Source organism: Empedobacter falsenii (genome assembly GCF_019308355.1).
Classification (GTDB): Bacteria; Bacteroidota; Bacteroidia; order Flavobacteriales; family Weeksellaceae; genus Empedobacter; species Empedobacter falsenii_B.
The window spans coordinates 1-42156 of the sequence record NZ_JAAGKM010000024.1; the positions used below are offsets into that span (position 1 = coordinate 1).

Genomic DNA, 42156 nt, shown 5'->3' on the forward strand with positions numbered 1-42156 from the left:
CATATTTTAGAACTTGTAGTTTTTTACTATAAGTTAAATAAGCTGCTATTTCTTTTGTCTTTTTAATCATCATAAAGCTATATTAGTTTTTTACTAATTTAGTCTACGAGGATATGACGTACCCACATATAGAAATGGGTTGACAATGGATAGACGCTACCCTGGTACACATTTATCAGGAAGTAATCCATTATACACTATTCTTGCTACAGCAAATGAAGTAATTGAATATATTCCTGAACAACAAATTATTGTTTCTAAAGGAGTTTTAGTTCAAAATCCATAGGATTGAGAAACATTTGTAAAACTAAAATCCGTTCGACTATCGAACGGATTTTTTTATATTTTGATTACTAACTTTCTATTTTTATTGTTTTCAACAATTCTGGTAAAACGGTATTCGTAAATTCTTCTTGGGCTTCGATTAACAAAGGTTTATAATCGTGATAACGATTAGAAAAATGACCTAAAATTAATTTCTTTACATTGGCTTGTTTCGCAATCATTCCAGCTTCTTTTGCAGTTGTATGCCCTGTGTAAACCGCTAAATCTTTCAATTCGTGTAAAAATGTTGATTCGTGATATAACAAATCGACATCTTTTATAATTGGAACAATATCTGGTTTATATTTTGTGTCCGAACAAAACGCGTAACTCAAGGACTTTTGAGCATCAAATGTTAAATAATCATTCGGAATTATTTTTCCAGATTCTAACGTAAAATCTTTTCCATTTTTCAAATTTTGATAATCGCAGATTTCAATTTCTGGAAATTCCTCGATCGTATCCATATTCAATTTTCGAGGTTTTGGCTTTTCTCGAAAAAGATAACCATTTGTATAAACTCGGTGATTTAGCGGAATAGAATAAACTTCAACTTTATCATCTTCAAAAACTAAAACAGATTCTTTTGTATGCAATTCGTTGAAAATAATCTCGAATGAGTTATTAGATTCTGTTAAACGTAATTGTGTTGTAATAAATTCCTCAATTCCTTTCGGACCATGGATATGCAAAGGCATATCGCGACCAAGTAATTGAAGTGTGGAAATTAATCCAATCAATCCAAAAACATGATCGCCATGTAAATGCGATATAAAAATGTGGTTTATTCGGTTGAATTTTGCCTTCGCTTTTCGCAATTGTACTTGTGTTCCTTCTCCGCAATCAATCAAAAAATAGCGTTCTGCGATGTTTAATAATTGAGCGGTCGGATGCGTAAAAGCTGTTGGTAATGCTGAATTAAATCCTAATATTGTTAGTTGTAAACTCAATTTACGTTTAGATTAGTTAAAAAATCGTTTAATTTTTCGACAGCTTTTCCTCGGTGGCTAATTGCATTTTTTTCTTCAGGAGACATTTGTGCAAAAGATTTTGAAAAACCATCAGGAATAAAAATCGGATCGTAGCCAAAACCATTGTCACCCATAATTTCAGTTGCAATAGTTCCATTCACTCGTCCTTCGAAAAAATATTCCTTTCCATCCAAAATTAAACAGAAAATAGAAATAAAATACGCTTTTCGATTTGTTTTTCCTTCCAATTCTTTCAACGCTTTTGCAATATTATCTTCGTCTTTTCCTGTGCCAGCATATCGAGCAGAATATACACCAGGTGCTCCATTTAACGCTTCTATCACTAATCCAGAATCATCTGCAAAGATATTTTTCCCAGTTTTATCGAAAATAGTTTTCGCTTTTAATTGCGCATTTTCTTCGAAAGTTGTACCAGTTTCTTCAATTTCATCAAAGAAATTAATATCAGTCAACGATTTCATCGATAGGTAAGAAGGTAACATTTTTGTAACTTCTTTTACTTTATTGTTGTTATGTGTGGCAAAAATTAATTCCATTTATATTGTTTTTTGTTCTGTTTTTTTGATTAATAAATAGACAGATAAAATTCCGATAAGTGTCATTCCTCCAATTAATAAATAATCTCTTTGCGCAAAAACTTCGCCTTCCATATCGCCCTGCATTAGCATTAACGAGTACGAAAGAGTGTTGTTTAGGAAATGTAATAACATAGGTAAAAACAACGATTTTGTGCGATAATAAACTATTCCAAAAATGATTCCTAAAAGTCCAGCTCCTATAAATTGCCAAGGATTCATATGTGCACATCCAAAAATAAATCCATTGATTAAGATTGCAGTTGTAGGATTTACATTGAAATTTAGCATTCCTTTCAAGATTATTCCTCTGAAAATAATTTCTTCGAAAATTGGAGCCAAAATACAAATCATAATAAATCCAGCGATTTTGTAATCTAACATCATTTCAAAAGAAGCTTGAAAGATTTTATAGATTTCTTCTAAAGGTCCAGTTGTTGGAATTAAACTTGTTGCAACCTCGGCTAAAGGCAAAAGAAATAACCAACAAGCTATTGATAATATGAGCTGAATTGGAGTAAAAGAATGTTTGATATCTTTTAAAATTGATGCAAATTTAGTTTGTGTCAACATCAATAAAATAACAATTGCGCAAACCGTTCCTGTTAAAAATCCTAACGGTAAAAGTAAGTGATTAAGCGGTTTGTAAAAAAGTGCTGGAGCAGAAACAAGTCCGCCAGCAAACTGCATTATAATCACTGCAATTGCGCTATACAAAAGAGCTTTTCCAATACCAAAACTTAGTTTATTTTCTTGCTTAGGAACAAATTCTTCAAATGGAGAGGTGTTATTCATGATGATAAGGTTTACCCTGCAATATACTAAATCCTCGGTAAATTTGCTCAGTCAAAAATAGACGAACCATTTGATGCGTAAATGTCATATTGGATAAAGACATTTTTTTATTTCCACGATTGTAAACAGATTCGTCAAAACCATAAGGACCACCAATCACAAAGACAAGATTTTTGACAGATTGATTCATGTAATTCTGAATATCATCTGCAAATTGCTTCGAAGTAGGTTGTTTTCCTTTTTCATCCAAAATAATAACAAAATCTGTATTGATGATTTTATTCAAAATTTGCTCAGCTTCTTTTTGTTTTTGTTGAATTTCGGACAAATTTTTACGATTTTTGATGTCAGGAATTTCAATTCTTTGATAATTAATGTGCGAAGGCAATCGATTTTCATACTTTTGTAATAGCATTTCGATGGCTTTTTCGTCTGTTTTACCGATACAAATGGTCGTAATATTCATTCAAAATTATTTATTGAGACAAAAATATGCGCATTCTACAAGATTTTAAAACATATACAGGAATAAATTATTTTCGAGATTGGTCGAAAACAAAATTGATGAACAAAAATACGGGCATCACGGTATATGATTTCTTGAAAGTTTTTTGGATTCGCGTCATGAAAGGTAATTTTCCGTTGCGTTCGGCGGCAGTTTCGTGGATTTTATTTTTTAGTATGTTTCCATTTTTGCTTTTTTTGTTTAGTATTTTACCGCATTTGGTTTATTACCAAGAAATAAAAAACTTGCTATTTACACAACTTCTTCCTCAACTTTTACCTAAACATGTGAGCAATGAAGTGATTTCGTATATTGATAAAACGACGGCTGTACAAGGAAAACGTAAAGTGAATTATTTCTTGATTTTGATTACAATTTTTATGTCATCCAACGGAATACAAGGGATTATAAATGGATTTAATGTTTCGTATCAAGATGTTTATGTAAAGCGAAAAAACTCAAAATCGAGAATGATTTCGATAATTTTAACCTTGTTTTTTACAGTTTTTATTGTGTTACAAGTGTTTTTATCTTATTCGACATCAATTATTTGGAAATACTTAACCAACGTTTCATTTTTAAGTAAACTTGGACAATTTTCGTATTTAATCAACTATTTTTCGGTATTTATTTTTTATTTTGTTTCGATGTGTATGTTGTATTATTTCGGACCAAATCACAAAAAATCGCGTAGTACAGTTATTCCAGGGGCATTGTTAACTTCTGTTTTGTTCTTGTTAACTGTGATTGGTTTTAATTCGTATTTAAGTTATTTTACAAATATTGATTTGTTTTATGGATCGCTTGGATTAGTGATGATTATGATGATTTTTGTTTACATCAATGTTATTTTGATGTTAGTTGGTTATGAATTGAATATGTCAATTAATTACACCAAAAATTACGAATACGTTAATCATATTGACAATAATCGATTCATTAATTTGGATAAATTTTAAGGTTCATTTAAAAGATGCCCGCAGGTTTTGCAATAAATAGCACCATCTAGGTGGTAATCATCGCCACAATTGCGACATCTTTGCGTGTTTGTAGGAATATCTTCCTTATGTTTAGCCGCTTTATTCATTTCCATAGTTACAATACTTGTGGGAACAGCAATTACACCATAACCTATAATCATTACAACAGAAGCTAAAAATTGTCCCAAACCAGTGACAGGAGAAATATCGCCATAACCTACTGTTGTTAAAGTGACAATTGCCCAATAAATACTGATTGGTATACTTGTGAAACCAGATTCAGGATGATCATGTTCAACCATATACATGATAGAGCCAATTACAACAACAATTAATACTACAAATGATAAGAAAACGATGATTTTATCTTTACTTTCTTTCAGCCCTAACACCAACACATTTTTCCCACGTGTAAATCGTGTAAGGTTAAAAATTCTGAAAATACGTAGCAATCTTAAAATACGAATACTTGCTAGGTACTTACTTGTAGGTAAAACTAAACCAAGATAAAATGGTAAAATAGACAATAAATCAATAACTCCATAAAAACTAAAAATATATCGCCAACGATTTTTAACACAATAGATTCTTAATAAATATTCTATAGTAAACAAAAAGGTTAAAATCCATTCTAAAGATACTAAAACTGTGTGGTGTCTTGCGTTAATTGCCGGAATAGACTCCAACATAACTAAGCCAACACTCAATAAAATTAAAAGTAATAAAGAGATGTCAAAAAGTTTTCCATAAGGTGTATCAGCTTCAAAAACTATATCGAATATTTTTTGTTTTAGCTTCTTTTCTTCATCAGCCCCCATTCTTTTTAGATAAGGAAATATACCTTTAAACATTAGTTTATATTTTTGGAATGAGCTAAATTAGGAAAAAATTTTAGTATGAATATTCTATTGACTGGTGGAAGTGGATTAATTGGTTCAGAATTAACAAAGATTTTAATTAAAAATGGACATCAAGTTCGTATTTTGACAAGAGAAAAAGAGATTGAACATCCTTTTTATCATTGGGAGAAAGATACAATTGATGAAAAAGTTTTTGAAAATTTGGATGGAATTATTCATTTGGCTGGAAGCTTAATTGCGAAAAGATGGACAAATTCTTACAAAAAAGAAATTTTTTCGAGTAGAGTTGATACAGCGAATTTACTTTTTGAGTATGTCAAAAAATTGAATATTGATTTGAAATTTTTTATCTCCGCGTCTGGAACTGCTTATTATGGACAAATTACTTCGAACAAAATTTTCAAAGAATCTGATGAACCGAATATTGATTTTTTAGGTAAAGTTTGTGTCGCATGGGAAAATGCTGCTTATCAGTTCGAAAAAATAGGTGCAAGAGTGGTTTGTCTTAGAACTTCTTTTGTTTTGTCTAAAAACGGCGAAGGTTTCAAATTATTAAAAAAACCTATTCAACTTGGTGTAGGAGCAAATCTAGGTAACGGAAAACAATGGATGCCTTGGATACATAATGCGGATTTGTTACAGATTTATGCGCAAGCTGTCGAGGATGAAAAAATGAATGGAAGTTATAATGCCTCGTCACCAGAAAATATCAATCATTCAAATTTCAATCATATGTTAGCGAAAAAAATGAATAAACCGTTTTTTATGCCAAATATTCCTGCTTTTGTAATGAAATTAGCGTTAGGTGAAATGAGTGATTTGGTTTTGAAAGGCTCTCGAATTGACGCAACTAAAATTCAAGAAACAGGTTTCGAATTTCAATATCCTACCTTAGAAAAAGCGTTGGAGGAGTTGATAGAAAAGTAACGAAAATTTTATTTAGATTATTCTTTATATCCTATTGCGTATCCGTACTTTCGCAAGAATTACAAATTGAAATGAAATTAAAAATTACTTTACTCTTTTTATTTATTGCATTATATACAAATGCGCAATCGAAAGATTTAAAATTCGGAAAAATTTCGGAGCAAGAAATTAACTTAACTCAAGTTCCTTTCGAGAAAAACGCAGATGCTGTTATTCTGTCGGAAGAAGGAAAAATGGATTTAACTTCGTCTAATTATTATTTGACTGTAAAACGAAGAATCAAAATTCTAACTGATAAAGGACTTGACGAAGCAAATATACAACTGAATTATTACAGCAAGAATAGAAATGAATCTATAAGCGGAATCAAGGGAAGTACAATTAATATTGTAAATGGAGTGGAGCAAATAACTCCGATTGATGAGAAAGAAATTTTTGATGTTTCTCTAAATGAATTGTATGCTGCAAAACGTTTCACTTTTCCAAATGTAAAAGTTGGTTCTATTATCGAGTATACTTATATCAAAAGTAGTGAATACAATTTTTCTATTGATGCATGGAATTTTCAACACGATATACCAACGCTTTCGAGCAAGTTTCGATTAAATAATCAGGCTTATGGTACATATTCGATTATTACAATTGGTGATGGTTTGAATACAAAGTATAAAGGTAAATCTAGTTCAACGGAATGGTTATTACATAATATCCAAAGTTATAATCAATTAAAATACGTTTATAATCCTGAAGATCAAAGTGAACGAATTAAAATTCAGGCAGCTAATTATCATACAGATGGAGCAAAGAAAACTACGATGAGCGCGTAGATAGATTTGATTCAAGATATAAATGCACAATATGATTTGTATCGAAATCCTTCTGCAATCAGAGATGTTGCGCAAAATATTCCGAATGGAAAAGATGAGGTAGAAACTTTGAAAAATGTGATTGAATATATTGATTCAAATGTAAAATGGAATAGATTTTATGGAATTATTCCAACGCGTTCGAACAAAACTTTATTGAAAGAAAAGTCTGGTTCTACGGCAGATATGAATCTTTTATTGAATGAAATTTTAACAGCTAAAGGTTTCGAAACTTCGATGGTTATGTTTAGTAGTCGTCATCATGGACAAATTTTGTTTTCTTATCCAATTGTCAATCAATTCAATTCTGTTTTAACAGTTGTGAAATTAAATAATGGTGCTTCAAATATTATCTTAGATGCTTCAAAATTAAATAAAGAACAAATCGAATTTGGACCTTTAGATGTGTTTAATTATCATGGAATTGTCATCAAAAAAGGTGAAGCTTCGTTTGTAAAGTTGAATCAAAAATTGTCTTATTACGAATCATCATTAAAGTATGATTTTATGAGTAATGGAAATTTAATTCTTTATCGTAAAGACAAATTCAATGATTATTTTTATGATGATGCTGCAGACGAAGAAAATGTTTTGAATAGATATTTGACTGAATCTTTAGATGTGCGTTTAGACGAAGAAATTAATGATAAAACGGTTTTTGATACTGATTCTTACGTTAAAAATTATAAAGCAAAAGCTGTAATTCCGAATGCTCCATTTTATACATTTATAAATCCTTTGCGCGAATTTCTAAAACAATATACTTTTGAAGATAAAAATCGTCAGCGCAAAATAGAATTTAATTATCCTTATTTGTTTAATATTCAGGTGAAATCTAAAATTCCAGATGGTTACGAAGTGATAATTGATGAAAAATACAAAGCACATCACAAAACTGAGCTTGGTTTAGAGTATTATCAGGAAGCAAAAGTGAAAGATGGACAATTGATACTAGCAATTCAATTTTTATTGCCAGAAGGTGTTTATGAAGCGGATAAATACAATGAATTGAAACAATTTTTTGAGAAAATAAAAACAGAATCTCTGAAAGAAGTTTTAATGAAAAAGAAATAAATAAAATCCCGCACTGAATTTTTCAGTGCGGGATTTTATTTATTATTCAATCACCATCAAATTACAACCTCGCACATCCGAATGATCGAAACGTCCTAAGATTTCAAATTGATTGTGAGTTATTTTTTTACCTAAATCATCAGTTGCAATAAAACTAATCGAATTGTAATTTGCCAAATCAATCACATTCACGCCACCTGTTTTTCCCTCTTCAACATATTGGAAAGGATCTTCGGTTTCTCTGATCAAAATTCGCATCCAATTTGGCGATTTAAACGTCAAATCTCCTCGAGAATAACCTTGCGAAAGCAATTCCGTCATTCCATATTCCGAATGAATTTCATTTGTTCCGAAACCATTTTTCAAAATTGAATGCAATTCTTCGCGCGTAATTTCTTTCTTGCGACCTTTCATTCCGCCAGTTTCCATCACAATTGTGTGCTGCAAATTCATTTTATAATTTTCGACAAAATCTAATAAAGCAAATGAAACACCAATCAAAATTGCTTTCTTGCCCGTTTTTTCGTGCGCAATAAGATTTTCGTACAATTCATCGTGATTATACAAATAGAAACCACTTTTATCGCTACCAGATTTCTCAATCCAATACTCCACCATATCAATCAAAGACGAACCTGTACGCTCCAAATACGAAGGCAAAAGCGCGAAAATAGTATAATCGGGAAGTGGACCATAAAATTGTTCGAAACATTTTTCTAAACTGTAATGATACAATGCCAAATCCGTTACTAAATGTTTACTTGTCGCCATTCCAGTTGTTCCAGAACTTGTAAAAATCTTTTCCACTTCACGATTTCCTGAAATCAATTCAAATTTTTTAAAAAACTGAATCGGTAAAAAAGGAATTTCGTTTGTGTGTTTTACAGTAGAATAATCAACGTTCAAGAAATTTAAGAAGTTTTTGTACACTTCATTTTCTTGCGCTTGATAACGGAAAACTTCCAATGCTACGTTTTGGAAATCTTCTTCGGATTGAATAGAAAAAATTTGCTTTGAATCAAACATTTTGCAAAATTACAAAATAGAGTAGAAGTGAGCGAAGTAATTATATTATTTTATAAATAAAACCGTCAATTCGAGTGAAATTCGTTTAGAATTTTGTGTCGAGAATAAGGTTTTAGAAGATAAAATTCATCTTAATTCTCGATACAATTTTTAGAAATATATTTCTAAAAATCACTCGAATTGACGAATTTTAATTCAAGACAAGTTATTATTTAAAATATTCATCAAAATGATGTTTGAATAAAGTTGACATCGTTTCAGATTCTAAACCATATAAAGTAATTTCAAATTCAAATACGTCATCAGAAATTTCAATTCCAGAAATAGAACTTCCCCAACTTTTTAATTCTTCTTTAAAATCATTATAATAAATTCTAAGATTTGGAATAATCGCTGTGTCTATCAATCTTTCTTTTTCAGAATCATAATTTATATGGATGTTATTTGCTAAACAATAATTTTTGAATAATAAATAAGGAGATTCAATATCTATAAAATTTATTTTGCCATAAACAACTCCCATCGGAACATCTGCAAATTCAAATTCTGTAGTTCCAATAATTTGTTCTTCAAGCTTTATTGTAAATGTAGTAGCCATGCAATAAATTTCTTTAAACTTACAAAAATCTACTGATTTTTTAGCTTAACAATTGTTGCATTGGCTTTGTAAAGATGATCGCCAAGAATTTCGTAATTCTGAATTAGATCTTTGTAGAAAAGCGCACTTGTAGTCAAAAGTTTCTCTTTTTCGATCGTCTTCATTAAATTTGCTTCGGCTTCTTTGTAAATTGTATTAATCGTTTTTTCGATAAACTCCGCTTGTTTGATAGAAACTTCTTCTTGTGTTTCGTTCAAATTTTGATTTAGAATACGCGTTGTTTGATCCAAATTATTTTGAAATTCGACCAAATACGTTCTCATTTTTGGTGTAAAATAACTATTTGTCATTCTACGACGACGATGAATAGAAGAAATCTTAATCGCAATATCGCCCACACTTTCCAGATGATGACAAAGTGTAATTAGTTGATGAATCGCAATTGTATTTTCGTTTGGTAAATCTAAATCAGCAATTTCATTCAAAAATTCATTGACTTCTCTCTCCAATTGATCACCTTCTTTTTCCAGTTCCAAAATTCGTTCACGAAAAACCAAAATCTTTTCTTCATCACTTTCAGTAATCATTCGCCCAAGCGTATAAATCGTTTGTTTCGTTGTAGAAGCGAGTTTCAGAAGTTTTTTGTTGGCTTCATTTTTATATAGGTCAGAATTTGTTCCGAATGGAATTGCATAAAATTCTAATTTATTGTCTGCTGATTTTACAGAGAAATATTTTTTCTGACAATAGAAAGCTATTTTATTGATAAAAGGCGTAAACAAAATGACCCCGACGAAATTACTAATAGTATCAAAAGTAATCAGTTGAACAGCGATATTTGATGAAATTGTTGTTCCAATAAATTTTAAAACAAAATTTGCAATCAACATAAAAATCAACGCAATTACAATATTGAAAAATGTATGAAATGCTGCGACAACTTTCGTGTATTTATCTCCAATTGCGGCAACTAAATGCGCTGTAAAAGTTGTTCCTATATTTGCTCCCAAAACAATCATTGCAGCTAATTCGATAGGTAAACCTTTGCTCGCTAATAAAATTGCAATCGTAATTGATGCTGATGAAAAGTGGACTAAAACCGTTAGTAATATTCCAAATAGAATAAATAACAAATTAGTCAAAAAACCATAATGCGATAATTGCTGAAAGAATTCTTGTAACTTCTGATGACTTTCGATAGAAGGTAAAAAAGTTTTCAGGAAATAAAGCGAAAGAAAAAGTAAGGAAAGCGAAAATAAAATTCCACCTACTTTTCTTTGGTTACGTTTTTTCGATAAATAAAATGGAAAAGCCACCAGTATAAGAGGCAATGCAATTTGTACCAAATCGAATTTCATTCCGAAATAGACCAACCACAATGTAAGCGTAGTTCCGATATTTGCGCCTAATATTAAGCCAAATGCTTTTCGCAAATTAATCAATCCAGCATTTACAAATCCCAATATAAACACACTCGCAGCCGAGGAAGATTGTATAGCTGTTGTAAAAAAAGTACCTGTAACAATTGTCGATAAATTGTTTTTGGTTAATTTGTTTAGAGTGCGTTTAAAATTCGATCCAGATAACGCTTGTAAATTTTCGCTTAATAGTTTTATCGCAAAAATGAACAAAGCAATTGCTCCGAAAAGTTGCAAAATTTGTATGATAAGATGCATTAATGATTAATTGACTACAAAAATAGGGACTCTAATGTAAATAGAATATTATCTTTTTTACTTTTATTGAAAAAAAGTTTAATCTTTTTTTGAATTCTAAAATTCTGATTTTCAAAATTGAAGTAAATTTTTAGAAAAAACTTCTACTTTTTTTTGAAAAAACATTTGCGAGATTCGAAAAACTGCCCTAATATTGCACCACGAAAAAGGAACAATACTTCTTTCGAGAAATGAATATCCTGTTTTCAATTTGAAATATACAAATAATAATATTTTTGCCGATGTAGCTCAGCTGGCTAGAGCAGCTGATTTGTAATCAGCAGGTCGTGGGTTCGAGTCCCTCTATCGGCTCAGCAAAAATATAGGTCGGGGAGATACTCAAGCGGCCAACGAGGACGGACTGTAAATCCGTTGGGTAACCTTCGCAGGTTCGAATCCTGCTCTCCCCACTAAAAAGCCGATGTAGCTCAGCTGGCTAGAGCAGCTGATTTGTAATCAGCAGGTCGTGGGTTCGAGTCCCTCTATCGGCTCCAAAAAAGTTTATATTTTACTTTTAAAACAAAAATAAAAAATCGCCGATGTAGCTCAGCTGGCTAGAGCAGCTGATTTGTAATCAGCAGGTCGTGGGTTCGAGTCCCTCTATCGGCTCTTCTTTTTTGAAGAATACTTTATTATTAGGCGGGGAGATACTCAAGCGGCCAACGAGGACGGACTGTAAATCCGTTGGGTAACCTTCGCAGGTTCGAATCCTGCTCTCCCCACAATCCATTTTAAATATTTGGAAAAGCAAATCATCAAATCTTTTGATGATTTTTTTATTAATGTGAGCATCAAAAAAAAAGCCCTTTTTAAAGGACTTTTTACTTGATGATGTTCTTAATAATTTCTATTGAATATACATTCGAAATCTTTTCTATAAAACTATTAAAATCTAATGTAGAATGATCGTCGGCATCATCTGATATTGTTCTTATGATGATAAAAGGAATATCAAATTCGTAACAAACTTGTGCTACTGCAGCGCCTTCCATTTCGACACAAAGTATTTCGGGTAAGTTTTGTTGTAATTTTTCTTTCTGAGAATTTGTCGAGAAAAATAAATCTCCAGATCCAATTAAACCAACATGTAGTTGAGGCTGATGAATATTAAATTTATCCAAATCTTTTTCAGAAATCACATTATGCAAATGTTGCTCTTCTAAAATTTCTAAAATAGCTGTTGTCGCAACTTCTAATTGAGAAGAATCAGCCTCAAAATAAGCTTTTCCTAACATTGGGATTTCGTAAGCAGGAAAAAGAGGTTGAGCATTCATATCATGTTGAATCAAACTTTGCCCTAGAACAATATCTCCAATTTTTACATCAGCATGAATTCCACCTGCAACACCTGTAAAAATCAATTCAGAAACGTTAAATTCAAGGATTAAGGTTGTAACCGTAGCAGAGGCAGCAACTTTACCAACACGAGAATAAACGACCACAACTTTTTGATTGTTTAATTTTCCAGTAAAATAACTTCTTCGACCAATTTTATGTTCTTGCTTGTTTGTTAATAAATTGACTACACCGTTTATTTCTTGCGGTATAGCGCCTATTATTCCTATTATTCTTTCGCTCATCTTTCCAATTTGAAAGCGAAGTTACCAATTTATTTTCTGTATTTGTAAACCGAACAATAAATCTCATAAATTAAGATAAATGGCAAACAAATGATAATCAAACATGTATTTAGAAGATTTTTTATCATCTTACAAAAGTAGAGTTTTTTCAGAATATGTTAAAAATCAATTGTGAATTAGTCTTGGCTTGTTGTATTTTTGTAGCATAAAAGTTTGAAATGAAAAAATTATCTATAGCGATTATATGCTGTGCATCAGTAATGCTGATGAATTGTACGAATAAAACAGAAGAAAAACCAGTTGAACAACCTGCTAAATCTGCTGTTACAGTGGAAGAACCAACGGAAATTGTAGAGGGTGTAATTAGAAAATCTGGAGTTGAGTGGACGGCTTATAAAACAACAGAAAAAGTGGCTGTTTCAGGACGTTTTGATGTTGTTTTGGTGAAAGACGCAAAAGAAGATGGAAAAACGCCTCAAGAAGTTTTAGAAGGTGCAAATATTATAGCGACAGTTGCTACATTAAATTCTGATCAAATTGATCGTGATCAAAAATTGAAAGATATTTTGTTTGGAAATATGATTAATACAAGCGAAATCAAAGGTCAATTACATTTCAGAGATGGTAAAACTTTCTTGAATTTAACGTTGAATAATGCTTCTAAAGAATACGAAGTAAAATCAACGTTTGAGAACAATGTTTTTTCAATTGAAACAGATGTTGATTTGATGGATTTTAACACAGGAAAAGCAATAGAAGCTCTTAATCAAGCTTGTTTAGAATTACACAAAGGTGCAGATGGCGTTTCTAAAACATGGAGCGAAGTACACATCAAAGGTCAAGTAGAATTTAGCGATAGTTTCGGTAAATAATTCAAAAAATAAATAATTAATTTTAAGGCTACAATTTTTTGTAGTCTTAATTTTTATAAATAAATCAGTAAAAAATGAATTGGGTAATTTTACTAATTGCAGGATTGTGCGAAGTCGGTTTCGCATCATGTCTTGGAAAAGCAAAAGAAGCAACCGGAAATGACACGTATTTATGGTATGGTGGTTTTTTATTTTTCTTAACGTTGAGCATGGTTTTGTTGGTAAAAGCAACGCAAACATTACCAATCGGAACGGCTTATGCAGTTTGGACAGGAATTGGAGCAGTCGGAACAGTTTTAGTAGGAATTTTTATTTTTAAAGAACCAGCAAGTTTTTGGCGCGTTTTCTTCTTAACGACTTTAATTTGCTCTATTATTGGGTTAAAATTTGTGTCAAATTAACTGAAATTAAAGTGTTGATTTATGGAGAATTTTAATGTTTTTGATCAAGAGGAATTTATTCAGCAAACTGTTGAAAATAAACGTTTGAAAAAAGATTTGATTAAGACGATTTTTATTCAGCATGGTTATTTAATTATTTCTCAAAATGACCAAGAAATTAAACTAAAACAACACGATGTTTTCTTCCCAGAACCTAATAAATCTTACCAAATAATTTCAAAATAATCTGATTTAGAATTGTTGAGTTTAGTTTTAACCAAAAAGATTTTAGATACATCGATTATCGATTTGAGTGGTTATGAATACAACCAATTTTTTGGTGAAGGTAGAATCAATAATTATCATTTCAATGAAATAGAATTTTCTGCTTTAATCGAACTTTTATTGCAATTGAAGTTGCGTTTGCAAGAGAAATTGACCAAATTCGTACGCTATTTACAGTTCAATTTATTTTATGCGATTGTTTACACAACGTTTAGCGAACTTTCGAAACAACAAACAATTATTGTAAGAAAAGGAACGCGAAAAGATGATATTGTAAAGCGTTTTTTGAATGATTTAAATAAGAGTTATACAGAAAACAGAGATGCAAAATATTATGCAGATAAATTGAATATTACAGTACGATATTTAACTGAATGTTGCAAATCAATAACAGGTAGAACGACAAAAGAATTAATCAGTTCTGTTGTGATTCGTGAATCGAAAGTATTGTTGAGTGAAACAACTAAAACAATCTCTGAAATTTCGAATGAGTTAAACTTTTCTGACCAATATTCATTCGGAAATTTTTTCAAAAAACATCTAAAAATTAGTCCAACTCAATTTAGAAAAAGTTTACAATAACTTCCGTTTTGGACATCTTTAGGCTACTTTTCAAACTTTTTTTTATCTCGATTTTTATCATCTTTGTTACTATCAAAAGGGTCACTATAATTTTATAGTAAAACAGAGGTGTTTTTTGATGGCGAAAGCTAACAAAAGTGAGTAGAGTATTACTAAAAGTTTATATCACCTCTGTTTTTTCTAAAATAATGTTTTTAAAATTAATAGTTCCGAAAAAGTTTAAAATAGTTCTAAGTTTACTGATATTTGAAAAGAAGTAATCCAAAAACCTAAAATGATTATTTTGACCATTTGACAAAAAACAAAAAGAGAACCTAAAAAATTAAGTTCTCTTTTTCTATATTTTATAGATATTTAAGTGGAAAATCACCTTTTATTGAAAGGTGATTTTTTTATGCTTTAAATAATTCATTCAAGTTTACTCCACCGAAGTTTCCTGAACTCATCATCAAAAATACTTTATCTTTTTTATCTAAACTTTCGATATAATCTTGCAATTGTTCACCATTTGTAAATACCAAAATAGAATCATCTCCAAAGGCTTTTTTGATATCTTCTGGAGAAATCATTTCCATACGTTTTATTTCTAATGCTTCTGGGCTATACATTACAATTTTGATATCAGTTTTGTCTAAAGCACCTTTGTATTGCACCAAAAACTCAGGATTCAAAGACGAATAGGTGTGGATTTCTAAACATCCTACAACTGTTTTATCTGTATATTGTTCTTTTACTGCATTCGTAACTGAAGTTACTTTACTTGGCGCATGGGCAAAATCTTTATACGCAACAAAATCAGAAGTACGATTAATTAATTCCAAACGTTTAGATGCTCCTTTGAATGATTGAATTGCTTCGTTGAAATCATCATCCATTACACCTAATTGTTTACAAATTGCACGAGCACCTTCTAAATTCATCAAGTTATGATTACCAAAGACTTCTAACGGAATTGGTCCATCTTCTGTTTCGATAAAAGTGATTCCATTTTCGATAAAATGTTCTGGTAAATGATAAGGGAATTTCTTGATTGCTTTCTCCGTTTCTTCTACCACTTTAACAACTTCTTCGTCTGTTTCGTTGTAAATTAAAGCACCTCCATTCACGATAGATTCTACGAATTTTGAGAATTGAGAAGTGTAATCTGCAAACGTTGGAAAAACATTGATATGATCCCAAGCAATACCTGAAATCAACGCAATATTTGGTTGATACAACAAGAATTTTGAACGACGATCTAAGGCAGATGATAAATATTCATCACCTTCCATAATCATAAATTCGTTGTCTTCTGTCAATTTTACCATCACATCAAAACCATCCAATTGCGCACCAACCATATAATCAACATCGATATTATGATAATGCAAAACGTGAAGAATCATTGATGTAATTGTCGTTTTTCCATGCGAACCACCAATTACAACACGCGTTTTATCTTTTGATTGTTCGTACAAATATTCTGGATATGAATAGATTTTTAAACCTAATTCTTGAGCACGTAACATTTCAGGATTATCAGCGTGAGCATGCATTCCCAAAATCACAGCATCTAAATCTGTTGTAATTTTTTCTGGAAACCAACCCATTTCTTCTGGTAAAATTCTACGTTGGTCCAAACGTGTTTTCGAAGGTTCGAAAATTGCGTCGTCAGAACCTGTTACTTGATATCCTTTTTCGTGCAAAGCAATCGCCAAATTGTGCATTGCACTTCCACCAATTGCAATAAAATGAACTTTTTTCATTTTGTATGTTGTATTCTTTTAGTCTTTTTTATTTTCTTCGTCGTAGCCCATTTCTTCGAAATCATCAAACTCTTCGTCGTCTTCATTCAAATAATCATCCAATGATTTTTCACTATTTTCAGCAAGAATTTCGTCCATTGGTCGAACTTTATTAAATTCTGGTGCTTGCTCAATTGCATTCATAATTTTTTTCATGATTGCATCACTCGAATCATTTTCATAATCGATTTCCAAAGGCTCTTTGAATGTCATTGTCGCATTAATTCCACGTTTTTTAATACGCAAACCTTTTTTATCAAAAGCTCTACGAAAACCATCAATTACAACTGGAATTACAATTGGTTTATTTTTCTTGATTAAATGTGCAGTTCCACGACGACCAGGTGCAAACGCAGTTGTAGTCCCTTGCGGAAATGTTACTACCCAACCACTTTGCAACGCAATATCAATATTGTTAATTTCGCTTAAATCTACTTTTCTATTTACATTTTCTCCTTTTGCACGCCACGTTCTTTTTACGGTAACCGCTCCTGTGTAGGCGAATAATTTCGTCAAAAGATTATCTTTCATTGTTTCTTCAGCGGCAACGTAATAAAAGTCAATCTTAGGATTAAGTAAATAAATTGGATTTTTGATGGTATCAATAAAACCATTTTTTACACTACAAAATACATGATACATCGCGAAAACATCAGCAAAATAAGTTTGATGATTCGAAACGAATAATACATTTTGAGCTGGCAAATGAACCAAGTTTTTTGTACCGCTAACTTTTAATTTATTAAAACCATTGTAACGGTTATAAGTAAATGATCCTAATAAGAAAATTAACGTCCTTTTTAGGAAATATAAATGTCCAAATGAATCGCGAAATGCGTTCTTTTTCTTTGCTTTTTGAGACACGAGTTCTTAATTGTTTAAGTTACAAATTTAATACGATTTTTAGATAATCTTTAAATTCTTCTAAAATCATTGCCGTTGCGCCCCAAAGAAATTCATCATCACCAATGTTATAACCAGGAATTTCGACAACTTGACCAGAAAATTCTCTCTCAAAAACTTCGTAATCAGCATTCAAAAAAGCTTCCAAATTTAATGGAACAACGTATTGTACTTCGCGCTCATCTGGATTGAAATGTGGTTCTCCATGATAAATTCCGATGTAAGGATAAACCAAGAAATTACTTGGCGGAATATACATTTCGCTCAATTGTCTTACAATCTCAATGTTTTCGTACTCTACACCAAGTTCTTCCATAGTTTCGCGAATAGCAGTTTCGTCAAAACTAATATCTTGTTCTTCAAATTGTCCACCTGGCAAAGAAAACTGATGCGAATGCGCTCCTTCGTAAGAAACACGCATGGTTACTGGGAATTCAACTTCTCCATCTTCGTTTTGATACAATAAAATCATCACAGACGCACTTCTAGGATTGGTACGTTTTACATATTCTAAATCAAATTTTTGACGATATGGAGGTGAAAGCTTTTGGTGTGATTCCCAACTTGGCAATTCTTTAACACTTTCAGCTAATAAATATTTTAATTCTTCTAAATCTAAATACAAAATGGATTGATTTTTAGGGTAATAAAAAAGAGTGAAATTTTTCCTCACTCTTTTTCAAAGATAATTATTTTCGTTGAAGAAAATTCAACCTTTTCGGTAAGGTTTATTAATTATTTAACTTTTAAGATTTAGCTTAAATATTTCCCATTGTTTGAATGAAAAATTGAATATTTTTGAAATTTAACATTATAAGTTTTAACTTCGTTAGGTCTAAAAATTATAAAAATGTTTAATAAAAAACTTTTTTACGGAATGATGGTTGGATCGTCAATCCTAACCACTTCTTGTAGCGAAAAGTCAACAAATAGTATGTGGAACGATAAAAATCCTTTTTTTGAAGTGAGCACTTTGCCTTATCAAACTGCTGATTTTTCGAAAATTAAAAACGAAGATTTCAAACCTGCTTTGTTGCAAGGAATGACTGAACAATTAGTCGAAATCAATAAAATTGCGAATAATTCTGAAGCACCAACTTTCGAAAATACATTAGTTGAGATGGAAAAATCGGGTCAATTATTAACACGAGTTAATCATGTTTTTGGATTATTGACTGGAGCAAATACAAACGAAACGTTGCAAGCAGTTGAGGAGGAAATGTCGCCTAAATTTGCGGCTCATAGCGATGCCATTTATTTGAATGATAAATTATTTCAACGTGTAAAAACTTTACATGACAATAAAAAATCATTGAATTTAGATAAAGAGTCATCTCGTTTGTTAGATGTATATTATCAACGATTTGAATTGGCTGGCGCAAATTTATCTGCTGCACAAAAAGATGAATTGAAAAAATTGAATGGAGAAATCGCTTCTTTAGAAACTAAATTCTCCAATCAATTATTAAAAGGAACAAAATCTGGTGGCGTTACTTTTACGAAAGAAGAATTAGCTGGTTTGAGTGATGCTGATTTAGAGGCTTTCAAACAAGCTGATGGTACATATTTAATCAGTTTATTGAATACAACGCAACAACCTGAATTACAAAATATGACCAATGCAGTTTCAAGAAAAAAATTATTTGATGCAGCTTGGATTAGAACAGAGAAAAAAGACGAAAATGATACACGTTATACAATTTTAACTTTGGTTAAAAAACGTGCGGAGAAAGCTAAATTATTAGGTTTTGCAAATTATGCAGAATGGAATTTGCAAGATCAAATGGCGCAAAATCCTACAGCAGCAAAAGGAATTTTAAATCAAATGATTCCGGCAGCAACTGCAATGGCACAAAAAGATGCAAAAGAATTTGAAGCCTTAGCGAAGAAAGAAAATCCAGCAAATACATTAACAGCTGCGGATTGGAACTATTATGCGGAGAAAGTTCGTAAAGAGAAATATGATATCGACGAAAATGAAATGAAACCTTATTTCGTTTTAGATTCAGTTGTAGAGAATGGAATTTTCTTTATGGCGAAAGAATTGTACGGAATTTCATTCAAAAAACGTACAGATATACCAACTTGGCATGAAGATGTAAAAGTGTACGAATTGTTTAATGAAGATGGTTCGCAATTGGGATTATTTTATACAGATTATTTCAAAAGAGATTCTAAACAAGGGGGAGCTTGGATGAGTAATATCGTGGAGCAATCGCACTTATTTGGCACAAAACCTGTTATTTATAATGTCGGAAACTACACAAAACCTGCAAATGGTCAACCTGCATTGATTTCGTATGATGATGTGGTAACAACTTTCCACGAATTTGGACATGCATTGCACGGTTTCTTTGCGAATCAAAAATATCCAACTTTATCTGGAACAAATGTTTCAAGAGATTTTGTAGAGTTTCCATCTCAATTTCACGAGCATTATGTAACGGAGCCATCTATCCTAAAAAATTATGCAAAGCATTATCAAACAGGAGCTGCGATTCCTGATGTGTTGGTAGAAAAAATGAAAAAAGCATCTAACTTTAACAAAGGTTATACGTTAACAGAATTACTTTCTGCTGCGGCTTTAGATTTATCTTGGCACACTGTTTCTGTCGATAAAACAATCACAAGCGTAGACGATTTTGAGAAACAAGCCTTAATTGATAATAAAACAAATTTACCACAAGTTCCGCCTCGTTACCGTTCTTCTTATTTTAGCCATATTTTTGGTGGAGGATATGCAGCGGGATATTTTGCATATATCTGGGCAGAAATGTTAGACCATGATGCCTACGAATGGACAATAGAAAATGGAGGAATGTCACGTAAAAATGGTCAAATTTTGAGAGATAAAGTATTTTCTCAAGGGAATTCGGATGATTTGAATGTGATTTACAAAAATTTTAGAGGTAAAAATCCTTCAATTGAACCAATGTTGAAATACCACGGATTGAAATAATTATTCTAAAATATTAACAACTTAAAAATCCAAGACATAGTTCTTGGATTTTTTTCGTTTTATGAATAAATTTGCAACTATTAAAACAAGTATAAATGGGAAGAGCATTTGAATTTAGAAAAGGACGTAAATTAAAACGTTGGGCAGCAATGTCTAAAGCGTTTACTAAAATTGGGAAGGATATCGTAATGGCAGTAAAAGCAGGAGGACCTGATCCGCATTCAAATTCTCATCTTCGCGCGGTAATTCAGAATGCGAAGGCTGTAAATATGCCTAAAGATAATATCGAACGCGCAATCAAAAAAGCATCTGATAAAAATACAGAAAACTATAAGGAAGTTATTTTTGAAGGTTATGGACCTCACGGAATTGCCGTTTTAGTTGAAACTTCTACAAATAACAACAATCGTACAGTAGCTAACGTTCGTTCTTATTTCAGTAAATGTAATGGACAATTAGGAACGCAAGGTTCTGTTGAATTTATGTTTGATCATATCTGTAATTTCAAGATTCAAAAACCTGAAAATCTAGATTTAGAGGAATTAGAATTTGAAATGATTGACTTTGGAGTAGAGGAGATTTTTGAGGATGAAGATGGAATTGTATTAATTGCACCTTTTGAGAATTACGGAACAATCTTCAAATCTTTGGAAGAAAGTGGATATGAAATTATTTCATCAGAATTTGAAAGAATTCCACAAACAACAAAAGAATTAACAGAAGAACAAAAAGCTGACATCGAAAAATTGTTAGAGAAATTTGATGAAGATGAGGACGTAAATAACGTTTATCATACGATGAAAGAAGACGAAGAAGAGGAAGAATAATCTTTTTTGAAAAGAATAATATGAAAACCGTTTAATTTATTTTAAACGGTTTTTTTTATCTTTAACTATAATTGAATTTTTGAGAATGATAAAAATTTTTACTTTACTTGGTTTGATATTGCAATTTCTTGCATTTTGGATGGCTGCGCCAGAAATTCTTGGAGCTGATTGGTTAAGTAAAACCGAAGAAATGATTCGGAAAGCAATTAATCAGTTGCCACAATTAATATTAGCTGTATTAGGAATGGCGATGGGAGTGATGTTTTATCATTCGATGAGTTCTTTTTTTGTATTTGTCGTTGTTATAATGATTATAATTTTATTATTGATTTTCTATAAAAAAGTAGAAAAGCTTTTGGACGAAAAAATCTCGAAACCATTGGTCAATAAATTAATCTTGAATGAAACTTTTCGTTTTACTTTATTGAAGTTTGCCGCTTTGTTTTTTACGCTTGGTTTCCTTATTCAGATAGCTTTGGTCGTTATTGTATAATTTTTTTTAAAATATTTATTTGATACTGAATAAACTATGTTTTTGTATTAAAAAAACTTTAAATTAAGGTTTGCAAATTCGAAAAAGCGTTCTATATTTGCACTCGCAATACCGCAGTAGACTGCGTTATTGGAGAGTTGGCAGAGTGGTCGAATGCGGCAGTCTTGAAAACTGTTGAGGGTCACACCTCCGGGGGTTCGAATCCCTCACTCTCCGCTGAAAGCTTGAACATTTGTTCAAGCTTTTTTTTGTTTTATAAAATTTTAATCAAAATAAAAGGCCAGATTAATCTGACCTTATAATAGAAGTATTTATTTTTCTAAATCTTTATATACTTTTCGAATAATTCCGTCCGAAAGTCCAATTTTCGGAACATGAATTTTCTTTGCATGCGACCATTTTAGTACATTACTATAAATTTCTAATGCATAAACCACTACATCAGCACGGTCGGGTTTCATATTGAAATTCTGCATACGTTCTTCAGCAGTCATCGTTTGTAAAATTTGATAATGTTTTTTGACATAAACACTACTCAAAGGCATTCCCAGTTTTACGCCTGAATATTTGTATACATGGTTAATATTTCCACCAGAACCAATTAATTCGACTTCATCATCACCAATGTTTTCGTGAATCCATTGTTTCATTTCGTTAAAAGTATTTGGTGAAACTTTATTTTCCAACAAACGTACAGTTCCTACTTCAAAGGATTTTGACGTAAAAACCTTATTATCTTTTAATAACGTTAATTCGGTACTACCACCACCAACATCTACATACAAATAGATTTTTTCGTCTTGTATAAAATCACCTAATTCAGTATTAAAAAGTAATTCAGCTTCGGTTTTTCCATCTATAATCTCGATGTTAATTCCAGATTTTTTAATCACCTTTTTTACAACATCTTTTCCATTTTTGGCTTCGCGCATGGCAGAAGTTGCATAAGCTTTATAGATTTCAATATCATAAACCTTCATCATCAATGCATAAGACAACATAGCATCGCAGATACGATCTATATTTGTTTCGGAAATTTGTCCATCAATAAAAACATCGTGTCCCAAACGAATAGGCATTCTCACAATACTGGTTTTATTAAAAATTGGCGCACGACCTTCTTCTTCGTAAACATAATTAATCAACAATCGCATGGCGTTAGATCCAATATCTATTGCTCCTAATTTTCTAATCTTCATTTTCTTGTTCGTTTAATTTTTTAAAATATTCGTAGGTCGTAAACTGAGAGCGGTTTGGTTTTTTATTGTTTCGTTTGTATTCTAAAGAAGATTCAGCCGTTATTTGGCGACCTTTTACGTTATCTTCAAAACTCAAATTAAACGTATCCATAACTATTTTTTTGAATTTATGATCGTAAATCGGACACGCTACTTCCACACGATTATCCAAATTACGTTCCATCATATCTGCAGAGGAAATATAAACTTTGTCATCGCCTGCATTTTTAAACCAATACACACGCGGATGTTCCAAAAATTTATCAATAACGCTGACACATTCAATATTTTCGGAAAGATTTTTAACTCCAGGAATCAAACAATTAATTCCACGCACAACCAAACGGACTTTTACTCCTTTTTGAGAAGCTTTATACAATAAATCAATGATTTGTTTATCGCTTAAACTGTTTAATTTCATGTTGATCTCCGCAGGTAAACCAGCTTGATGATTTTTGATTTCTCGTTTAATCATCTTGACAATTTTTTTACGTGTTCCATAAGGTGAAACCAATAAATGATTGTACGTTAAGTTCAAATAATTAGCTCCGAAAAATTTAAAAATCTGTTCAACATCCTTTGTTATTCCCGGATTGGTTGTGAAATACGTATAATCTGTATAAATTTTAGCTGTTCCTGCATGAAAATTTCCTGTGCTAATAAACACATATTTCTGTGCCAACATTCCTTCTGGTTTACGTTCGATATAACCAATTTTCGAATGTACTTTCAGTCCCGGAACCCCAAAAATAACATTCACACCAGCTTCTTGCAATTTTTTCGACCACATCGCATTATTCGATTCATCAAATCGCGCACGAAGTTCCAAAACAGCTGTTACTTCTTTTCCATTCATCGCTGCGTTTATCAACGAATGCATCACTTGCGAATCCTTTGCAACACGATAAATTGTAATTTTTATTTTGGTTACTTTAGGATCAATTGCAGCTTCTCGAAGAAATTTTAACAACAAAGAATAATCGTGATAAGGCGCCATCATCATTTCCTCATTTTCCGTAAAAGCCTGAAAATAACTGTTATATTCAAAAGGTTTTTTCTGAATAATTGGTTTTATTTTTTCGTACGTTAAATTTGGAATGTCAAAGCTTGGAAAGCTCATCAAATCTCGTTTGTTGTGATATTTTCCTCCCGGATTGATACTATCATATTCATCTAATCGTAATTTTTTCAAGAAAAATTTCAACGTATCTGGTGCAATTTCAGCATCATAAACTAATCGGACAGGAACACCTTTTTTACGATTTTCTAAACTATTGATGACTTTTTCTAATAAACTATGTTCTAAATCGTTATCAAAATCAAGTTCGCTATCTCGTGTAATTTTGATGGAATGTGCTTCAATTGTTTCGAAATCAAACATTTTGAAAATATCTTTCAAATGAAAACGAATAATGTCTTCCAAATACATGACATACGTATTTTGATCATACTTTGGAAGCACAATAAAACGCGAAAATAAATGCGTTGGAACAATCAAAAGTGCATATTGAACTTTGTCTTTTAATTGCATTTTCACCGCTAAATAGAACGATCCATCGCGTAAAGGCGGTGCTTTTTTAATATCATCTAAAATAAAAACTCCAACCGTATGAATAAATTCGTTGTAAAAATATTCGGAAATAAATTCTAAATAATTCTCAGGAATCGATGTATCATCTATCACAAAAATATTGTGATTCTCTAATTCTTTGAATAATTGATTATGCAAATCATCGTACTGGACTCGCTGCTGACGCACAATTTCATTGATTTCATCGATCAATTCTTCGTCCGTTTGATCTGGTACAATATTTTGATAAACAATTTCTACATCTTTGAACTGTATCGAGCGCAAAATTGTAGAATATCGAACCGAATAAAATTCATCTAAATTGTTCGAATAAATTCCTAAAAAACGAATTCGTTCTAACAACGGAACTGTTTCGTCAGAAGCCTCTTGCAACACGCGCGCATTGAAAGAAAGCCAACTGATTTCGCGGTTTATATATTTTTTCATTTAATTTCTTTAGGTAAAATTATTTTTATAGTTTTTCCTTTTTGAATCGATTTCCAATTATCAGAATCAAACTGTATCCAGACAAATCCAGAAGTCGAAAGATTGTAAATCATTTCATTTCCTAACTGATTGGTAATATCTGTAAACGCAGGATTATGTCCAAAAATAAGAACATTTTGCAATTCATTATCCAAATTTCTAATCCATTTGTCTAATAAATAATGCGAAAAAGTATACAAATCATCTTCGATATGAATGGTTTGATTAGGAAATAAAATAGGTTTGACAAGTAGAGAAGTTTCTTTTGCTCGAACTGCTTTGCTCGAAAATATTTGATCAAATTTCAATTCAAAATTTTGATGAATATAATTTGCTACTTTCTTCGTTTTGAATTCACCAATCTCTGTGATAGAACGAAATTGATCTGAAACATTTTCGTTCCATTTACTTTTTGCATGACGCATTAAAAACAAATTTTTCATAACGCAACGAGTTTAAAAAGAAAAAGTAGTTAAATCTAATCATTATCTAATGAAAAGACTTAACTACTGTTGTATTTTTTTTAGGATTATTTTCTAAAGATTACCTTCGTAATTCTTAAAATCATTTTTTACCCAATCTGGCAATTCCATCGATTTTTTCTCTTCCATATCGTACATTACTTGTGTACTTTTTCCGATACAATGAATAACATCTTCACCATTTTCGCTTTTACTTGTGACAATATATTCAAAATCGAAACTCTTATTTCCTAATTTTGTAACTCGTACACCAATACGAGGTTCTATCGCATTTGGACGTAATTCTTTTTGGTAACTCGCTTCCATATGTGCAATGACAAACATGTGTCGCGTCCATTGCCATTTTTTGCTCGAAGCCATCATATAATAGGCTCTACCGATCTGGAAATACTCGAAATAAAATACATTATTTACATGACCAATTGGATCAAAATCGCTCCAACGTGGTTCTAAAGGTTTAAAGAATTTAAAGTTTTCTATACTCATTTTTAATTGGTTTTTAATAATAATTAATCTTCAGGATTTGGATCAATAAATTCGTATTTGTACAATTTGACTAACCAAAAGAATACTGAAAATAAGATAGGTCCAAATATAATTCCGATAAATCCGAATAGATTTAAACCAACGATTACTCCAAAAATAGTAATTAATGGATGAACATCTGCCATTTTTTTTTGTAAAACTAAACGGATTAAATTATCTGAAAGCCCAACAATTACAAAGCAATAAATTAATAATCCAACCGCTGATCCAGTTTCACCTTTTGCAAGTAAAAATAGTCCAAGAGGTACATAAATAAGTGCGGCACCAACGACAGGCAACATTGCAGCAAAAATGGTTAAAATAAACCAAGTAAACGCATCATCTACACCAAATATAAGATATCCAATGTAGGCAATTATTGCTTGTAGAAAGGCTGTTAATGGCATTCCGACAGCATTTGAAATAACTAAATCTTTCAAATCTTTGTTCATTTTGACTAAATTACTTGTTTTAAGCGGAATTGTTCTGTAAAACCAATTTTCAAGTTTTTGATGGTTCATCAACATAAAATACAAAATAAGGAAAGCAACACCCAACTGAACTGTCATATCCATTGAAGCATTCAGTGTTTTTTCTAATAATTTACCTCCAACTTGTGTTATTTTTTCAATGTTTGTTGCACTAAACACATCGATATGAAATTTGGTTTGCAACATTTGAATAATTTTATTGACATCTGTTTTAATTTGAGCTGTGTCATTTAATAGCACAATTACTTTATTCGTTAACATTTGAATTAATAAATAAAGAGGTCCAATAATCAAAATCGCGCTACTAATCATTAAGATAATTACACTTGCTAATTTGTTCCATTTTTTTACTTTTACTAGCCATTGCAAAGGATTTAAAAGCAAAACATACAAACACAAAGCACCGAGAAGTCCAGGGAAAAATGCTAAAAGATTTTTGGTAATTAATCCAAAAACTAAAAGTATTATTGCAATAAATGCTAACTGTAACAAGACATTGTTAGAAAGATAGTGTTTATTAGAGTTCATAGGTAATTTATTTGTTTAATAACAGTTGTTGATATTTCGTTATCAAATTCAATGCTAAAAATAGTTAATTTCTATAAACTTTTCTATTTTTAGACGTTGAATAAAATTTTACACATGAAAAAAATAGTCGGTTTAATCTTATCAGTTTTGACAATCTCTACATATGCACAAACGAAACAAGACAAAGTTGTTTTGGTAATTCATGGTGGTGCTGGTACAATTCTGAAAAAAAATATGACACCCGAAAAGGAAAAAGCGTACCGAGATGCTTTAGCTGAATCTTTGACAAAAGGTTATGAAGTCATCAAACAAGGTGGCGAAAGTGAAAATGCAGTGATAGAAGCCATAAAAGTAATGGAAAATTCACCTTTGTTTAATGCAGGAAAAGGAGCGGTTTTTACGCATGAAGGTAAAAATGAATTAGACGCTTCGTTGATGATTGGAAATACAATGCAAGCAGGTGCTGTGGCTGGAGTTACAACGATTAAAAATCCAATTTTAGCAGCAAAAGCTGTTTTACAAAATTCTGCTCATGTGATGATGGTTGGAAAAGGAGCAGAAGAATTTGCTCAAACTCAAGGTTTAGAAATTGTTGATCCAAGTTATTTTAAAACTGAGGAACGCTGGAATTCTCTTCAAAAAGTTTTGGAAAAGGATAAAGAAAAAATGGAATTAGACCATGATGCTAAAACACAAGCGTATGTTCCATTCAATTTTGTTGACGAAAAATTTGGTACTGTAGGCGCAGTTGCTTTGGATAATAAAGGTCATATCTCGGCAGGAACTTCGACTGGTGGAATGACAAATAAACGTTTTGGTCGAGTAGGCGATTCGCCAATTATTGGTGCTGGAACGTATGCAAATAGCGAAGTTGGTGTTTCGAGTACGGGTTGGGGCGAATATTTTATAAAAGCTGTTGCGGCATATGATGTTGCGGCTTTGATGAATTACAAGAAACTTTCTTCGAAAAAAGCTGGTGAAGAAGTTATTAAGAAAATTGGTGATTTAGGAGGCGATGGCGGAATGATTATTTTAGATAAAAATGGTCAAGCAAGTTTTCCTTTTAACACTGCCGGAATGTATCGCGGAAGTATTACACAATCAGGTAAGATAACTATCGAAATTTATCAATAAATTTGGAACACATTTTAAAATAAAGATATACAATACATGATAAAACAAATTTTACTTACAGCCACTGTTGTTCTTGCAAATTTTGCAACAGCGCAAGTAACCTCTATGATTAATGATAAAAATGTAGATGCTTCGACAAAAGTATATGGAATGGCTCCTTTAAGCGATGAAACAAAGGCTTATGAGAAGTTTAATTTTATGTTAGAAAATGCTGCGGCTATACAATTAGGAAAACCAATTTTGGAGTATGGATATCAATCATCTACTTTTCAAGCACAAGATAATGGAGTAATGATTTATATGGTAAAAGATAAGAAAATTGTCGATCAATGGTTGGTAAATCCTGCCTTCTACAATGTTTTTCATGACGGAATTCCGTATTCTTATGATACCGATAAATTAGCTGTTCTTGCTGATAAATATCCGTTGATTTATAAAGAAGAAAAACGTCAATATATAACTGAAAAAGAATACCAAAAACAGCGTCCAGCCTTGTTTGCTGATCCTTATAATTTGATTATTACAGAACCAGATTTTACATACGAAGGATATTTTGATGTGCAATTTCCACAAAACGAACAATTCAAAAATTCTGAAGCTGCTATAGCTTATTTAAAACCAATTGTAGAGAAATTGACAAAAAAGAAATTTGATATTAATTATACAATTACTGAAAAAAATATTTTAGATCGTACACAATTTACAATAACAGTTGCAGGAGAAGAAAATATCTACAAAAAAATAAAATTAGATAATCTGCAAAAAGGAGATTGGCAATCATTAAGTTATGAAGCTTCGATTTTCCGAAAAGCGAATTAATAGAAAGAAAAGGTTTTTGAAATAATCAAGAACCTTTTTTTTATCCACAAAGATTCGTAATTTGACTTTTTAACCCAAAGAAATATGAATTCTAACTTCTATAAAATATTACAACACTCAAAAGAAAATCAATCAATTATTGCCGTTTACAATGATCCCGAAGGAGATAATTTTTGGGCTGGATATATTTTAGATTTTAATGACGAATTTTTTACGATGCAACACATTTCGAAATATGGTAAAAAAGATGGAATTTTAATCGAACCTTATTTTAAAATTAGTCGAATAGATGTTGATGATTACTGCAAATGTCTCAATTATTTGAAAGAACATCACACCGATTTGGATCAAGAAAATCCAATCACATTTAATGCAACAGCAGAAGAAAATTGGGTTCGTCAAATTTTAGGCGAAATAAATGATCAAACCGAATATGTATCACGTATTCAATTAAATAACAATAGTCGTTTTGCAGGTTTTATTCGGAATTTAACTGAAGATGATTTCGAGTTAAAATGTATTGGTTCGGAAGGTACGGACGAAGGCTCTTTGTATTTTCAGATTGATGATGTTTCGTCGATTCGTGTCAATGATTTAGAAGCTCGCAGAAGGTTATTTTTTTATAATTATCGTCGTTCTATCGACTTTTTTGATGAATAATCGAGAGATATTAAATAAAAAAATCCAACTCAAAACGAGTTGGATTTTTTTGATACTATGTGTTTAATCTTATCCGTTTACAGCTTCAACGTTGTCTACAACATCAGGCATCATTTGTTTTAAAATACCTTCGATACCATTTTTAAGCGTTGCTGTAGAAGATGGACAACCAGAACAAGCACCTTGTAATAACATTTTTGCTGTTCGCGTTTCTTCATCAAATTCAATTAATTCGATATTTCCACCATCATTTGCAACTGCTGGTTGAACATATTCGTCTAAAATAGCTTTGATTTGTTGCTCAACAGAAGAAAACTCTTCAGCAGGTTTTACCACAACATGCTCAGGAGCTTCTGTTGTGAATTCATAAAATTCATCAAAAACAGGACCTCCAGCTTGTAAATAATTCGTAATAAACGAACGAACATCCATCGCCCAAAGTGACCAATCTTCTGTTTCGTTTTTCGTTAAAGAAACATAATTATCAACAATAAAAACTTCTTCAACAAAAGGATATTCTTTGTAAATCGCAACAGCTAATGGAACTCCAGCAGCTTTTTCTCTCGATTTTATCTCGATGATTTCTGGCGCTAACATAGAATTTGAAACGAATTTCATCGCAGCAGGATTAGGCGTCATTTCTGCATAAATAGAAATAGGAGCCTTTTTCATTGGTGCTAAAATTGCATTTTCTTCTAAATGTTCATTGATAATTTCTTTCAAATCTTCTGTAACATCAGCCCAATCAACAGCATCTATTTTTTCTATCGCAACAAAATTCGCTGTGATAAATATTTTTTGAATAAATGGTATAGTCAATAAAACTTGCGCTAAAGGAGATTCGGTAGCTGTAGATTCTTTATCGAATTCCACGCCACCTTGTGTTAAAGTCTCGTCACAAACGAACTTCATCACATTATTATTTGGTGTAATTTCTTCGTATACTCTCATAGTTCTACAAAAATACGCTATAAAAATGTATCTTTATCATTAGAATTATAGATTTTGTTATGGCAATAATTAAAGAATTAAATGGGCATACACCAAAGTTCGGTGAAAACTGCTTTTTAGCGGATAATGCTGTGGTTGTAGGAGAGGTAGAAATGGGAGATGATTGCTCAATTTGGTTTTCAGCAGTTGTGCGTGGAGATGTACATTATATCAAAATGGGGAATAAAGTAAATATTCAGGATAACGCAACAATACATGCGACGTATCAAAAATCGCCAACAACAATTGGAAATAACGTTTCGATAGGGCATAATGCTATTGTACATGGTTGTACAATATACGATAATGTTTTGGTTGGAATGGGCGCAATTGTGATGGATGATTGCATTGTTGAATCTAATTCTTTGATTGCTGCTGGTGCAATTTTAACCAAAGGAACGCATGTAAAAGAAGGAGAATTATGGGCTGGAATTCCAGCGAAAAAAATTAAAGATGTTCCAAAAGAATTGAAAGAAGGCGAAATAGAAAGAATCGCCAATAATTATTTGATGTATAGTAGTTGGTATAAATAAAAGAAAGCTCAGTCTGTAACTGAGCTTTTATTTTCTACTTCCAGAAATTCCAAACTTTACCATCAAAAAAGGCAATTGTTTTGGATAAGGAGAAATAATATCATTGACAACATGTCTATACGAGGTAAAACTATTCAATTGTTGTTATCATTTCCAGATTGTGGAACATATTGCGAATCAATTCTGGTTGTAGATTTTCCAAAATCTTCATTAAATATTACCTTTGTTGTTTAAGGTTTAACAAAACTTATACTAAGGAAAATAAAAACATTGAAAAAAGTATATTATTAATCATAATTAATCCAGACAAAAAAAATAAAATGCAGTTTTGTAACAAATTTTTATAAAGAATGTTGAAATGTTTCTAGTAATCAAATAATTACGTTTTTAGTTGCTTGTTAAATGTTTATTAAGTAAATAAAATATTATTAAACAATACGATATGGTAAAGCAGTTAACTTATGATGATTTTGGACATACGCTTCATCATAATCAAATTCAATCGGTTGATGGTAATTATCTTGTTTTTGATAGACGAAATGATGATACAAAAATTGGAGAAACTTCTTCCATTTGTTTACTTCATACGAGAACTTACGAATCCGAAATTATTTATACAACAAATAATCAAACAGAGTTTGGTCCTGGAGTAGGTGCAGCCTCTTTTTCACAAATTGAGAATAAAGTTATTTTTATTCATGGTATTCGAAATGCGAATCAAGCAAATCCGTATTCGGCAACAAGAAGGACAGGTGTCGCAATTGATTTAGAATTTCCAAATCAGCCTATTTTTATGGATGCTCGAAATATAAATTTTCCCTTTACAAATGGTGCTTTGCGTGGAGGAACACATTCGCATTCGTGGCAAAAAGAGAAGAATTGGATTAGTTTTACTTACAACGATTATGTCTTGGAACAAGAATCCAAACACAATTCTAGTATAAAAGATCAGCGAGTGGTTGGAATGATGTTTCCCAAAAAAGTTGAGGTTGATTTTGATAAAACATTAGAGAATAATTTTGGTGAAATGTTTTCGATTATCGTTTCTAGAGTAGTGATAAATCCTAAAAATGGAAGTGATGAAATCGAAAAAGCTTTTGATGAATGTTGGATTAACTCAACAAACAATATCGCATTTCAGGGACATGTGCGTGATGAAAAAGGGAATTTGAAAACGGAAATTTTTATTGCTGAAATTCCAAATGAAATAAGGTTTGATGAAAACGATAATTTAAAAGGAACTTTAACTACTTTGCCAGATGTGCCAAGTTGTATTTCGCAGAAACGAATCACTTTTACTCAACATGGAATTAGTAATTTTAGACATTGGTTACGTTCTTCTCCTGATGGGAAAATCATCTATTTTTTGATGGAAGATGAATTTGATAAGACGCAATTATTTGGTGTAAATTTAGTTTCGAATGAAATTATTCAATATTCTTTTTTAGAAAATTCGATTACCTCTCCATTCAATCTTTCACCAAACGGAAAATATGCTATTTATTTTGTTAACGATAAAATATATCTAAATGATTTAACCGAAAAAAAATCTAAACAAATCTATCAAGTTCAAAAAATCAATAATGAATTAACGGGAATTCCGCATTTTTCTAACGATGGAAAAAAAATCTATTTTAATCAATTTGTTTCAAATAATTTCAATGAAAAGTTTATTCAAATCTTCGAATTAGAGTTATAAAACAAAATTGAAATATGTTAAAGTTCAAAGTTTTCTAAAAAATATTTGTCCCTTATAAAAAATATTTCTAATTTTAGTACAGATACTTAACCGAACCTAAGGTCTATGCTCTTATTCGAGTCTAACCAATGGGAATAAGAACTAAAAAAAACCTCCAATTTGGAGGTTTTTTTTATGTTTTTATTAGTCTTACTTCATACAAATCCTTGCGTCTGTCTTTCATCGTTTTTACAGTTCCATACTCATGCAACTCTTTTAGAAGATAAAGATCAACATCAGAAATCAGTACCATTTCTGTATTCGGAGTTGCTTCTGCTTTAACTCCATTGTTTGGAAAAGAGAAATCTGAAGGTGTGAAAACTGCCGATTGTGAATATTGAATATCCATATTATTCACACGCGGTAAATTTCCCACAGAGCCTGCAATAGCCACATAACACTCATTTTCTATTGCACGAGCTTGCGCACAACTACGTACTCGCGTATAACCATTTTGCGTATCAGTCATAAATGGAACAAATAAAATTTCCATTCCTTGATCGGCTAAAATACGGCTCAATTCAGGAAATTCGACATCATAACAAATTAGTAAACCTACTTTTCCGCAGTCGGTATCAAAAACTTTTATTTCATCGCCACCATTCAATGCGTAATATTTGAACTCATTTGGTGTAATGTGTATTTTACTATACGAATCTAATTTCCCCGAACGATGACATAAAAATGACGTATTATATAGTTTTCCTTCCTTTAGATGAGGCATAGATCCTGAAATAATATTGACATTATATGTAATTGCAAATTCTTGAATTTTCTTCACAATATCGTCCGTCATCGTTGCTAATTGATGCATCGCTTCAATCTCTTTCAAATGATTATATGGACTCATCAACGGCGAATTGAAAAATTCTGGAAACATAATAAAATCAGAGCCATAATCGCTTACCGCACTTACGAAAAACTCAATTTGATCATAAAAATCTTGTAAACCATTAAATAAACGCATTTGCCATTGCACCAAACCAAGACGAATAGTACGTTTTGTCGGTGAATTAGATTTCAATTCAGGTTCGTAATAGATATTATTCCATTCTAATAAAGTGGCGTATTCTAAGGATTCTTTATCATCTTTCAGATAATTTTTCAAGATTTTTTTAACATTAAAATCATTCGAAATCTGAAAAGCTAAAGTTGAATCATAAATTTCTTTACTTTTTACTTTTTCTATATATTGTCTAGGAGATAATTCTTGCGAATATTTATGATAATTTGGAATACGTCCACCAGCTACAATTGATTTTAGATTCATTTCTTCACAAAGCGCTTTACGTTCGTCATATAAACGTCTTCCCAAGCGCAATTGACGATAATTTGGATGAACAAAAACTTCAATTCCATACATTACATCACCTTCTGGATCATGTTTTAAAAATTTACCATTAGATGTTATCGTATCATAATTCGATTCGATATTCGTTTTTTTCGAATTAACCACAATACTTAATGCCGAAGCAACAACTTTTCCATCCACTTCAACACAAAGTTGACCTTGCGGAAAAATAGCTAATAATTCTTTAATTTCGTCGACAGTCCAAGTTCCAAGCTGATTGTGATAGGCTTCTTTTGTAGATTCAGTCAAATCACTATAATCTTCAAGAGTCAAATTTCTGACCTGAATATTCATTTTATTTAGATTTAGATTATGTTTGAATTTAGCAAATATTAATCCAATAAACAATTTTAAAAAATAAATTTAGACCTATCTTCGTATAGACTAATAAGCATGAAATGAAAGATGTAAAAATAGAGTTTAGAAAGCCTATTTATCCTGTGAGTGACGAATTAAATCATTATTTAGAGAAATATCATCGCACAACAAAAGCGAGTATAGAATATGATGATTTGATGCGTTTTTCGGGTTGTGTAGCGTTGGAAGATAAGGAAGGGAATGACACGCATTGGTTGGGTGTTTATTATACCGACTCGGAACATCAGGAAATACAAGATAGCCTAAACAGAATTTATACTTACTTACATTCAGACGGAGATGAGGAGTCTTTGCCTTATCTTGTTGTTGATTCTATTGATTATTGTACATTCGGAAATTCGAAACCTTTTCGTATTCGGGTTCGTAATATTTTGAATGATAATTATACCAATTTTTACATCAAAAAAGCAGATGCTTCGCGTATTTATGGTTTAGAATTAGAAGATATTTTATCTCCTCACCGAATCAATTTTTTGGTCTACAAAAATACATTGATTGAAGAGCATATTTTAGGAATTCCAGGAGATGTTTTTATCAAAAATTATTTGGATAAATGTAATGATTTAGAAAAAAATCAGATTGCAAAAGAGTTTGTAAAGTTCAATGAACGCTGTTTTATTGGTCTTTTGGGTGATATGCGTTCGTATAATTATGTGGTGATTCCAATTCACGATTTTGATCAAGTTATCTATAGAATTCGACCAATAGATTTCGATCAACAATGTTATGAAGGAAATTTAAAAATTTATCGACCACAGTATTTCAAAGAAAATAAAATTATGGTTGATTTGGTGAATAATCGCTTGAAACCAAATTCTGTCGATCAATATAGAAAAGAAGTAAAATCCTTGATTTCGAAAAGAATTTCGAATAGTTCGAAACGTTTTCGTGATTTAATGAAAATCATGAAAAATGATCATATTTCTAAACCAGAAAATATTGCACAATTACGAACTGGTTTTGCAAAGTTTTATAAAGATCAATCTTACGAAAATTGTGAAAGAATGGGGGAAATCTTGTATAAAGCAATTGCGAATAGTTTGGAACAGATAAAATAAAGAAAAGCTTCTCAATTTTGAGAAGCTTTCTTTTTTATGTAATTTAGAAATTAGTTTTTTAATAACTGCTTTCTGAAACGTAAAGCAACCAATCCTGCCCCTATTAACAATAATGGTAAATAATCATCGATTGGTGCTGGATCAGCATCTTCAACATCTGTTCCACCACCACCGGTTCCTGGTCTAGCAGAACTTTCATTTTGATTAGTTGATTCAAAGAACGAAATCTTATTTTCTTGAGCAGATAGACCTATTGAACAATGCAAAACTCCTGCAACTAAGATAATTTGTTTTATATTTTTCATATTGTACTATTTTATTAGATGTTAAATTATTTGTTTACAACTTTTTGAGTCTTAACTTTTCCGTCTTCAGTCAGAACTTTTATAACTAAAATTCCTTTTGCAGAAGATTCAACTTGGTAAACACTTGCACGAATGTTATTTTTCACAAATATTTTTCTTCCTTGAATATCATACAACTCTACCGAAGAAATTTTATTTTGTTTTGCATCCACTACAATTGTATTGTTTTTAGTATAAACAATAACATTTTCTTTTGACAATTCATCTGTACCTAATGTTTTATTTGTATACACAAGTTCAAAACGAGTATCAAATATCCCTGCTTTAGAAGTGAATGAATAAGCTGATTCTGATAAGTTATGTACTTGATTTAACTCTTTATCTCTTAAATAAACAATCTGTCCTTTTTCGAACAATCCATCAACTTTCTCAATATTAATTGAGTAATTTCCTTGCTCTAACGCCTCAAAACCTAATTTTACGACATCATCAGTTTTAAAAGGTAAGCTGCGTCCTTGGATTGCATATGCTTCATTATTAATCAATGAGTAGATTGCTGAAGATCCTCTTTGCATCACTTTTGCATCAATTTGATTATCCGCATCGTTTGTAGCTCCATCCATATAAGCTAATAAAATTTGGCTAATTGTTTTACTTTCTTTTGATAAACTTAACCAAATTCTGTTTTTCTCTGCAATTGAATTTTTATAGAAAAATGCATCTTGCGAAGTTCTCATTGTATTGTTAAAATTAACTGTAGGTGTAGCTTGAGAAAGTCCTACGATAAATCCTTGTCCAACAGAAATGTTTGACAAATCAGGAATAACACCACCTACAACGTTGAATGCGGCATAATTATTTGCATATTCTGAAGAACCAACAGGGAATTGATGTGTCCAGAAATACAATGAATTAACATTCTCATTTGCTAATAAGAATTTTTCCACATTAATGTTAGAAGCATAAGGGTTACCAACTAAATTGTATCCATTTGCTGTAAATTGAACAGGTACTGTTACATCTCCATTGAACGGAACACCTAAAAATGCACCATTATGAATTGTATTTTGTCCTGTTGGTAAAGTGTTTTTAACACGGATAGAAACCCCTTTACCTGGTTCAAATAATTTTGAGTCTGTATCTGAAGTTAAAATCTGAGTAAATTCATCTGTTGTTTCATTATATGTCCAAAAACGATTGTATAATGTTTCCGGAGAGAATGAACGTATAGTTTGTTGCCATGCTTCCTGCTGAACCGGAGAAGACCAGAACGTCATATCATTACGAACCATCGATTTACTATCGCGGTTAACTGTAATTGCTCCTGAGTTCGCAACGTTTTGATTTTGGATTAAATTACCACCATTTTCTACAACTAATCCTGTAAGACCAGCTTGATTGTCGATCTTCCCATCAACGATTAAACGAGCACCTGACTTTACGACAATTGAACCTCCAGCATCTGAAACTGTAAGTGTTTTAGCTTCTAATTGCGTATCAATCGTTACTTCGCCTTTGATGATTACATCTTTTGTAAGATCCGGCGTTCCGTTAGACCATGTTGTTCCATCCCATGTTGTAGAATTATTACTAGAAGCACATTGGATTCTTACATTATCAATAAATGCTCTTTTCGCTGATGTTTCTAATTTTAAAGTAGAACCTGCTGCAACGTTTTCAAAACTTACAGTTACATTCTCAAAAGCATCAGCCATTTTAGCTGTGTAAACAACATTTTTAGTTTCTGAACCCAATGTAACATTCATACTACCTTCTACCGAAGTCCATCCTTTTACATCAAAACTTACAGTAACATTACCTGAAATTTCATCAAGTGTTTTAGAAGTGATAGCTCCCGTCTTATTACTAGTTCCTAATTTTACAGCATCTCCTGCTTGATAAGCACTAGATGTTGTTGGAAAATTGCTATTTCCATTCCAAGCCGTATTAGATCCATTTGAACTTATATTATCTCCTTTCAATCCAGTAAAATTCTCTTCAAAACAATAAGTAGCATTAGGATCTTTAGAATTTACATTAAAAGTAGTTGTATAATTATTAAAATTATTATCTCCTACTGCTGTAGCGGTAATTGTTGTAGAACCAATTCCGTCAAAAGATAACATATTTCCATTTGTAGAAACAACAGAATTATTAGCAGAAGTATATACAATATTTAACCCTTGATCTGTTTGTGATGGTAAACCAGAAAAAGTAGTTCCTTGGCTTTGAGTCAAATGCTCAAAAGTATAATTTACAGTTTGATTAGCTTTAGCTATTTCAAATGTTACATTAGCCGGATCAGAAGTTCCATATTGATTTGTGGCTGCTACCTGTGCTATAAATGTTCCTGGTTGTTCAGGTGTACCTGAGAAAACACCATTATCAAATGTAATTCCTAAAGGTAATGTCCCCGTTTGCGCCCAAGAGGTAGGGTTATTAGTCGCTGTCACAGCTCCATCAGACAACAATACACCATAAGTTCCTGTAATTGTTCGTGGAGACACAACTGGTTTTTCCGTTGCTACTCCAGCAGCAGTCCAAGAAATATTATCTAAAGTAAGTTGTGGTCCTGCATTTCTAAATGTAATAACAGCTGCCTCTGACTTATTTATTTCTACTTCAAATGAATGAATAGTAGCATCCGTTTCTGCTTTTCCAAATGTTGGTGAAGTGTAAACAACTACATTATCTACTAATACTTCAATCTTTCTATTATTTGAACCTCCAGTAAAAGCTTTTCTGACATCAAAAGATAATTTTCCGATTCCATTAGAAATTGTAGTTTCTAATGTATTTCCTGAAGCTTGAAATAAAATTCCTTTATTTGTGATAGGATATGTACCTTCATTTCTTGCATTTGTATAATTCCATACAATTCCTCCTGTTTCTCCAGTAAATGATCCTGTTGCATAAGAACTACTTAATGCTGTTTGGGACTCAAAAGTTTCTGTTCCCTGTCCAAAAGCAAATCCTGATAACAATAAAGTTAGCAAGGATGATCTAAAGTAAAATTTTTTCATAAATAAAATGTTTTTTTTAGTTGTTCAAAAATAGTGTTAATTTTTATAATCAATATTAATATAATATTAACAAATATAAAACAATTAATTTATTTAGCTGTTTTTAAACGAATAGGTTACAAAAAAAATCCACTAACTAAAAAAACTAGTGGATTAATTTTAAATAAAGGGAAAAAATACTATTAATAGTATGTATATCTTCTAACGCCTGCAATGTGTTTCGCTAAACGCATTACTTGGTGGCTATATCCATATTCGTTATCGTACCATACGTATAGGACAACATTTTTACCATCTGCAGAAACAATTGTTGCATTACTATCAAAGATAGATGGAGCAGTAGTTCCAACGATATCCGAAGAGACTAATTCGTTGTTCAACGAATATTTAATTTGTTCTACCAATTCTCCGTTCAATGCAGCATCTTTCATGATGTTGTTTACATTTTCTACAGACGTATCTTTACCAACTTCTAAATTCAAGACAACCAAAGAACCATTTGGAACTGGAACACGAATTGCATTCGAAGTTAATTTACCTGTTAAACTTGGTAAAGCCTTCGCAACTGCGCTACCAGCACCAGTTTCAGTAATTACCATATTCAAAGCAGCAGCACGTCCACGACGGTATTTTTTGTGCATATTATCAACCAAATTTTGGTCATTTGTATACGCATGAATAGTTTCTAAATGTCCTTTTACAACACCTAAATTATCTTCAACAACTTTCAAAATAGGCGTAATTGCATTTGTTGTACAAGAAGCAGCTGAGAAAATATTTACATTTTCTGGGCTATATTCTTCATGATTAACACCGTAAACAATATTCGGAACACCTTTTCCTGGCGCTGTTAATAAAACTTTATCAGCACCAACAGATTTTAAATGACGAGATAACGCTTCTTCATCTTTAAAAACACCTGTGTTATCAATAATTAAAGCATTATTAATTCCGTAAGCAGTATAATCAATATCTTCTGGCTGCGCTGCAGAAATCATGTAAACAGAAACTCCGTTGATGATTAACGCATTATTTTCGTGATCAGCTACAACGTTTCCATCAAAATCACCATGAACAGAATCATGACGTAACAAAGAAGCTCTTTTTTCTAACAAAACAGGATCGTTTTTATCACGTGTTACAACAGCGCGTAATCTTAATTGTTGACCTTTTCCCATTTGAGAAGCCAACTCACGAGCTAATAAACGTCCGATACGACCAAAACCGTATAAAACAACGTCTTTTGGTTCAACACTTTTTACATTTTTGCTTGCACCTAATTTCTCTTCAACAAAAGCTTCTGCCGAAGAATAATCTCCAGAAATATATTCTTTAGCTAATTTTCCAACATCAAGTCTAGAAGCTGGTAATTTAGCTTCAGAAATAGCTTTAGCAATCGCTAATGTATCGTCGATAGCAATCTTTTTTTCTACAAATTCCTCAGCATACTGATGTAGATTTACGATGTCACTAACGTTTTTATCAACTAATTGATTACGGAAAATTACCAATTCAACAGATTGATCATACCATAAATCTGAAACAATTTTAATGAATTCTACAACCTTTTTGCTCATTTCATTGAAAGATGCAAGTTGTTGATCATAAGAAGAGTGGTTCATTTAATAAATGTTTATTTGTGTTTATTTACTTAATTCTTGGCAAAAGTAATCAATTATAACGATTTCGTACATTTTTTTTACAAAAACTAATTATTGTCATAAAAAAGTAACTATTCCTACGAATAATACTAAAATATAGAAAAAAAATAAATTTTTAGTGAGAAATTTTAAATTTTAAGAACACTAATAAATAACTATTAACCATAATTTTATTGTTTTATTTGAATTGAATTTCATCTTACGAAAACGTTTTCGTATAATAATTGTTAAAAAATTTTATTTGCAAATTCGAAAAAGCGTTCTATATTTGCACTCGCAATACCGCAATAGACTGCGTTATTGGAGAGTTGGCAGAGTGGTCGAATGCGGCAGTCTTGAAAACTGTTGAGGGTCACACCTCCGGGGGTTCGAATCCCTCACTCTCCGCTGAAAGGGATTCTATTACTTAGAATCTCTTTTTTTGTATAAATAAAAAAGTTTTCTTCCTTTATTTTCAAATGGTTACTCGAAAATAAATCCATCATTGTAGGTATTTGATAAATCCCATTTTCATAGTGTAAACTGCTGTCGAACACTATGTTTACAAATTCTTTTTTCTGTAAAGTATTAGCTGGAAAATCTGGAAATATTGACTACCCTATTCTGGCGAAAGTGATCACCTGATTCTGTTTCAACTTGACCATGTCATTCTGGTAAAAGTTATCATCAAGGAAGCTGACGATTATATTAAAAATAATAAAAATGGAGCTTCTTTGAGATTTGGACACGATGGAAATATTATTGTTTTACTTGCTTTTCTAAATATCGAAGGAATGAATGGAGAAGAAACAGATCCTAAAGAAGTCTATAAAGTTTGGAATACGTTTAAAGCTGCACCAATGGCCGCCAATCTTCAAATGGTGTTTTATAAAAATAAAAAGAATGATGTTTTAGTAAAATTGTACTCTTCCCTTTGTTAGGTACATTCAAAAATAGAGTTTTTATTTAATAATTGATTATTTTTATTATAATTTTGTTTGAATGTAGGAAAATCTTGTTTTTTTTCATTATTTATTTTTCCATATTTCAACAAAAAATCTCTGGGAGTAAGGTATTGTAGCGCACTATGAGGTCGCTCATTATTATACATCCACATCCAAATTTCAGCATAATTTTTCATCTGTTTGATATTCACAAAGAGATAAACGTTTAAAAATTCTGTTCGAAAAGTTCTGTTAAATCTTTCTACTAATGAGTTTTGTGTTGGTTTTCCTGGTTGAATATATTGTAGAACAATCTGATTTGATAGACACCAAATTTTTAATTTTTCTGCAATAAATTCTG

Annotated in this window: 42 protein-coding genes and 7 tRNA genes; 26 read left to right on the forward strand and 23 right to left on the reverse strand. The window is 31.4% G+C overall.

Annotation, left to right across the window (positions count from 1 at the left end):
• Window positions 1–145: 145 nt before the first annotated feature.
• A complete protein-coding gene (locus G0Q09_RS09980) occupies window positions 146–286 on the forward strand; it encodes a hypothetical protein (RefSeq protein ID WP_219034750.1) in 141 nt (46 codons plus the stop codon).
• A gap of 67 nt (window positions 287–353) precedes the next feature.
• On the opposite strand, the gene G0Q09_RS09985 is transcribed toward G0Q09_RS09980, so the two are convergent.
• The 4 genes from G0Q09_RS09985 to rlmH are packed head-to-tail and all read right to left on the reverse strand — an operon-like array spanning window position 354 to window position 3152.
• On the reverse strand, window positions 354–1274 hold the full coding sequence (locus tag G0Q09_RS09985) for a ribonuclease Z (RefSeq protein ID WP_219034751.1): 921 nt from the start codon (window positions 1272–1274) through the stop codon (window positions 354–356).
• Entirely contained in the window at window positions 1271–1852 is a 582-nt protein-coding gene (gene rdgB / locus G0Q09_RS09990) for an RdgB/HAM1 family non-canonical purine NTP pyrophosphatase (RefSeq protein ID WP_219034752.1), read from the reverse strand. Before rdgB ends, G0Q09_RS09985 begins: the two co-directional genes overlap by 4 nt.
• Window positions 1853–2686 carry a CPBP family intramembrane glutamic endopeptidase gene (locus G0Q09_RS09995; protein ID WP_219034753.1) on the reverse strand — a complete coding sequence of 278 codons (834 nt, stop codon included), beginning with the start codon at window positions 2684–2686 and terminating at the stop codon, window positions 1853–1855.
• A complete protein-coding gene (gene rlmH, locus G0Q09_RS10000) occupies window positions 2679–3152 on the reverse strand; it encodes a 23S rRNA (pseudouridine(1915)-N(3))-methyltransferase RlmH (protein WP_115001348.1) in 474 nt (157 codons plus the stop codon). The genes G0Q09_RS09995 and rlmH overlap by 8 nt, the downstream gene beginning before the upstream one ends.
• Before the next feature lie 26 nt (window positions 3153–3178).
• Between rlmH and G0Q09_RS10005 the strand changes: the two genes are divergently transcribed.
• Window positions 3179–4150 (forward strand): YihY/virulence factor BrkB family protein, encoded by a 972-nt coding sequence (locus tag G0Q09_RS10005; RefSeq protein WP_219034754.1) that lies wholly within the window; start codon window positions 3179–3181, stop codon window positions 4148–4150.
• Here G0Q09_RS10005 and G0Q09_RS10010 read toward each other — a convergent pair.
• Window positions 4147–5022 carry an ion transporter gene (locus tag G0Q09_RS10010; RefSeq protein WP_219034755.1) on the reverse strand — a complete coding sequence of 292 codons (876 nt, stop codon included), beginning with the start codon at window positions 5020–5022 and terminating at the stop codon, window positions 4147–4149. The genes G0Q09_RS10005 and G0Q09_RS10010 overlap by 4 nt on opposite strands.
• A 45-nt stretch (window positions 5023–5067) precedes the next feature.
• Here G0Q09_RS10010 and G0Q09_RS10015 point away from each other — a divergent pair, with 45 nt between their 5' ends.
• From G0Q09_RS10015 to G0Q09_RS10025, 3 genes are all read left to right on the forward strand, one after another.
• Window positions 5068–5958 (forward strand): TIGR01777 family oxidoreductase, encoded by an 891-nt coding sequence (locus G0Q09_RS10015; protein ID WP_219034756.1) that lies wholly within the window; start codon window positions 5068–5070, stop codon window positions 5956–5958.
• Between the two features lie 71 nt (window positions 5959–6029).
• Window positions 6030–6785: a DUF3857 domain-containing protein gene (locus G0Q09_RS10020; RefSeq protein WP_219034757.1), complete on the forward strand. Its 756-nt coding sequence runs from the start codon at window positions 6030–6032 to the stop codon at window positions 6783–6785.
• Window positions 6786–6791: 6 nt separating this feature from the next.
• Window positions 6792–7898: a DUF3858 domain-containing protein gene (locus G0Q09_RS10025; protein WP_219034758.1), complete on the forward strand. Its 1107-nt coding sequence runs from the start codon at window positions 6792–6794 to the stop codon at window positions 7896–7898.
• Window positions 7899–7940: 42 nt separating this feature from the next.
• Here the strand turns inward: G0Q09_RS10025 and G0Q09_RS10030 are convergent, their stop codons facing one another.
• From G0Q09_RS10030 to G0Q09_RS10040, 3 genes are all read right to left on the reverse strand, one after another.
• A complete protein-coding gene (locus tag G0Q09_RS10030) occupies window positions 7941–8924 on the reverse strand; it encodes a long-chain-fatty-acid--protein ligase (RefSeq protein WP_219034759.1) in 984 nt (327 codons plus the stop codon).
• 208 nt (window positions 8925–9132) lie between these two features.
• Window positions 9133–9522, reverse strand: a complete 390-nt coding sequence (locus G0Q09_RS10035) for a hypothetical protein (protein ID WP_115001331.1) — start codon at window positions 9520–9522, stop codon at window positions 9133–9135.
• Window positions 9523–9551: 29 nt separating this feature from the next.
• Window positions 9552–11198 (reverse strand): Na/Pi cotransporter family protein, encoded by a 1647-nt coding sequence (locus tag G0Q09_RS10040; protein ID WP_219034760.1) that lies wholly within the window; start codon window positions 11196–11198, stop codon window positions 9552–9554.
• A gap of 277 nt (window positions 11199–11475) precedes the next feature.
• Between G0Q09_RS10040 and G0Q09_RS10045 the strand changes: the two genes are divergently transcribed.
• From G0Q09_RS10045 to G0Q09_RS10065, 5 genes are all read left to right on the forward strand, one after another.
• A tRNA-Thr gene (locus G0Q09_RS10045) sits at window positions 11476–11549 on the forward strand.
• Window positions 11550–11566: 17 nt separating this feature from the next.
• Window positions 11567–11647: transfer RNA gene (locus tag G0Q09_RS10050), tRNA-Tyr, on the forward strand.
• A 7-nt stretch (window positions 11648–11654) separates the two neighbouring features.
• Window positions 11655–11731 (forward strand) — tRNA-Thr (locus G0Q09_RS10055).
• 41 nt (window positions 11732–11772) lie between these two features.
• A tRNA-Thr gene (locus G0Q09_RS10060) sits at window positions 11773–11846 on the forward strand.
• Between the two features lie 32 nt (window positions 11847–11878).
• Window positions 11879–11959, forward strand: a tRNA-Tyr gene (locus G0Q09_RS10065).
• 99 nt (window positions 11960–12058) lie between these two features.
• Here G0Q09_RS10065 and G0Q09_RS10070 read toward each other — a convergent pair.
• Entirely contained in the window at window positions 12059–12817 is a 759-nt protein-coding gene (locus G0Q09_RS10070; RefSeq protein ID WP_219034761.1) for a 5'-methylthioadenosine/adenosylhomocysteine nucleosidase, read from the reverse strand.
• 218 nt (window positions 12818–13035) lie between these two features.
• Between G0Q09_RS10070 and G0Q09_RS10075 the strand changes: the two genes are divergently transcribed.
• The 4 genes from G0Q09_RS10075 (at window position 13036) to G0Q09_RS10090 (ending at window position 14936) form a co-directional block, all read left to right on the forward strand.
• Entirely contained in the window at window positions 13036–13689 is a 654-nt protein-coding gene (locus tag G0Q09_RS10075; RefSeq protein ID WP_219034762.1) for a hypothetical protein, read from the forward strand.
• Between the two features lie 74 nt (window positions 13690–13763).
• Entirely contained in the window at window positions 13764–14090 is a 327-nt protein-coding gene (locus G0Q09_RS10080) for a DMT family transporter (RefSeq protein WP_219034763.1), read from the forward strand.
• A 21-nt stretch (window positions 14091–14111) separates the two neighbouring features.
• Entirely contained in the window at window positions 14112–14315 is a 204-nt protein-coding gene (locus G0Q09_RS10085; protein ID WP_219034764.1) for a hypothetical protein, read from the forward strand.
• Between the two features lie 15 nt (window positions 14316–14330).
• The gene (locus G0Q09_RS10090) at window positions 14331–14936 is read left to right on the forward strand and encodes a helix-turn-helix domain-containing protein (RefSeq protein WP_219034765.1); all 606 of its coding nucleotides are present in this window, start codon (window positions 14331–14333) and stop codon (window positions 14934–14936) included.
• Between the two features lie 392 nt (window positions 14937–15328).
• On the opposite strand, the gene G0Q09_RS10095 is transcribed toward G0Q09_RS10090, so the two are convergent.
• The 3 genes from G0Q09_RS10095 to G0Q09_RS10105 are packed head-to-tail and all read right to left on the reverse strand — an operon-like array spanning window position 15329 to window position 18248.
• Complete coding sequence (locus G0Q09_RS10095; protein ID WP_115001321.1) at window positions 15329–16681, reverse strand: UDP-N-acetylmuramate--L-alanine ligase; 1353 nt, start codon at window positions 16679–16681, stop codon at window positions 15329–15331.
• 18 nt (window positions 16682–16699) lie between these two features.
• Complete coding sequence (locus G0Q09_RS10100; protein ID WP_038334575.1) at window positions 16700–17584, reverse strand: lysophospholipid acyltransferase family protein; 885 nt, start codon at window positions 17582–17584, stop codon at window positions 16700–16702.
• A gap of 19 nt (window positions 17585–17603) precedes the next feature.
• Complete coding sequence (locus G0Q09_RS10105; RefSeq protein ID WP_219034766.1) at window positions 17604–18248, reverse strand: NUDIX hydrolase; 645 nt, start codon at window positions 18246–18248, stop codon at window positions 17604–17606.
• A 225-nt stretch (window positions 18249–18473) separates the two neighbouring features.
• On the opposite strand from G0Q09_RS10105, the gene G0Q09_RS10110 reads away from it, so the two are divergent.
• The 4 genes from G0Q09_RS10110 to G0Q09_RS10125 all read left to right on the forward strand — a co-directional run bounded on the left by G0Q09_RS10110 (window position 18474) and on the right by G0Q09_RS10125 (window position 22118).
• Window positions 18474–20582, forward strand: a complete 2109-nt coding sequence (locus G0Q09_RS10110) for a M3 family metallopeptidase (RefSeq protein ID WP_219034767.1) — start codon at window positions 18474–18476, stop codon at window positions 20580–20582.
• Window positions 20583–20677: 95 nt separating this feature from the next.
• Window positions 20678–21409, forward strand: a complete 732-nt coding sequence (locus tag G0Q09_RS10115; protein WP_219034768.1) for a YebC/PmpR family DNA-binding transcriptional regulator — start codon at window positions 20678–20680, stop codon at window positions 21407–21409.
• A gap of 85 nt (window positions 21410–21494) precedes the next feature.
• Entirely contained in the window at window positions 21495–21902 is a 408-nt protein-coding gene (locus G0Q09_RS10120) for a hypothetical protein (RefSeq protein ID WP_219034769.1), read from the forward strand.
• Window positions 21903–22033: 131 nt separating this feature from the next.
• A tRNA-Ser gene (locus tag G0Q09_RS10125) sits at window positions 22034–22118 on the forward strand.
• Between the two features lie 95 nt (window positions 22119–22213).
• Here the strand turns inward: G0Q09_RS10125 and G0Q09_RS10130 are convergent.
• The 5 genes from G0Q09_RS10130 to G0Q09_RS10150 all read right to left on the reverse strand — a co-directional run bounded on the left by G0Q09_RS10130 (window position 22214) and on the right by G0Q09_RS10150 (window position 27222).
• Complete coding sequence (locus G0Q09_RS10130) at window positions 22214–23101, reverse strand: Ppx/GppA phosphatase family protein (protein ID WP_219034770.1); 888 nt, start codon at window positions 23099–23101, stop codon at window positions 22214–22216.
• The gene (gene ppk1 / locus G0Q09_RS10135) at window positions 23091–25157 is read right to left on the reverse strand and encodes a polyphosphate kinase 1 (RefSeq protein WP_219034771.1); all 2067 of its coding nucleotides are present in this window, start codon (window positions 25155–25157) and stop codon (window positions 23091–23093) included. The genes G0Q09_RS10130 and ppk1 overlap by 11 nt, the downstream gene beginning before the upstream one ends.
• Window positions 25154–25639 carry a SixA phosphatase family protein gene (locus tag G0Q09_RS10140; RefSeq protein ID WP_038336593.1) on the reverse strand — a complete coding sequence of 162 codons (486 nt, stop codon included), beginning with the start codon at window positions 25637–25639 and terminating at the stop codon, window positions 25154–25156. The genes ppk1 and G0Q09_RS10140 overlap by 4 nt, the downstream gene beginning before the upstream one ends.
• A 93-nt stretch (window positions 25640–25732) precedes the next feature.
• Window positions 25733–26164, reverse strand: a complete 432-nt coding sequence (locus tag G0Q09_RS10145; RefSeq protein WP_052217929.1) for an acyl-CoA thioesterase — start codon at window positions 26162–26164, stop codon at window positions 25733–25735.
• 23 nt (window positions 26165–26187) lie between these two features.
• A complete protein-coding gene (locus G0Q09_RS10150; protein WP_257468185.1) occupies window positions 26188–27222 on the reverse strand; it encodes an AI-2E family transporter in 1035 nt (344 codons plus the stop codon).
• Window positions 27223–27336: 114 nt separating this feature from the next.
• On the opposite strand from G0Q09_RS10150, the gene G0Q09_RS10155 reads away from it, so the two are divergent.
• From G0Q09_RS10155 to G0Q09_RS10165, 3 genes are all read left to right on the forward strand, one after another.
• Entirely contained in the window at window positions 27337–28356 is a 1020-nt protein-coding gene (locus tag G0Q09_RS10155) for an isoaspartyl peptidase/L-asparaginase family protein (RefSeq protein WP_219034772.1), read from the forward strand.
• 36 nt (window positions 28357–28392) lie between these two features.
• Window positions 28393–29175, forward strand: a complete 783-nt coding sequence (locus G0Q09_RS10160) for a hypothetical protein (RefSeq protein ID WP_219034773.1) — start codon at window positions 28393–28395, stop codon at window positions 29173–29175.
• An 84-nt stretch (window positions 29176–29259) separates the two neighbouring features.
• The gene (locus tag G0Q09_RS10165; RefSeq protein ID WP_125348839.1) at window positions 29260–29835 is read left to right on the forward strand and encodes a hypothetical protein; all 576 of its coding nucleotides are present in this window, start codon (window positions 29260–29262) and stop codon (window positions 29833–29835) included.
• 69 nt (window positions 29836–29904) lie between these two features.
• Here G0Q09_RS10165 and G0Q09_RS10170 read toward each other — a convergent pair whose 3' ends face one another.
• Window positions 29905–30786, reverse strand: coding sequence for a NifU family protein (locus tag G0Q09_RS10170; protein WP_125348840.1), 882 nt, complete (start codon window positions 30784–30786; stop codon window positions 29905–29907).
• Window positions 30787–30845: 59 nt separating this feature from the next.
• Here G0Q09_RS10170 and G0Q09_RS10175 point away from each other — a divergent pair, with 59 nt between their 5' ends.
• Entirely contained in the window at window positions 30846–31358 is a 513-nt protein-coding gene (locus G0Q09_RS10175; protein ID WP_125348841.1) for a gamma carbonic anhydrase family protein, read from the forward strand.
• 442 nt (window positions 31359–31800) lie between these two features.
• On the forward strand, window positions 31801–33057 hold the full coding sequence (locus G0Q09_RS10180) for a DUF3748 domain-containing protein (protein WP_219034774.1): 1257 nt from the start codon (window positions 31801–31803) through the stop codon (window positions 33055–33057).
• A gap of 172 nt (window positions 33058–33229) precedes the next feature.
• Here the strand turns inward: G0Q09_RS10180 and G0Q09_RS10185 are convergent, their stop codons facing one another.
• Window positions 33230–34741, reverse strand: coding sequence for a carbon-nitrogen hydrolase family protein (locus G0Q09_RS10185; RefSeq protein ID WP_219034775.1), 1512 nt, complete (start codon window positions 34739–34741; stop codon window positions 33230–33232).
• Window positions 34742–34845: 104 nt separating this feature from the next.
• Between G0Q09_RS10185 and G0Q09_RS10190 the strand changes: the two genes are divergently transcribed.
• Window positions 34846–35883, forward strand: coding sequence for a hypothetical protein (locus G0Q09_RS10190; RefSeq protein WP_219034776.1), 1038 nt, complete (start codon window positions 34846–34848; stop codon window positions 35881–35883).
• Window positions 35884–35933: 50 nt separating this feature from the next.
• Here G0Q09_RS10190 and G0Q09_RS10195 read toward each other — a convergent pair whose 3' ends face one another.
• The 3 genes from G0Q09_RS10195 to G0Q09_RS10205 all read right to left on the reverse strand — a co-directional run bounded on the left by G0Q09_RS10195 (window position 35934) and on the right by G0Q09_RS10205 (window position 40833).
• Window positions 35934–36188, reverse strand: a complete 255-nt coding sequence (locus tag G0Q09_RS10195; protein WP_219034777.1) for a hypothetical protein — start codon at window positions 36186–36188, stop codon at window positions 35934–35936.
• A 26-nt stretch (window positions 36189–36214) separates the two neighbouring features.
• Window positions 36215–39211 carry a RemA C-terminal-like gliding motility protein gene (locus tag G0Q09_RS10200; protein ID WP_219034778.1) on the reverse strand — a complete coding sequence of 999 codons (2997 nt, stop codon included), beginning with the start codon at window positions 39209–39211 and terminating at the stop codon, window positions 36215–36217.
• Between the two features lie 182 nt (window positions 39212–39393).
• Window positions 39394–40833, reverse strand: coding sequence for a glyceraldehyde-3-phosphate dehydrogenase (locus G0Q09_RS10205; RefSeq protein ID WP_219034779.1), 1440 nt, complete (start codon window positions 40831–40833; stop codon window positions 39394–39396).
• A gap of 341 nt (window positions 40834–41174) precedes the next feature.
• Here G0Q09_RS10205 and G0Q09_RS10210 point away from each other — a divergent pair.
• Window positions 41175–41259 (forward strand) — tRNA-Ser (locus tag G0Q09_RS10210).
• Between the two features lie 326 nt (window positions 41260–41585).
• On the forward strand, window positions 41586–41792 hold the full coding sequence (locus G0Q09_RS10215; RefSeq protein ID WP_219034780.1) for a hypothetical protein: 207 nt from the start codon (window positions 41586–41588) through the stop codon (window positions 41790–41792).
• Here the strand turns inward: G0Q09_RS10215 and G0Q09_RS10220 are convergent.
• On the reverse strand, window positions 41789–42156 hold a 368-nt coding region (locus G0Q09_RS10220; RefSeq protein ID WP_219034781.1), incomplete at its 5' end, for an integrase core domain-containing protein. The two genes, G0Q09_RS10215 and G0Q09_RS10220, sit on opposite strands and share 4 nt — an antisense overlap.

Bases quoted from the DNA above. Each gene is read 5' to 3' on its own strand.
- G0Q09_RS10130 (WP_219034770.1), bottom strand. From the start codon at position 23,101: ATGAAGATTAGAAAATTAGGAGCAATAGATATTGGATCTAACGCCATG.
- G0Q09_RS10010 (WP_219034755.1), bottom strand. From the start codon at position 5,022: ATGTTTAAAGGTATATTTCCTTATCTAAAAAGAATGGGGGCTGATGAA.
- ppk1 (WP_219034771.1), bottom strand. From the start codon at position 25,157: ATGAAAAAATATATAAACCGCGAAATCAGTTGGCTTTCTTTCAATGCG.
- G0Q09_RS10140 (WP_038336593.1), bottom strand. From the start codon at position 25,639: ATGAAAAATTTGTTTTTAATGCGTCATGCAAAAAGTAAATGGAACGAA.
- rdgB (WP_219034752.1), bottom strand. From the start codon at position 1,852: ATGGAATTAATTTTTGCCACACATAACAACAATAAAGTAAAAGAAGTT.
- G0Q09_RS10035 (WP_115001331.1), bottom strand. From the start codon at position 9,522: ATGGCTACTACATTTACAATAAAGCTTGAAGAACAAATTATTGGAACT.
- G0Q09_RS10110 (WP_219034767.1), top strand. From the start codon at position 18,474: ATGTTTAATAAAAAACTTTTTTACGGAATGATGGTTGGATCGTCAATC.
- G0Q09_RS10190 (WP_219034776.1), top strand. From the start codon at position 34,846: ATGAAAGATGTAAAAATAGAGTTTAGAAAGCCTATTTATCCTGTGAGT.
- G0Q09_RS10080 (WP_219034763.1), top strand. From the start codon at position 13,764: ATGAATTGGGTAATTTTACTAATTGCAGGATTGTGCGAAGTCGGTTTC.
- G0Q09_RS10200 (WP_219034778.1), bottom strand. From the start codon at position 39,211: ATGAAAAAATTTTACTTTAGATCATCCTTGCTAACTTTATTGTTATCA.
- G0Q09_RS10175 (WP_125348841.1), top strand. From the start codon at position 30,846: ATGGCAATAATTAAAGAATTAAATGGGCATACACCAAAGTTCGGTGAA.
- G0Q09_RS10195 (WP_219034777.1), bottom strand. From the start codon at position 36,188: ATGAAAAATATAAAACAAATTATCTTAGTTGCAGGAGTTTTGCATTGT.
- G0Q09_RS10165 (WP_125348839.1), top strand. From the start codon at position 29,260: ATGAATTCTAACTTCTATAAAATATTACAACACTCAAAAGAAAATCAA.
- G0Q09_RS10070 (WP_219034761.1), bottom strand. From the start codon at position 12,817: ATGAGCGAAAGAATAATAGGAATAATAGGCGCTATACCGCAAGAAATA.
- G0Q09_RS10095 (WP_115001321.1), bottom strand. From the start codon at position 16,681: ATGAAAAAAGTTCATTTTATTGCAATTGGTGGAAGTGCAATGCACAAT.
- G0Q09_RS10205 (WP_219034779.1), bottom strand. From the start codon at position 40,833: ATGAACCACTCTTCTTATGATCAACAACTTGCATCTTTCAATGAAATG.
- G0Q09_RS10020 (WP_219034757.1), top strand. From the start codon at position 6,030: ATGAAATTAAAAATTACTTTACTCTTTTTATTTATTGCATTATATACA.
- G0Q09_RS09980 (WP_219034750.1), top strand. From the start codon at position 146: ATGGATAGACGCTACCCTGGTACACATTTATCAGGAAGTAATCCATTA.
- rlmH (WP_115001348.1), bottom strand. From the start codon at position 3,152: ATGAATATTACGACCATTTGTATCGGTAAAACAGACGAAAAAGCCATC.
- G0Q09_RS10030 (WP_219034759.1), bottom strand. From the start codon at position 8,924: ATGTTTGATTCAAAGCAAATTTTTTCTATTCAATCCGAAGAAGATTTC.
- G0Q09_RS10075 (WP_219034762.1), top strand. From the start codon at position 13,036: ATGAAAAAATTATCTATAGCGATTATATGCTGTGCATCAGTAATGCTG.
- G0Q09_RS10160 (WP_219034773.1), top strand. From the start codon at position 28,393: ATGATAAAACAAATTTTACTTACAGCCACTGTTGTTCTTGCAAATTTT.
- G0Q09_RS10145 (WP_052217929.1), bottom strand. From the start codon at position 26,164: ATGAGTATAGAAAACTTTAAATTCTTTAAACCTTTAGAACCACGTTGG.
- G0Q09_RS10185 (WP_219034775.1), bottom strand. From the start codon at position 34,741: ATGAATATTCAGGTCAGAAATTTGACTCTTGAAGATTATAGTGATTTG.
- G0Q09_RS10150 (WP_257468185.1), bottom strand. From the start codon at position 27,222: ATGAACTCTAATAAACACTATCTTTCTAACAATGTCTTGTTACAGTTA.
- G0Q09_RS10085 (WP_219034764.1), top strand. From the start codon at position 14,112: ATGGAGAATTTTAATGTTTTTGATCAAGAGGAATTTATTCAGCAAACT.
- G0Q09_RS10180 (WP_219034774.1), top strand. From the start codon at position 31,801: ATGGTAAAGCAGTTAACTTATGATGATTTTGGACATACGCTTCATCAT.
- G0Q09_RS10170 (WP_125348840.1), bottom strand. From the start codon at position 30,786: ATGAGAGTATACGAAGAAATTACACCAAATAATAATGTGATGAAGTTC.
- G0Q09_RS10040 (WP_219034760.1), bottom strand. From the start codon at position 11,198: ATGCATCTTATCATACAAATTTTGCAACTTTTCGGAGCAATTGCTTTG.
- G0Q09_RS10115 (WP_219034768.1), top strand. From the start codon at position 20,678: ATGGGAAGAGCATTTGAATTTAGAAAAGGACGTAAATTAAAACGTTGG.
- G0Q09_RS09995 (WP_219034753.1), bottom strand. From the start codon at position 2,686: ATGAATAACACCTCTCCATTTGAAGAATTTGTTCCTAAGCAAGAAAAT.
- G0Q09_RS10015 (WP_219034756.1), top strand. From the start codon at position 5,068: ATGAATATTCTATTGACTGGTGGAAGTGGATTAATTGGTTCAGAATTA.
- G0Q09_RS10155 (WP_219034772.1), top strand. From the start codon at position 27,337: ATGAAAAAAATAGTCGGTTTAATCTTATCAGTTTTGACAATCTCTACA.
- G0Q09_RS10005 (WP_219034754.1), top strand. From the start codon at position 3,179: ATGCGCATTCTACAAGATTTTAAAACATATACAGGAATAAATTATTTT.
- G0Q09_RS10120 (WP_219034769.1), top strand. From the start codon at position 21,495: ATGATAAAAATTTTTACTTTACTTGGTTTGATATTGCAATTTCTTGCA.